We start from the raw sequence: 57,671 nt of genomic DNA, 5'->3' as shown, positions 1-57,671 counted from the left end.
AGCATAGAAGGAGGAGACTCTGGTACTGCGATTTGGACGGTTTCCAATACCAACAATTGCTTTGAAGAAGAGGTAAGTATCGGTTACGATTGCCCAGATCCAACTTGTCCAACAGTTGAAGCACCTATTGCGGTTTCGGACACAGAATTAAACGTTTGTGAAGGTGAAGTCAATGTTCAAGTTTTTGAAGCGCAAGTACCTAATGGAAGCATTGTGAATTGGTACAATGTAGCAGTTGGAGGTACACCGATTTTGGAAAACTCACCTATTTTTACTGCAATGGAAGAAGGCACTTATTATGCGGGTGCTATGACTTTGCCAGACAGTTGTAAAAGTGCCAGTCGATTAGCTTTTACGCTTAGTATGAATCCATTAGACGATGCCAGTTTCAGTTATCCGAGTGTGAGTTATTGCTTAAACGAGGTAAATCCTCTACCCACTGTCGCTACTCCAAACGGTACTTTTAGCTCTTCAGGTAGTTTTCCTATCAATCCAGTAACAGGCGAAATTAATTTGATAGATTTGAGTATTGGCGAAGAATATACCATTGAATATCAAACGAATGGAAATTGTCCAAACACTTCAACATTTACCATCAACATCATTGAAGATAACCTTGAGGTAGATGCAGGTTCACCCATCAGCATTTGCCGAAACGACCTCATTTCTCTCAACGGAGTCACCTTATCAGGTTCACCCAATTCGTTTGAATGGTCAACAAATATTGACGGGAATTTCAACAATCCACTGGATTTGCTTGCTTCTTTTTCTCCAACAGATAATAGCAATAATTTCTATCTATTTCTAACGGCGACAAATAGTTGTGGTGCTGTTTATACGGATTCGGTAGAGGTGCTGATTACCGAATTAGGTGAATTGAACTTTGAAGGGGCGACCAGCTTAAACTTGGGTGAAACGACTCAGTTGGAGGTTACGGGTGGCAATGATTCTTTTGTTTGGTCGGCACATCCTGATTTAAGTTGTACCGATTGCGCCAATCCTATTTTCACTGCAAATACGGCTGGAACGAATACACTTGTTGTTGAAAGTGAGGAAGATTGTATTCTTCCTTTGACCATCAACGTCACCGTCAATGCGCCCGAACCAACTAATTCATTGCTGATTTTCCCCAATGCTTTTTCTCCAAATGGAGATGGGGTGAACGATGAATTTAGGGCAGTGAGCAATACCCGATTGGAAAGTTTTTCACTCCTGATTTACAACCGTTGGGGTGAGCAGGTTTTTCAAAGTTCAGACATCAACAATGCTTGGGATGGTAGCTACAAAAATAAAGTGGGTGAAATTGGTGTATATGCGTATGTGCTTCAATACCAGTTTGAAGGAGGTAAGCCTCAATTGAAACGAGGGAATGTGACTCTGATTTGGTAAAAGAAAGTATTGGAGTGTTAGCGGCTTGTAAAATAGATAATCAAAAAAACAAAGGAATAATCACACTTACAATAATGGTAATGGAAAAAAATAGAGATGAGTGTAGGCCAACGCCTTTTGCCCAAACGTTCTTCCACGGTACAAAGGCTGACCTAAAGATTGGTGACTCAATTGAAATTGGTCTTAACTCAAACTTTGGACAAAATAATAAGGCAAAATATATATATTTAACAGCCACACTGGATACCGCTATTTGGGGTGCTGAACTTGCTTTGGGCGAAGGACATGAAAGAATTTATTTGGTAGAGCCAACAGGTTTAATTGAGAATGACCCTAATTTAACGGACAAAAAATTTCCTGGTAACCCAACAATGTCTTACCGCTCAAAACATCCATTTAAGATTGTTGGGGAGATTACCATTTGGCAAGGACACTCATCAGAACAAGTGAAAGCAATGAAGGACGGATTGGCAAAACTTAAAGAACAAGGCATTGAGGCAATAGAGGATTGATTATCACTAAACTAAAATTAAAATTAACTGCACACACACCATACATCATGATTTACTTGAAGGTCAAGAGATACGAGACTTGCAGTTAGGTTTTTTATAAGTTAAGAAATTTATACAGGCAGATATTTTTATAGGCATAAGTCAAATACAGGCTATGAATGAGATTTAATTTTTAGCGAAAAATCGCCATAAAAAGCATAAAATCTCAAGACATCAATCTAAAAGCCAATCCCTTATCCTTTTTCAATTGCCGAATCAGTGCATCCAAGTTCACAAATTTCTGTTCAGCACGGATTCGATGTTGAAAATCCAGCACAATCATTTCACCATAAATGTCTTCATTGAAGTCAAAGATATTGACTTCAATCGTTTTGGAATCACCTGCAACCGTAGGGCGCAAACCAATGTTTAACATTCCTTTGTGCCACGTATCTCGAACCTTTACCTTTACTGCATACACGCCATTTTCGGGAATCAGTTTGTACTCGCTATCGACAGAAAGGTTGGCAGTTGGAAACCCGATTTTTCGCCCCAACTGATTGCCTTTTACCACGATACCTTCTAGTAAATAGGGATGCCCTAAAAGATAGACCGCCGTTTCGACATCGCCTTTTTCCAGTGCATCTCTGATTTTGGTAGAGCTGACCGAATTGTCCTCGACCAACTGCTTCGATATTTCTTCTACTTCAAAATGAAGCACCTCGCCCATTTGCCGCAAAAGTTGAAGGTCTCCTGCTCGGTTTTTGCCGAATCGGTGGTTGTAGCCAATGACAATCTTTTTGGGCTGAAAATTTTTGACCAAAAAATCTTCAATGTATTCCTGTGGACTTTGCTGCGAGAAATTGCGGGTAAAAGGCACGACTACCACATTGTCGACCTCATAATTTGCCAACAAATCACACTTTTCTTCTAAAGTAGAAAGCAGCTCTACTTTCTTGTCGTTCACAATCATTCGAGGATGTGGATGAAAGGTAACCAAAATACTTTCACCTCCAATATCTTTAGCTAAATCATTGATTCGCTTCAAAATAGATTGATGTCCAATGTGAACGCCATCGTATGTGCCAATGGTGATAACGGCATTTTTGAAGGTCGGTAAATTGTTTAAATTTCGAAAAACACGCATAGAGGAATGAAAATTAGAATAGCCTGCTCCGAGAACTCGGAGAAAATCAAAGGTAATGTGAAAATTTGGAATTGTGGAATGGTTTGATGGTTGAATGGTTCAACACCCCAACACACTTTCACCCATTGTTCAACAAAACAAGCCCATTTTCTGCAATGGCTACAATCCCTGCATTGGTGTGAAACAACTGTGTATCATCCGCTAAGATAGGGCAATCCAATTCCTGCAAAACCGCAAAATCTTGGGTTCGGCGAATCAACATTTTGTCGTCCGATGCTTCAAAAATCAAACCATGCCCTGCCTGCAAAACTTTGTAGGCGACGGTTTTGGGTTGGAGTAAAAACTGATTGCTCAATTGACATTGAAGGTTTTGGATGCTGAAATATTGGTGCTGCAAAGTTGTTTCTTTTTTTCCTGCAATTTGCTGCTGACACGTCATTATTCCATGATTTCCAAATATTTGCACTGATTTAATAGGTGCATCCAACAAGACAGTTGAGAGGTTTTTGCCAGAATGGTAAAAAGTGTAGGTTTTGCCGCCAACCAACTGCCACAAAGCTTGATGGTGTGTGTGCATACTTTGCCCAAAAACAGGCGTTTGTTCGACTCGAATAAAAGATTGATTGACTTCATCCAAATACACCGTTTTGAGGTAATCATCTTCCACAATTGCTAATAAATCATGGAATTGTACCCATCGGCTTTTAGGCGAAAAAGTCAGATTTTGAAGCAAACGAAACTGCTTTTGTTGGGTTTCTAAAACCAATAACTGGTGCTGCTTTTTAGCCAATATTTGTTGATTGCCAACAAATATTTCTTCAAAATCGCTGCTGTCAAATCGGTGCTGCAAAGAAGCATATCCCTGACTGCTGACTTCAAAAATGAGGTATTGTTGGTTGGTTTTCAACAACAAGCGATTTTGTAGGGCTACTACTTCAATGATGCTTTCACTTTGCTCCAATTGGTAAAAAGCGTTGACCTTTAAGCTGCCTTTTTTGACAATGATGGGTTTCAATGTGGGCGATTGTTGCTGAACCGTTGGAGTGGTTTTCGACAATTGCAGGGGGGCACGGTGTCCGTTCATAAAAATGGCTTCAAATTGTTGTTGTAAAATCGGATTTGTAATCGGACGGTAACATTTCGGCGTTTTTAGTTGTAGGTCGCTTGCAAAAACGGGAATTTGGCGTATCATGCGCTCTGCCAGATTTTTGTAGGTTTGGTGAATGCCTTTGAAGGGGTGTATGTAGGCCAAAAGTTGAAAGACGATTACCGCAAAAGCAAAATAATCACTGTCTTGTGATATCCTACCTTGGTAATAATGGTCTCGTATTTCATCGTACAAAATGCCTGAATGTGGTTGAGTTGGGGTTTGGTAGGCATCGGTATCAATGAATTTCACGACTCCCTTGTCGTTCACCAAAATATTCAAACCACTCAAATCTCCAATCACTATTTTGTGTGTATGTGCCTGTGTCATTGCCGTTTGTATCTGCATGGATATTGTCCATTTTTCGGTTTCACCTATTTGTTTCCTTTGGCAAAAGGGCGCACTGAAAAGAGAGGCTAAGGGGAAAAAATCTTTGCCGAGGTAATCCATCGTAAAGCCGATTGTTTGTGTTTTTGAAGCATTGTAAATCAACTGCAAGGGTTTTACAAAATATCGGCTGTCCAATACCTGCAATTCTTGTATTTGCTGCAAAGTAATGGTAGTATTGGGGTTGTGGTAAACCTTGGCTACTTGGTTTTGTAGTTCGGGAATGAGCAAAATGCGCCCTTCTCCACCTCGATGGATTTCGTTTTGGTCGGTGAGGGTGATTTGGGTGTTGTTTTGGGTTATTGCTTTCATTGTTTTTGATTTTTTGTGCTTCATATATACCTCACTATCGCCAAATCATCCATATTGACCAATTGGTATTGTGTGCGTAAAATATTGCATTTGCGGTTGAGCATCGTTGGGTGTTGGGCAAATCGGGTGTCAATAAGCAGGAAGTTGTTTATCCAATTATCTTCCTTTTTTGCAGTAGGTTGGGGGCTTGCAAAGCTCAAAATTCCATCCGTTGCAATCGCCAATTCTTGTGGATTTTCTACTTCAAAGCTGTTCTTCGTCAGGTAGTTTTGAAGGGTTTGTTTGTCGTCTTGTAGGTGGTAAGCGGGGTAATCAGGCGTGTTGTTTTGGTCAACGATGTGGATGTTTCCGTTTATTGCAATCACTCCATCTCCTAACACACTTATCCATGCTTGATTTTTGTTACAAACCATTAGCAAAAGTGTTGATAAGAGTTCATTGGTGTCTAATTGCAGTTGTTCTTGGGTTTGCTTCAACTGGGTGATAAATTGAAGAAATAGCGTTATTCCCAAAGTTTTGGCATTGCAGTTTTTTGTGGTAAACTCCTCTTTTGCAGCTACTTTTCGCATGAGTTTGCAGGTAAGCGTTGAAGCAAAATGTGAGTCTTTTCCACCAGAACAACCATCTGCTACAACTGCAATTTGCCACTCTTGACCTATTGAAGTTTGCAGCAGAAAGTCTTCACAAAAATGTTTGTGTTGGTGTCCTCTTTGAAGGGTTGTGTAGATTTGCATTGGTTTCTTTTTAAAATACAATATTCTGTCCACTTGAAGCACTCGAAATGGATTGGCTGATGAAACCTATCATTTTTTTGATTTCTGCGCCCGATGTTCCCACTTTTGCCAAGTGTTGCAGTCCCATTTCTTGTTGGGCTTTTCCGAAGCTCGACGAATGACCGACTCCAAACAAAATGGTGGTGAAGGAAAATACATTCTGCTCGTTTGCCAAAATCTTGTTGAGTTCGGTTTTGACTCTACTCGCTTGATTTTGAGAACTGTTGTCTTCTCCGTCGGTAATGACAAAGAGCAGTGTTTTGGTCGTTACGCCTGATGCTTCGAGGTTGCTGCGGTAGTCGACTGCTTGCTTCAATCCCTGCAAAGTGGCATCGTATAAGGCCGTTCCTCCTCCGCAAGGTTTGAACTGTATATTGGGTACTTGCAGAATGGGCTGAAAACCTGTTCTGACCATGACTTTTTCGTTGAATTCGATGACGGACACGAGCAAATGATCGGCTACATGGGATTGCTGCATGGATGCCACAAAATCATTGAAGGCGTGGTTGAGGTCTTTGACGTAGGTGTGTATGGACGGTGAAACATCGACTACAAAGACGGCATTGATGGTTTCATCGGTTTGGATGTCATCGGGATTGAAGTTGTTGAAACTGAGATTGAAATCTATATCTTGAAAGTTTTGCATGATTTTATTTTATTTTGATGTGTTGATGTGTTGATGTGTTGGTGTGTTGGTGTGTTGGTGTTTTGGTGTTTTGAGACTAATGGTTTCTGGTTTTTGTAGTTGAACTCTCAATATCTACTAAAATCCAATCACCAATGACTAACCTCAATCAAGCACTATATCTGTTGTTTTTGCAAACTGAATACCTTGTTTTTTGGCTTCTTGGTAAATGGGGTCGCCGAGGTGTCCTAAGCCTTGAACGTCAGACATTACATCCTCCAAGACTACTATTTTACTCGCCAAATTAGGGGCGTATTTCATGGCTTGTTTGAGGCTTGTAGCTACACAATGTGACTTGGCTTCACCTACTAAATAAACGGTTTGGAACTGTTCCAAAGTTCGGATAAGTGTTTGGTTGAGTTGGGTTTCGGGGCGATCGGCTACGGGAACTTGTGCCATAAAAATTCCGAAGTGTTCGGTCAATGGATAAGTTCCTTTGGTGACGGCTTGGTACCATTTGCCTGAGCGTGTCCATGTGACCAAAGCTTGCATCAATTCGTCATGAAGTGCTGCTCCTTTTGAGCCAATCAAGCAGTGTTCGGGCCATATAAAGTGCGGAAATTCCCCTTGGGCCTCCAAATCTGCCACATATTTGATGGCCATTTGAGGTGAAAAACGGGGTGTCCATTTGCCTTCGTTGATTTCATTGAGGGTGATTTGGGTGAAGGGGGCAGGGAATTTGCCGTTTTTGTCCATCCAAAAGGAAGGATGTGAGATGTCATTGACGGGATGTGAGTCTAAGGTGACGCAAATATGGTCTATGAATTGTTGGTTTTTCTCGATGAATTTGCGGAGACGAATCATGTCTTGGTCTGCATTATTGACGTACAATGCGCCATTGGGGTGACAAAAATCATATTGAGAATCAATAATTAATAAAGCATTTTTATTTTTCATTTTGATATTGTTTTGAAAAATTAGGTAATGTTGTTGTAAATATCTTATTGTAATAATTACACTATCCTTAACGTGAGTTATACACAAATAGTTCGTGTAAAATTGACACTTTTAATATTTTTTTATTTATGAGTTATTTTACTTTGTTTTTTAGGGAGTTGATTCAAAAAAAGATTTTGTAAATAATACTTTGCCTACTTCGTATTTTGATTCCTTCAATCAAGTGGGGAAATTTTTGAATTTTCTGTTTAGTTGTACCTATCAAGGCGAGATTTTTTTTATTGAAGTCTATGTAGGCTTGCTCAAAAGGCATAAATAAAACATAACCAATTAATTACAGAAAAAAACTCTTTAAATCTTTACTAAATTCGAATCTGCCTGTTAAAATTAGCAACAAGCTTATGACAAAATCAGTATAATATAAATGTAAAAATTACCCATTCAAACCTTCAAGCCTATTGAATTATGTTCGAAATTTATGGTAAAAAAGATACGACTACTGGTCATCCCATACCTACCGCTTACAATGAATTTAGTACCTATCTTCTACCTATTTCTGATGCAATGATCATCATGAATAGCCAGTATGAAATAACTTTTACCAATAACTACGCTCAACAAATATTTGGCTATCAGCCGAATGATCTAATTGATAAAAACATCAAACGATTAATTTTTAAAGAACACTTACAGTTATTTGTCGAAAAATTAGCTACTTGTTTTAGTGGATTGGTTCCCGAATGTGAGCTCGAAATTCTTTGCCAGAGGAGTGATGGGTCGGTTTTTCCTGCCTTGATTACTGTAAAACCTTTGAACAGTGGCACAACGAGTTCGGTGGTGATTGTGTTTTCGGATGCTGATTACCATAAACTTGAAGAAGAGAGATTGTTGCTCCAGCAGTTTTCGGTAGAATATGCGAAGGAGTCTGTATTTTGGCTCGATAAAAAAGGTAATATATTGTATGCCAATGAAAAAGCTTGTCAATCTACAGGTTACAGTACCTTAGAGTTGTATTTAACGAATGCTTCTTCACTTGCTCCTTCCATGCAAATTAGAGACTGGGTACAACTTTGGAAAGAGATCAAACAAAATGGTACCAATATTTTTGAACTACACATAAAAAACAAAAATAACAAAACAATTCCTTTTGAGGTGGCTGCTAACTATACTGCCTTAGAAGGCAAAGAATATATCTGTTTGTTTGCACACAATATTAGTGCTCGCAAACTAAAAGAAAAACAAATTGAAGAGTATGCCCGTGCTTTGGAGCGTCGTAACAGGGAATTAGAAGAATTTAACTACCTTACTTCGCACTACCTAAAAGAACCTCTTCGCCGTATTGGGGGTTTTATTCAACTTCTGGATAGGCGGTATCGCAATAAGCTGGACAATGATGCTTGTGAATTTATTGATTATGTGGTAGATGGAGTGAACAGAATGGATGAATTATTGCAGGATTTGTCTTCTTATTCCAGTTTGAGTCTTCGCCACCAACCATTTACAGTCACTTCTTTGGAGCGAATTTTTGATGCCAGCGTTCAAGAATTAAGTAACCAAATAAGAAAGAGTGAAACCGTTATTACTCACCGAACGCTTCCTGATGTGATGGGAGATACTTATGAATTGACGCATTTGTTCACCAATTTGATTCGGAATGCCATTCAATATTGTGGCGATAACAGCCCAAATATTCATATTGGAGTAGAAAAAGGCGAAAAGTTTTGGACGATTTCGGTGAAGGATCAGGGTATTGGGATTGAACCTGATTATAGAGAAAAAGTATTTCGAATCTTCAATCAACTTGAGCCTCCGAAAAATGTGAAGAGTGGAACGGGGGTTGGTCTGTCGATTTGCCGCAGAATTGTGGAGAAGCACAACGGACATATTTGGCTTGCCTCAGATGATAGCGAAGGATTGACAGTTTATTTTACCTTGCCCATTCTTTGATTGCAGATTTTATTGATTTTAGACTTTGGATGAAAGACATAAGATAAAAAGTTTTAAATCATTGACAGCAACGGGATTAAGTAAAATTGCATTGAAAATGCAATTTACTCATAAACAAACATTTACTTCTTTTGTCCAAAGTCCAAATTGATTAGGCAGATTTCGTTGATGGTACAACTGAACAATGACACAATTGAATGTAGGTTTTGCAGATAAGAAATAGGTATTTTTGAGTTTGAATTTGTTTTTCTAATTTGAACTTTAAAAAATGACTCCTATAGACGAAGGTTATATCAAGTATCAGATTCATTGGCAGCCTACTGCTACACCTGCTTCTTTCTGCAATGAAGTCGCTGTGCTCAATTATTGGAGAACAGAAATGTATCTTCGAAATTGGATAGGTTATGATTCCAAATTGAAGGTAGGATTTGGAAATATCAGTATGCGTACTCCTTCCAAATCAGGCAGGTTTCTAATCAGTGGCACACAAACAGGTCATCTTTCCGAACTGACACTTCAAAATTATGCTTTGGTGAAAGATTACAACATTGCAGCCAATGAACTCTGGTGCGAAGGTTCAACCAAGGCTTCTTCCGAATCGCTTACCCATGCTGCAATTTATGAATTGAACGATGATTATCAATCTGTCATCCATATTCACTGCAAAGAAATGTGGCTTCAACTCCTTCACAAAGTGCCAACAATATCCGCAAATATTCCTTATGGTACTCCCGAAATGGCTTTTGAAATCCAGCGGCTACATCTTGAAACGGATTTGGCTCAAACAAAAATCGTGGCAATGGCAGGACATGAAAACGGTTTGATTGCTTTTGGAAAAGACTTGAAGCAAGCGGCGAATGTTTTTTACTGCAATGCCACAATACTTACCCCTTGACCGCCATATTGTGGTTCTTCGTCTCGCACTTCTAATACCTGCTTGTAAGTCTTCAACATTCGTCTAATTGCCTTTCTGAGAATCCCATCACCAATGCCATGAATGATTTTGAGTTCATCGACACTGTACACAAGGGCTTGGTCAATAAGACTTTCTACAACACTCAAAGCTTCCTCTCGCCTCATTCCTCGCACATCAATGTTCGTATCAAATTCACTTTTGGCTTGTGGCGAACTGTAATAAGAAACAGCTTTCTTTTCCTCTTTGGTTTCTACAGGTTCAACTACAATGAGTTGTTTGCGTTTGACATGGGTTTTTAGTAGGTCAAACTGCACAATTGCCGCATTTTTTCGTAGTTCAGTTACTTCCCCAATCTCTTTTCCATCTCTCAATCGCACATACGAACCCACTACAATTGGTTTGTCCGTATCTCGGTAATAGAGTTTGTCTTTGAGAATCTCGACGTGTTTGTTTAGTTTTTCTTTGTCTTTTTCAATATCCTGTTTGATCTTGCTAATCAGTTGTTTGTCTTCTTTATTTTCATTCCACGTTTTCACCTTGTTCTCAAAACGGCGGTTGGCTTCCTGCAAAAAGGTCAATGCCTTTTCTTTTGTTTCCAGAATAATCTCCTTCTTTTGTTTCTCTAAACCTTCCTTCAATTTGGCATAATCCGCCAAAATGATGTCCATTTGAGCATTTTTTGCAGCCAAAGCCCTTTCCTTTTCCACAATCTCTTGTTTCTCTTTTCTCATTCTCGATAGCAATTCGTCAAACTCTTTGTATTCCGCATCGACCCTCCGTTTGGCTTCTTCGATAATATCTTTTTTCAAGCCGCTTTTTTGGGCCAACTCAAATGCAAAAGAACTCCCTGGCTTGCCCATTTCCAATTTGTAAAGAGGAGAGAGGGTGCGGTAGTCAAAGGCCATTGCGCCATTCACTATCCCATCCGTATCTGTGGCAAATACCTTCAAATTGGAATAATGGGTGGTAATAATTCCGTAACAAAACTTTTTGTTCAGTCGCTCCAAAATCGTTTCTGCAATCGCTCCTCCCAAAGCAGGATCTGTTCCCGAGCCAAATTCGTCAATCAACAACAGGGTTTTTGCATCGGCATGATCTACAAAAAAACGCATATTTCTGAGGCGGGAACTGTAGGTACTTAGGTCGTTTTCGATGGATTGTTCATCGCCAATGTCCACAAAAATATTGCGGAAAATGGTCATCACCGAATGGTCATTGGTTGGCACCAACATTCCCGCTTGGAGCATTAATTGAAGTAAACCAACGGTTTTGAGCATCACCGACTTACCTCCTGCATTAGGACCACTGACTACCAAGATTCGATTTGCCAATGAGAGTTCAAAATTCAATGGAACTGTTTCTTTTTTGGCCACTTTGTTTTTGAGGTACAGTAGCGGGTGGCGGGCATTGTAAATTTCAATGGTTTTGGTATTGGAAATTTGGGGTTGATGGGCGTTCATGTCCCATGCCAATTGCCCCTTTGCCCTAATGAAGTCTAAGACTCCGAGCAGTTTTTGGTGGTGTTCGAGGTCTTCAGTGTGGGTACGGATAAATTCGGTCAGTTCTTGAAGGATACGGTAAATTTCTCGTTTTTCGGCTTGTTGTAGCTCTACAATTGCATTACTGATTTGAAGTGTAGTATCGGGTTCGATGTAACTAATGCTTCCCGTGCTGGATTCATCGTGAACAATACCTCTAAATTTACGTTTGTGTTCTGCTTTGACAGCCAATACCCTGCGTCCATTTCTTACACTCTCAATTGTGTCAGCCAGCCAATTATTCTTTTTGTATTCGTTGATGACCGCATTGAATTTTTTCTGCAAATCGCTATATTGTGAATCAATGGCTCGTCGAATGTTGAGTAATTCTTTGGACGCATCGGTGCGAATTTTGCCATTTTCATCAATGATGTTTTTGATTTGATGCAGTAGGTCTTTCTGAAAATTGAGATCTTGCAGAATAGCCATCAAAGAGGGGTAACGCTCTCGTTTTTCGTCACCTTCTCTGCCAAAATAGAGTGATATTTCAAACACGGTTTGCAGCACTTTGAAGATGCGAAACAGTTGTTCTTCATTCAATACAGAGTTGTTGATCCTCAATAGGTCTATTTCCTTTTTGAGGTCGAGGTAGTTGTGTGAGGGAAAAGGTTTTTCCTCTACCATCAAGAGTTGTTTGAAATCCGAGACCTGAGCAAGTAAACGTTCGATTCTCTCGGCATCGTTTTGTATGCGAATTTTCTGTACCAACTGTTTGCCGAGTGGACTGTAACATTTTTCGGTCAGCAATTCTAATACTTTGTCAAACTCTAATTTGGTATATAATTCTCTGGGATATAATCGTGTGGGGGTGCTACGTCTTCTGTTTTCCTGCGACATCTGTTCGGTTTGTGTTTATCTACTGCAAAAGTACCTAAGAATGAATGAAAATTGAAATGAAAGTGAAAATCAAAACATCCTTGTTGATTATTGGCGAAAATGGAAACAAAAGGAATGGTGGGATAGTTCCAAATAATTCAGATTAAAATTCGGCTCCAATCCGTTCTATGCGTTGGATCAATCCAATTCCTTCTTTTCTTTCGACCAAAGCAAAATACTGAAATGCAGTAACGATTAGATTGGTGGCGAAAATGAAGAAGTAAAAGGCAAAAAAAATGGTTTGCATGACAATGGCATAAATGTAAATACCTGAATCAAAGAGGGAAATAAACTGAATGGAAAAAGCAAGGAAAAAACCTGGTAGGCTGATAAGTGAAAAGGAGATGAAAGAAGTAACCATATAAATCGAAAATGTCTGCCACCAATATTCTCGAATCAGATACAAACTGCGGTAGAATCCTCCTATGAACCCACGTCTTTCCACCAAACGAACCATGAAAATGAAAGATAAACTTACACTCATATAAATCAAACTGCAAAAAGCAATTCCTCCCATCAAAAAATGAATTGTTCCGAGCAGGATAGAGCAAAAATACAAGACTATCATGATCACTACCAACATGATGGTTGTAACAGCATACAACCATATATCGTGAAAAACCTTTCTATAAACAGCCCTTACAGTGATTTTGCTGGCATCAGGATATCGAATATAGAGCAAAATATAGGAATACACCACTCCAAAAAAGACCATTACCGAAAGTCCAAATAGAACCAGATATACGAAAATCAAAAAAACAAAATTGGCAGTTCTATCTATACTTTGTAGCAACAAATTATTGGATAAATTACTTGGGAAAATGGCAACAGTAAGTAGTACATTGATTGCCAAAGCAATCAACATAAAAGGCAGAGCAATGAGCATGACCGATTTGAACAAACCTGTAAAGTTTTTTCGCACAAAAACAGCCGAAATGCTGATGACTTCTGTGAAGGTGCGGGCTTTGCGAAACTCTATTTTAGCGTTCATTCGTATTTAACCGTCTTCGTATGCCATAAGTTCTATCATTGACAGGAATTTCGTATTGCGTAGTAGCTTCATGAGGTTTTATCTTCATTTTGCCATTGGTCATGTACTGTTTTTCGAGCGGGCGATAGCGTTCGAGGTCGGAAATGATGCTATCATTTGCCTCTGAGTTTTCAAAAAGATGGTAGGTTTTCCAATAATCTTCATCATAAGTGCGGTAGCGGGGTTGGTAAAAAATGCTTTTACTTTCCATTGCCTCGCTCTCCAAAATCGGCTTAAAGTTATCTGTTTGAATATTATTTACCAACAACTCGGAGTAAAAAAGCAAGTCATAATCCTCTTTTTTTGATTTGTAGGTAACATCGTGGCTCGCATTGATATAACTCAAATACAATTTCCCTTTGTGGTCTTTGTAGGTCATCACTGTTCTGGATTTTTGAGGTAAACCATTCATCTGTTTGCCTCTCAGCCTATTGTGTGCATTGATTTCGGCACGCAAAATGGCGAAATCACGGGTACGCACATAAAAACGTCCATCGTAACTTCCTTTCCGTTTGCTATACATCTCATAACTAATGCAATATACAAAGTCATTGCCATAGTAACTGATACTATCCATTGTCAGCGATTCCAGTTCATATTTTGCACGGTTGATGTATTTTTTCCAATAAGCTACGTTTCGCATCACATTGCCACGCAGTGCATAGTGTAAATCAATATACAACACATAATCTCCCTGATTGTAAATATCACTTACCCTCAACTGATTGATTTTGATGGTTTCTCGTTCTTTGATGTCTTGAAAATTGTAGTTTTCGGCATCGTAAATGCTTACTTCTGATTCTGCAAAAGCAGCATAATGTCCGTTTTCTTTGAAGTATTCTCTATAAAAACCATCCAAAAGATAGGGTTTGTTCACATAATTGATAGAAATGCGCCGAATAGCAAGCTCCATGATTTGTTCGGCAGATAATTCTTGTGGGCGTACAGTGACAGAGCTAAGTAGATATGCTTTGGGACGCATATAAATAATGTGTTCTTTTGGTCGTCTGATGCTCGAAAGGGCAATACTGTATGACGCATGACCAATACAAGAAACTACCAATGAATCTCCAATCGAATACCGTTTATTCAAATGTAATTCGTAAGATCCTTGATTATTAGAGACTGTGCCAATAGCTGTTCCTTTGATTCCTATATTTGCAAAAGGAATCGGCTCGGAAGTTTTGGTATTTAATACCAATCCTGTAATGACCAATTCTTCTTGGGCATAAACAGAAGCGGCCATGAAAAAGAAGAAAAGAAAAAAGAAGATGTATCTCACTGGGTAAAGTTTTAACCTTTTTTAGAGGCAACAATTATACCAATTTTGATGAAAAGTAAACGATAAATAGAGAAATATAAATATTCAAGCCATTTTTCATCAATATGTTATATTTGACAAGGCTTACCAGTTCTCTACTTCAATAGCTGAAAAACCATAGACACTTTGCAGCAAGCTTTTCACCTGCTCTAAATCTGAAACATAAGCCGCCTGTTCACCACTTCCTGCAATGGCATAATTAGGCGCATCGCCTATTGAAGTCAAAATTGTTTGCAGGGTTTCACTTGTCAAAGGCGGATCCCCCGAAGTATTGCGATACCACAACATCTGAGCAAATCCAAGCATTGCAGACCATTCTCTACTCAAGGCTATAATATTTTGATTTGCAGTACCCAATTTATCCATTTCCTGCAAAGTCACATTCACATAATGCACCAAATTGGCAGCAACCAATTGCTCCAAAACTGATTCTAAACTATCGGCTGCTACTTCAAATGTCAAATCTGATTCAACCTTGTTTTTGTTGGTAATCGCCGTTCTGCCCTCCAGCAACAGGGAAAAAATTTGTGCAGTAAAATTCCTGTCTGGCACACTCAAATCTCGCTCAGCAGCCATTTTTGAAAAAGCAAAAGAATACTCCGAAGTCCAATCCAAAAAACCATCTACATTCCCTTCTTCATCCGCAATTTCTTTACCATCAAAACTACTACTTGCCAATTCTGCATCACTGCAAAGCGAATAATTGCGAGCTGCTCCAAAATACCCCATCACCAAATCCCATGCATGTTCTCTGGCAGTATAGTTGGTGTTGCCAACCAATTCACTGCTGCTTGAATTGATTGAAGCGGCTATCTGTTTTACAGCATTGTTGTATAACACTGATCCCAATAGCGTTTTGTTCAGCAATTCCTTCAAGTCCAAGCCATCCTTTTGTGTAAAAACCGCATTTGTGCCAAGTTTGGACAAATCTTGCGAATTAACTGCAATGGTATTCAGCCAATTCACTACCGAATCCGCCGCTCCAAAATCGTTGTTGATGTTGTCTGCCAAGTTTGTACTAGTAGAAATTTCTACAAAGGTATTTTGGAGAGGTAAAAAGCCATTGATAGGAGTCAAAATCGAATTTTGCAGTCCCTTTGTATTGTAATAATCTAGCAATTCATTTACTTCAATGCTTACTGCCTCCGAATTACCCAGTCCTTCAATAATGATATCCAAATCGTTGATTAACAAATGCCTGATGCTGGCCACTTCATAAAAAACAGTGTTGCCTATTCCACCTTCAAATATGACTCCTTCGCTACTTCCTCGCTCAAATTCATATATCATAGGAATCGCAAGACTATAAAGGCAAGAGCCATCATCTTGGTCGGCAGCAGGGTCGTAATTGAGTGCAGTGACATTGGTGCAGCCGTCCTCCTTGACACATGAGTTGAAAAAAAATACCATCAAAATGCCAAACAGTAGAAGCGGTAATAAACTCGAAAATCGATATCTAATCATATGATGAAAAATAAACAAATTTTTATTCAAAGATAAAACAAATTGATATTTTGAAAACGAATTGAATGTGAGAATCAATTTATTGTTTTACTTTTGGTTTTCATTTTAACGAATTCTCAATGCCCTTAATCATCTATAAATCATCGGCAGGTTCAGGTAAAACCTATACCCTTGTTAAAGAATATGTCAGTTTGCTGATTCGTCGCCCCTACGAATTTAGAAATATTTTGGCGATTACCTTCACCAACAAAGCTACCGATGAAATGAAGGGGCGCATCATTCAAGCTCTTTCTTTATTAGCAGACGAAAAATTTGAGGGATTGGCAAAACAATTGGCCAAAGAAAATCCAAAAATCAACCCTTCCGACATTCCTAAAAATGCTCAAATTGCCCTCCAAAACATCCTTCATAGCTATTCCGAATTCAATGTCAGTACGATAGATAGTTTTTTCCAAAGGGTTTTGCGGGTTTTTGCAAAAGAACTGAAACTACCGCTTCGGTATGAAGTCGAAATGGATAGGACTTTTGTATTGGATCAAATCACGGCACACCTCATGCTTGATATTGGTGAAATTGACGGTCTGACCAATTGGCTCGAAGATTTTGCTTTTTCCCAAATTGAAGAAGACAAAGGCTGGAACATTGAGCGAAATATTCGAGAATTGGGAAATGAGATTTTTAAAGAGGAGGTTTGGGAGTTGTTGATGATAGAAGACTTGAAGAATGATAATGAAGAGAATATACAGAATGAAAACGCCAATAAAAATGTAAAAAACTCTAAAAATATTCGAGAGTTGCGCTATAAAAGGTTGAAGAAAATCATCAATCAACTTTGGGAAATCAAAAGGGGTTTTGAGCAAAAATTGCAGGATTGGGGTAAGGAAGCTATGGATATTATTGAAGGATATGGTCTAAAAATGAATGATTTCAAAGCAGGAACTGCCAATTTCTTTGAGAATATCCAAAAAGGAGAGTACAAAAGGGGGGCAACTATAGAAAAGATCTATCAAGGAAATACAGATTTGTGGTCTAACAAAACGGCTGCAAAAAAAGCCATTATTGACCAAGCGGTGAATAGCAGTTTACAGGATATTTTGGTGGAAGCCATTGATTACCATGACAAAAACTTGACGATGTACAATTCGGCAAGTGAGGTATTGAAGAATATTTACGTTTATGGTATTTTGAACGATCTCAAAGATAAACTTAGAGACTATCGGACGGACAACAATATGATGTTGATTTCGGATACCAACAATTTGTTGAATGCTGCTATTTCGGATGATGATACGCCTTTTGTGTTTGAAAAAGCGGGTGTGGTTTTCAAGCATATTTTGATTGATGAATTTCAAGATACCTCTGACTATCAGTGGGCAAATATCAAGCCTTTGGTCATCAACTCACTTTCTGATGGCAATTTTTCGTTGGCAGTCGGTGATATCAAACAGAGTATCTACCGTTGGCGAGGCGGCAATATGAAACTTTTAATGTCGGGTATCAAAGAAGCCTTGGGGGCATTTATTGAAGATAATTCTATTCAGAATCTGTCACATAATTGGCGCAGTCACAAGCATGTAGTAGCGTTTAACAATGCTTTTTTTGCAGCAGCCGTTGAAGTGTTTACCGCTACGATGAGTATTCCCGAAGCACGTCAACTATCTGAAGCTTATGCCACCGTCAAACAGGACATTCAGCACGAAGAAGGAGGTTTGGTCAAAGTAGAATTTTTGCCTTCTGATGGTTGGAAAGAGGAGGCGAATGAGCGCATGTTGGACACCATTGCAGAACTGCAAGAGGAAGGTAAACCATTGAAGAACATTGCTATTTTGGTGCGAACCAACTTGGAGGGCAGCGATATTGCAGAAGTATTAGCGGCGGCAAATATCAAGGTGATTTCTTCGGAGTCTTTGTTGTTGAAAAATTCACCTAAAGTGATGTTGCTAATCAGCATTTTGCGCTATTTGAGCGACCACAGAAACGTGATTGCCAAAACCGAAATTTTGGTGCATTGGTTACAAGTGAAGGGAAAAGCCCACGAAATTGACCACAGTATTTATACAGACCATCAAATCAAAGCTTCGGAAGATGACAAAGAGAAGGAGATGGAAAGTCTTTTTCGGCAATTGCTGCCTCCTCGTTTCCACAAAGATATTGCAGATTTGGTGAAAAAACCGCTGTATGAACTCATCGAGTTACTCATTGAAGTTTTGCACCTCAACGACAAAGCAGATGCCTATATCCAACGTTTTCAGGACTTGGTGTTGGAACACAACAGTACCAAAAGTGCGGATGTGAATCATTTTTTGAATTGGTGGAACGACCATGAGGATAGTGATAAGACTTCGATTATTGTACCGAAAGGCGAGGATGCAATCACCATTATCACCATTCACAAGGCCAAAGGTTTGGAGTTTCCGATTGTGTTGATGCCTTATTGTGATTGGTCTTTGACACCCAAAATGAATTCCATTATCTGGACAGCAAGCGACCAAGCACCTTTTGACGAAATGGGTCCTTTGCCTTTGAAATTCAGCAACAAATTGCAGGATTCTTACTTCAAAGAAGACTATGAAAAAGAGTTGTTACTTACCTACATTGACAACCTCAATGTGCTGTATGTGGCGTTTACCCGACCCGTCGAACGGTTGTATATTTTCACCAAAGAGGTAAAAAGAGGTGGAAGTTTGAGTAGCGTGTATCAATTGTTGTCCATGACTCTGCAAAGTGAAGGTTTTGAATACAATGACCATTTTGACGGTGCTACCAATTCCTTTCTTTTTCCAGATTCTCTCGAAGAAAGTACCGTAGAGATGGATGAAAAGAAAGAAGAAACCAATCAGGTGGATATTTTGACGACTTATCTCTGCAATGATTACCAAGACAAAATCACTATTCGCTCAGATTCTGACCGTTTTTTCTTGCTATTTGACAACGAAAAATCAGATGCCATCAAAATGGGTCAGAAAATCCATAGTGTTTTGGAGAAAATGGTCTTTGCCAATGATTTGGAGAAAGTGATGCGTCAACTGCAAATTCAAGGGATTTTGCAGGCCAACGACTTGTCAACGATTCGAGAACGCATCGGAATGGCTTTTCAAAATAGAAAAGTACAAAGTTGGTTTTCAAACGAATGGGAGGTTTTGGCAGAGCGTCGTTTGCTCCGAAACCGTCAAATTTACATTCCTGACCGTGTGTTGGCGAAAGGCAATGAGGTAATCGTGATTGACTACAAAACGGGACAGATGGAAGCCAAACACAAAAAACAGGTGAACCGCTATGCTCAGATTTTGCAGGGTATGGGTTATCACGTTGTGGAGAAATACTTGTTGTATGTGGGCGATAAAATGGAGATTGTGGTAGTGAATTAAAAGATAGGTTTTTGGCTTATTTTTAGTAATTTTGTGTATTCATCAATCAAAAAAATCTACTATCATGGATAAAAAAGCAAGACAACAAAAATGGTTTGTGTTGAGTGCTTTCGTACTTTTGGCAGCTTTGAGCCGCCTACTTCCTCACCCTCCTAATTTTACCCCTATTGGGAGCATGGCACTTTTTGGAGCAGCCTATTTTTCTCGCAAATATCTGGCTTTTTTAGTGCCTATTTTGGCATTTTGGGTAAGTGATTTGGTGCTGAATAATGTGGTCTATGCCGAATATTTTGAATCTTTTTCGTGGTTTAGTACAGATTTGATGTGGAGTTGTGTGGCAATGGCTTTGATTGTTGTACTTGGTAGATTTTTTCTGAAAAAAGTATCTATAACCACGGTTTTGGGCAGTAGTTTGGTGGCTTCAATAGTATTTTTTGTGTTTTCCAATTTTGGTGTATGGGCTAGTGGCGCAATGTATTCAATGGATTTGGGTGGCTTGATGGCGGCTTTTGCGGCTGGTATTCCTTTCTTTGGCAATACCGTTGTGGGTAATTTGTTTTACTCCGCTGTCTTGTTCGGTGGTTTTGAAGCTTTGAAGTATCAATTACCTTATTTGCAGAAACAAGTTAGTTGATGTGAATATTATTGGATTAGAAGACACGAAAAAAGCGAATGATAGCAAATCATTCGCTTTTTTGTCTTTGATGCCAACGAAAAATTAGTATATATACCTGATAAAATAATGATTTTTAGAATCTCAGCACTGAACAAGATAACAAAAAATTTGTATTTTTACGTAATACTTTATACTATTAGACTTTGGACAAAAGAATCCCATTCAACCTTCGGTTGAGCTAAAAACATAATAATATTTTCTTATATTATCACTTGATTTGTTCAATATTTTGCTTGTAATTTTGTTCATTTTTGAGTTTTTTCTTTGGTTTCTGCTTCGGTTTCTGCTTTAAGACGGTTATTTCTTACGCCCCTTTCCATTTTAGACTCTTGAGGTTTGAAGGGTCGAATATCAAAAGTAGAAAAAAGTCTTTTTGCTCCTTTTCGGGTCATTGCAACTGACTTTCTCTGTTTGTTCTGTTGAGGCTCTTTTTACTTCAGGCAGATATTCTTCCCATGGATTGACACAAACTTCGGTTTCTGTGGATGCAAAGTACAAAAGCCAATAAGTCAGCTGTACTGTCCATAACCAAGCATCCAAAGCCTCTACATTAGATGTTTGGTATTTGTCGGCTAAGAATTGCTGTTTACTGAAACGATTATGAACCTCAATATCATAGCGATGTTTGTAGTCCGTTTGAATTTCGAGTGTGGTGTGCGTTCTGCGATTTTTGCCCCATACACCCACAAACATATCTCGCTTGAATAAACAAGCTCCCGTTTCTTTGTCTATGAATCGAATACACGCCAAATCAAATGGCTTATCCTCCATTTTATAGCTATTTTTACCACGCAAAAGCACATCATTCCAACGATAAATTTGAACGAGGATTTTGCGTCCTTTTGCTAAAGTGGTTTCATATTCTACTTCATCATCAGTAGCTAAATCAAAAATGGGGCGTTGGGCTTTACTAAAATATTGCTTGGTTTTGCGATGCTTAAATTTACGCACACGCTCGGTTTGTAAATAATAAGGCTCATCTTCATAAGTTTTCTTGCGTCCGCCCTTTTTTTGTTCACCACAGTAAGGTTTATACACTTTCATTCCATAGCGCACTCTACTGATTAAAAGCAGATTATCGAACTTCTCAATCAATGGACTAATAAATTCTGGACCGTATAACTCGAATCAGAAGTGTTCGTAACTTTTGTACTTTCGGCAAAAGGTAGATTCTCATCTTCTAAGACATTACACAGTTGCTGAACGACAACACTTATTTTATCGGATTGTAAATCTACTCGTAGATTATCCAAAGGAACGCTCCAAGCAGCAGGATGTTTTTCATCATAAAGATGTAGATTAAGACATGAAATATAATATCCAATGTCATAGGTTTATTACCATAAATGCGTACATTTGGGATATTGACAAATCCTCGTTCTGCCAATGTCCGTGATTCGGGTTTGCGTATTGTTGTAAAATCAGTAGAGAGTTTGTACTCCGATTGATAGGGCATTTTTTTGAAAAATAATTGCCGCAAATCTGATTTTAACGCTAACTTGTCTGCACCGTTAAGTTCTTCGCCAAAATCTTTCATTACTTTTCCAAGTATCGAGTAATGATATTGAAAAAATGGACTCAAACTTAGGGATGTGGGATTAGGGGCATTTACTTCACTGCCCAATGCCATAAGTACATTCACTAAAGCCTTGGCGTGCTTTATGTCTGAATTTAAAATATCATGGCAAAACTCTTTTGTAATAGCTATGTTTTTCACATAATATACTATAGCAATAGTTTTGCCTATTTTTTTTCAAACAATTTCCGTCCAAAGTCTAATTATACTAACACTATTGATCTTCTTAATAGAACAAAAACAAACAATTAAAAATGCTAAATCTTTCTGTAATCTTAGACGACAGTGCAAGAAGGTATGCCAATAAGGAGGCGATTATTTTTGGCGATACCCGTCTTACTTTTGGACAGCTCAATGTAGCGGCTAATCAAGTAGCCAATGGGTTGAAAAACATTGGTATAGAACGTGGTGATAAAGTGGCTTTGAGTTGTTTAAATTTACCGTATTTTCCGATGGTTTATTTTGGCATTCTCAAAACTGGTGCAACGGTTGTGCCTTTGAGTGTGTTATTGAAGCGAGATGAGGTGGCCTATCATTTGCAGGATTCTGATGCCAAGGCCTATTTTTGTTTTGAAGGAAATGCTGCTTTACCGATGGGAACAGAAGGTTTTGCAGGTTTCGAAGAAGTGGCAACTTGCCAACATTTTTTTACCATTACTGCCAACCCTGCCGCTGCTTCGCCTTTTGAAGCAACGAAAACTTTGGGACAGGTGATGTATGGTCAATCGACTACTTTTGAAACCGCAGCAACTTCGGCAGAAGATACGGCGGTAATTATCTATACTTCTGGAACGACTGGACGACCCAAAGGCGCAGAATTGACGCACTCCAATGTGGTGCTGAATACCAATTTGTGCCGCTTACTTTTTGAATACAAACCCGATGATGTGACGATTACCGTTTTGCCGATGTTCCATGTTTTTGGGCAAGTGTGTGTGATGAATGCGAGCCTTTTGCAGGGGATTACCAATGTTTTGTTGGCGAGGTTTGATGCAGGAGATGTGTTGCGAATCATGCAAAAAGAAAATGTTTCGGTGTTTGCAGGTGTACCAACGATGTATTGGGCATTGTTAAATTATGAGGATACGGAGGGTGAAATTGATATGAAGCGACTCAAAGAACGTTTGCGTTTGTGTGCTTCTGGAGGTGCGTCCTTACCAGTGCAGGTGTTGCGGGATTTTGAAGCGAAATTCGAAGTGCCTATTTATGAAGGTTTTGGGATGTCGGAAGGTTCACCAGTTGTTACCTTCAATCAGCCTGGGATGGTGCGTAAACCTGGTTCGATTGGTACGCCTGTTTGGGGTGTAGAGGTGATTATTGCGGACGAAAATGACCAACCTTTGCCTGTGGGCGAACGTGGACAGATTTTGTATCGTGGACACAATGTCATGAAAGGATATTACAAAAAGCCTGAAGCGAATGCTGAAACGTTGAAAGGAGGTTGGCTACATTCGGGTGATGTGGGCGTGATGGATGAAGATGGCTATTTCTACATCGTGGATCGAACCAAAGATATGATTATTCGAGGAGGTTTGAATGTATATCCTCGTGAGGTAGAGGAAGTGATTATCAAACACGAAGCGGTTTCGTTGGTAGCGGTGATTGGTGTACCACACGATAAATATGGCGAGGAAATCAAGGCTTGTGTGGTCTTGAATGAAGGTGCTTCGGTGACGGCTGAGGAACTACAAGAGTTTGCTAAAGCAAATATTGCAGCGTATAAATATCCTCGAATAGTGGAATTTTTGGACACTTTGCCGATGAGTGCAACAGGTAAGATTTTGAAGCGAGAATTGCGAAAATAGTTGGGCTACACGATGTTGTTTTTCAGTGCTTTGATTACTGCCTCGGACTTGGAGTTTACCTGCAATTTTTTGTAGATGTTTTTGATGTGGTATCTTACCGTATCTTGACTCACAGAAAGGATGTCCGCAATCATTTTATAACTTTTGCCTTTGCAGAGTTGGTCGAGTACTTCCTGTTCTCGGGTTGTAAGGTTGTGTGAAGGATTGCGGAAAGCATTGAATGACCCAACAACCATGCGGGCGACATTTGAACTCATAGGCGCACCTCCATTTTGTACCTCTTTGATGGCTTCTAACAAGCGGCTTGGAGGAGTGTTTTTAGTCAGATAGCCACAAGCTCCTGCCTGCAAGGATTGAAAAACTGAATCATCGTCTGAGCGAACGGTTAGCATAATGATGTCAATATCAGGTGCTTTTTCTTTGATGGCTTTTACACATTCTATGCCCGACATTCCTGGCAATACAATGTCCATCAATACAACATTTGGTTTTCGTTCGATGATAGCAGGTAGTGCGGATTCTGCATCGGGATAGGCTCCCAAACACAAGAAATCTTTGGTTGCGTCAATGATGAGCCGCAATCCTTGGCGGATGTCTCGGTTGTCTTCTACAAGGGCTACTGTTATAGGCTGATGATACATAGGGAATAGATGAAAATTGAGAGTAAAAATAGGTTTCTAAAGATACAAAAAATAACCTTGTGAAATGTAAAAACCCTTGCTTCAATGAATGTGAAACAAGGGTTTTCTGCAAAAAATACATTATTTTTAATGTTTTTTAACTACTTAACTTACTGATTCTGGTTCTTTCTCCAAAATCACTTGTTTGAAGTACTCATAAGTTTTAGCAAAACCTTCTTTTCTTCCCACCTTAGGTTCCCAATTGAGAATTGCCTTGGCTTTGGTAATGTCTGGTTTACGTTGCTGCGGATCGTCTTTTGGCAAGGGTGTATAAATTACCTTGCTGTCTGTGTTGGTCAAAGAAATGACTTCCTCGGCCGATTCTTTGATGGTGATTTCTTCGGGATTACCGATATTAACAGGCAGGTGATAATCACTCAACAACAAACGATAAATGCCATCTACCAAATCGCTTACATAGCAGAAAGAGCGTGTTTGAGAACCATCTCCATACACGGTGATGTCTTTGCCTGTGATGGCTTGGTAGAAGAAATTAGGCAATGCCCTTCCGTCGTGCAGCCTCATGCGAGGGCCATAGGTATTGAAGATGCGTACAATGCGGGTTTCGACACCGTGAAAAGTGTGGTATGCCATGGTCATTGCTTCCAAAAAACGTTTGGCTTCGTCGTAAACACCTCTTGGCCCAATCGGATTCACATTTCCCCAATATTCTTCAACTTGAGGATGTACTTCTGGGTCGCCATAAACTTCCGACGTTGAAGCTACCAATATTCTTGCCTTTTTATCCTTCGCTAATCCCAACAAATTGTGTGTACCCAATGAACCCACTTTCATGGTTTGGATAGGCATTTTGAGGTAGTCGACGGGGCTTGCAGGAGAAGCAAAGTGCATGATATAGTCCAATTTGCCCGAAATATGAACAAACTTGGTGATATCATGGTGGTGAAAATGGAACTGCTTCAATGGAAATAAATGCTTGATATTATCAAGATTACCCGTCAAAAGGTTGTCCATTCCAATGACTTCATATCCTTCTGCAATGAATTTATCGCACAGATGAGAGCCTAAAAAACCTGCTGCTCCTGTAATTAATACTCGTTTTTGCATTTCGTTTTTTTTGATGATTTAATAATTTTTAATGCTCTCAACTATTTACTAGGTGCTTGCGAACCTAAAGTTGCACCATTCGCTTCAACCAATTCTCGGCCTATGCTGCAATAAAAATAGCCATTTTGATCCATAACTTCCAGACCATATAAGTTTCTTCCATCAAAAACGACTTTATCTTTTAGAGTGCTGTTCATCTTATTGAAGTCAGGCGTTCTGAAAACCTGCCATTCGGTACAGATGATTAAGGCATCTGCATTTTTAAGAGCTGCATATTGCTCATCCGCAAATTGAACACTATTTGTGTCAATTGCAGGATTTGAATCAACGTATTTTGCCACATTTTCCATTGCTTCAGGGTCAAAAGCAGTTACCGTTGCGCCAGCATTTGTCAAGGCTTCAATCATGTAGAGTGCGGGGGCTTCTCTGATATCATCTGTATCTGGTTTGAAGGCCAATCCCCACATGGCAAAATGTTTGCCTTTCAAATTATTGGAAAAATAATTCTTGATTTTGGGCATCAGACTCAATTTTTGGTCGTCATTAACTGCCAAAACCGAATTGAGAATTCTAAAATCATAGTCGTTTTGATCGGCAGTACGGGCTAGCGCAGATACATCTTTAGGGAAACAACTACCCCCAAAACCAATGCCTGGAAACAAAAATCGCTTTCCAATTCGGTTGTCACTACCCATACCGATACGCACCATATCCACATTTGCGCCCACTTTTTCGCATAAGTTGGCAATTTCATTCATAAAAGTGATGCGAGTAGCCAAATAGGAATTTGCAGCATATTTGGTCATTTCGGCTGAAGCTTCATCCATAAAATAGATGGGATTGCCTTGTCTTACAAAAGGTTCGTACAATGCTTGCATCAATTTTTGAGCACGTGGTGAGCTAGTACCTATGACCACACGATCAGGACGCATAAAATCATCAATTGCCTTACCTTCTCTCAAAAACTCAGGATTGGACACAACATCAAATTCCACCTTAGCATTCGCTTCAATCGCCTTGCGAACCCTTTCTGCAGTCCCAACAGGAACAGTGCTTTTATCAACGATTACCTTATAGTCGGTAATAATGTGACCCAAATCTTCTGCAACACCTAAAATATAGGATAAATCAGCAGAACCATCCTCACCAGGAGGGGTTGGCAACGCTAAAAATATGATCTGAGCAGATTGGATGGCTTCTTCTAAATTGGTCGTAAAATGCAAGCGTCCTTGTTTTACATTACGCTCGAAAATAGGCTCTAATCCAGGCTCATAAATGGTCACTTTACCAGATTGAAGTTTTTTTACTTTGGCTTGGTCTATATCTACACAGGTAACATGGTTGCCCGTTTCTGCAAAGCAAGTACCACTTACTAAACCGACATATCCTGTGCCTACAACTGCAATATTCATTGTTTATTTGTTTGGTATTTAAAAAAAGATAGTTATAAACATATTGTGTGCCAAAATTCGATAAATGAAACGAATGGCACTAAATTTAGACTAAACATTGTAGAAAAGTCTCGCTTATGTAGCTCAGTTGTTCTTCATCCAATTCAGTATGCATAGGTAGCGAAATGACCTGTTGGCAAAGTCGTTCAGTAATCGGTAAATCTCCCACTTTGTAACCATATTGTTGATAGGCTTTTTGAAGGTGAAGTGGAATCGGGTAGTAGATCATCGAAGGAATTCCTCGTTCCTGTAGTGAATCTCTAAGTTTATCTCTATCGCCATCAATGATTAATGTGTATTGATGGAAAACATGAGAAGAATTTGTGGCACGATAAGGTGTTTGTATGCGTGAGTGATTTTTAAAAGCTTGGTCATAAAAATGTGCTGCCTCTTGGCGGGCTGCAATGTAAGAATCCAACTTCTTCAATTTTGCCCGCAAAACAACTGCCTGAAAACTATCCAATCGAGAATTCACCCCAATTTCGTCAGAAGCATATTTTTCACGTTGTCCATGATTGGCTACTACGTGGATTTTTTCGCCCAGCACAGGATTATTGCTAAAAACTGCTCCTGCATCTCCATAAGCTCCTAAGTTCTTTGAAGGATAAAAAGACGTACAGCCAATATGACCCATCGCACCCGTTTTGCGAACTTGTCCATTGCTGAATGTATAATCAGCACCAATTGCCTGTGCATTGTCTTCTACCACTGCTAAATTATAGCGTTTTGCAATCGCCATGATTGGTTCCATATCTGCACTCTGACCGTAGAGGTGAACAGGAATGATACACTTGGTTTTTGGAGTAATAGCCGCTTCAATTTTATTCACATCTATGTTAAAAGTGCGGGCATCAATTTCTACAAAAACAGGTTTCAGCCCCAAAACAGCAATTACCTCAGCCGTTGCCACAAAAGTGAAGGCCGTTGTAATTACTTCGTCACCTGGATTCAAATCCAATGCCATCAGCGCAATTTGGAGTGCATCCGTTCCGTTGCCACAAGCAGTCAGATGACTCAGCCCCAGATAATCTGCCAACTCACTGCTAAATGCCTTTACCGCAGGGCCATTGATGAACCAGCAACTTTGGAAAACTTCCTCAAAACCTGCTTGCACTTCTTCTTTGATGTCTAAGTATTGACCATAGAGATCAACCATATTTATTTTTTGGGTATCAACCATTTGCTATCTATTGATTTAATAATTATTGAGTTTTGGTACAAAAAACACTGCAAAGATAACCAATATTTTGACGGTTAAGCATTTTGTTTATGAACAAATCGAAACGAAATGTCTCCTAAAATCATTTTTTGAAGCACTTCAATGATAAATCTGTATTTTGGCAAATCAAAATGTACTATCAAACCAATCTATTCGGTTTTTCGTAATTTTAACTTCTGATATAGAATGTGATGGATTGGAAATTTGAAACCATGTTTAAATAAATTAATGTATATATGTGTTTTGTAGTCAGCAAAAAGAATAAGAACGTAAAAGGAACGATACAACTCGATGGCTCTAAGAGTATTAGTAATCGAATTTTGATAATCAGGGCTTTGTGTGGCGAAAACTTTGAGGTAGAAAACCTATCTAGCTCTGATGATACCGAAGCAATGATAAAGGCATTGGTGCAGGCTCAAGGATCTTCTGCAATTATTGATGTTGGAGCTGCTGGCACAACCATGCGATTCCTTACAGCTTATTTGTCTAACAAATTAGGAGAGTGGGTATTGACAGGTTCTGACCGTATGAAACAACGACCAATTGGAGTTTTGGTCAATGCCTTACGCACTTTGGGAGCAGACATTGAGTACATGGAAACGGAAGGTTATCCGCCATTGAAGGTGAAAGGGAAAAAAATGGAAGGAGGAACGGTAGAAATACAAGCGGGAGTCAGTAGTCAATATTTGTCTGCTTTGTTGATGATTGCGCCAGTACTTCAAAGAGGATTGAGGCTGCAATTGATTGGAGATTTGGTATCAAAGCCCTATTTGATGATGACACTCAATATAATGAATTACTTTGAAATAAAAAGTGAATGGATGGATGAGCAAACTATTTTTGTCGGTTCACAAACCTATCAAGCCAAGCCTTTTTATGTAGAATCTGATTGGAGCGCAGCATCATATCATTATGCTTTGGCGGCTTTTGGGGAAGAAGTGGACTTGTCTTTGACGGGTTTGTTGAAGGACAGTTTGCAGGGAGATAGTGTTTTGCCTGAAATCATGCAAACCTTTGGAGTCCAAACAGTTTATGGGGATAAGGTAGTACATTTATCCAAAAATGGAACGGCTGCAAAAACCTTTGCTTACAATTTTGTGGAATGTCCAGACATTGCCCAAACACTGGCGGTCGTTTGTGCAGGATTGAAGGTGGAAGGAGATTTTAATGGTTTGGTGACTTTGAGTATCAAAGAAACAGATAGAACCGCAGCCTTACAGGAAGAATTGGCAAAATTTGGCGTTTCTTTCAAAGAAAAAGGGGAAGATTTGTGGTGTATTTCCTTTCCAAATAACCTTGCAAATAATACATCAAGTGTGGAGGATTTAATTGAAGTGAAAACCTATCACGATCATAGAATGGCTATGGCTTTTGCTCCTTTGGCAATGGTAAGACCAGCTTTTGCAGTAGAAAATCCAATGGTGGTCACTAAATCTTACCCTACTTTTTGGGAGGATTTGAGGGAATTAGGTTTTCTTTTTTGATAATTTATTTGCTATTCAGCTAAATATTTGCTAATATGCGACATAATGTTCTACCAATATTTAATTTTTTTAGGAAGAATTAGTATGTTTGGGCGTTAGAATACCAATTTACAAAGACAAAAAATAGGTGAGATATTTAGTAATTAATAGATTAAATGCAATTTACTGATAGGTTTTAATGTTGCCTTTTCTGTTAAATGGCTATATCTCTCTTATTCGATCATGATAACCCGATTTAAGAAAGTAAACCAAAATAAAAACTGTGAGAACGAAAGTATTCGTAAGTTATAGAAAAGAAGACGAGAAGTATTTCAGAAAAATTAGAAAATGGGCAATTAACCAAGATTTCGGTGAATTCGATATTTTCATGACTTCTTCTTTCGATAAAGGGATGCGTACCCGTACTGGGAAGCTTATTAAAGGGCGGTTGGAACAAAAAATCCATGAAGCTAAGTTCATAGTTGTCATTGTAGGTGATGAGAATGAATCACACCCTTGGAGGAAAATGGACGAAATGGCAGTCCAGAAAAACAAAAAACGATTCTATATGAGAATCCCTTACACTAGTGATGGCCTCCCCCCAGAATTTGAAGAATTTCAACAGTTGGCATACAACCCTAATGCAATTGAAAAATTGATGCGTGATTGGGTTACATTGTACGGAGAAGATGAACCCATTATACCTTATGTGCCCAAATACAAGCCACGTCACAGCCGTTCTGATAGCAATGGTGGCGGCTACCGTCCTCGAAATGACAACTACCGATCTCGAAATGATGGCTATACTCCTCGCTATAATCGTGACAATAGAGATAATAGCGACAATCGTAATCGTGACTACAATAGTGATCGAAATAGGAGCTATGACAAACCTTACGACAACAATAGAGGATATGACCGAGATCGACCATCTTACAACAGACCTTACAACAATGATAGGAGTTATAACAATAGAGACCAAGATCGTCCGTCTGACAGACCTTATGAAAAGAAAAAATATTATAAACGAAGTGATCGAAATAGCTCTTCAGACAAGCCTCAAGACAATACATATAGAGATACCGAAAACAACAATTCGGATGATTAATAGTAACCAATAAACGTTGAAGTTTGTTATATTGAATAAATACAAAATTCAAGCTCTTATATCAAGACGCTTGAATTTTGTATTTTATATACCTACCTACCGTCAACTTCTCTTTCATAAGGTAGTGCAGATTCGATAATATAAGCAGTTTTAGTGGAGGGTAAATGAGTTAAAATCCGAAATTTTGGACGCTTCAAAAAAAAGTGCCTGCTAATTGTTTAGTGAAATCGGCATATTCTCCTAATTTTGCACTCCATTTGATTAAAATAACTTCAAGCACTTTGCGTTTCTTACACAAATAAAGCAGTGAATTTTATGAATAATATTTTCTATATCCGTCAAATGTCATTTTTGGCGATGTTTATAATGTTAATAGGATTGGCTTATGCCTGCAATGATGGCAAAGCAAACTCCCAAAAGCAAGAAGTCAAATCTGCACCCACCACTGCATTTGAACCAGATTCGGATACCTTCAATGTATTGCTACTGCCTTTTCATCCCGACAAAGACTGCAAAGCAGCAAATACGGAAATGGAATCTCAGTTGATGGAATTCATTGAAACCTCACAATGGGCACAGGCCATGAAAGTGAATGTTCAAATGCTTGAAGGTCAGCCCTGTCCCTATCAACCTCAAATCGCTAAGAAACTGGGTAAAGAACAAAATGCAGATGTAGTCATCTGGGGTTTTTACAATGCCAAAAAGCAAAAACCTGAAATACTATATACTTGGATCAACGATGTTATTTCAGGACATACAGGTTTACCACAATTGGCCGACCTTCGCAATGGCTTTTATTTAAAAGACGATGTAGGGTATATCGGAAACTGGATGATAGGCGTAGCAGCTTGTAAAGCGAATAGATGGGCAGAAGCATTGTTGCATTTTCAACACATTTCTACCGATAAATGTGATGTAGCAGTTACTCCAATGATTGGACATTGCTTCTACGCACTGCAGAAAGAACCACAAGTAGATTCCATTATGCAAGTAGTCGTAGATTGTGTGCCAGAATATGTAGCATTGGCAATGAGAGGTTGGAGGTTTTATATCAGCAGAAAGTACCAAGAAGCATTGGACGATTATACGGCTGCTTTAAAAATCAATAATAGATACAAAGCCGCCTACGAACACAGAGGAAGTTTATTGTTTGAAAACAAAAAATTTAAGGAAGCGGCACAAGACTTCTCACAAGCCATCGCTTTGGGGTCGGACGAAGAAAGTGTATTTGCTACCCGTGGTATTGCCTACCACAATAGTGGGGATAGAGAACGAGCCATTGAAGACTATACCAGAGTTTTGGAATTAAACCCTAAAAATTCAAAGGCAAATTTTGACAGAGCCAATGCTCACTATACTTTAGGAGAATACGATAAAGCTATCATAGATTATACTGCTGGAATTAGCAAAGAGCCTACAACCAAAAGGGCATATCTCAATAGAGGAATCACCTACGTAGAAATAGACAACTACGAGGCTGCCATTGCAGACTTTACACACGTCTTAAAAGAAGAACCAGAAAATGTGACTGCTCTGACTTACCGTGGTGCAGCGTATAGTTTTCATGGGAAATTAGAAGATGCAGGACCTGATTTTGTGAAGGCATTGATATTAGATCCAACTAACAAAATGGCATTAAGCGGAAGAGAATATTTGGAGAAAGTAAAACAAATGAAAGATAATACCGAAGCAAAAGAAAAGTTGATTCGAGAGGCCAAAACAGAAACCATTATTGCACCTGAACCTACAAAAGATGGGTCTATTAAATTTGACCTAAGTAAGGAAGTACAAGGAGGAAGCAAATAGGAGTTATACGGAAAAATTAAATGAGAGCATACAATAAAATTATATGGGGTTTAATTCTTATATTTCTCTGCAATGGTGTTTTTGCACAGTTTGGAGACATCTATAATCCGAGGCGAAATAATAAAAAGCAGTACAACCGCTATGACATTGAGGAACTTTTGAAGTCAGCAGAAGACGGCGGGTTTGGAGATAAGGATACTACAGAGATGAAAAACAAACTCTTAACGACTCCCGAAGAACTCCGAAAACTGGGAGTAGAGGAGGATATGATTAAAGAGTTGATCAAACTGAATACACAAGGCGATAGCGTAAGTGTGGCCAAATATGAGGCAGAGAGGAAGTTGAAAGAAGAAGACTTGGGAGAAGCAGTCGATAGTTTTAGCTACGATGAAGTCATACAGTTGATTGAAATCAGAAAGCGGCAAATACTCGAAAAAGCCTTGAAACTCCCTGAACCAACTATTTATGGTCACGAATTTTTTCGCCGAACCGTATTAGCTCCATTTGGTGAACTGCGTGAAATGCGCCCTCCTCCCAACTATCAACTCGACAAAGGCGATGAAATAACTATCATCATGTGGGGTATGAAAGACTTCAATAAGGTCTATGTGATTGACGATTTGGGGGCAATAGAACCGAAATTGGTGGGGCGTATCAATTTGAAGGGTATTACTTATCAGAAAGCAGTAGAGATTATCAAAGACCGATTTGCTCAAACCTATGATTTTGATAGAGAAAAAATTGAAGTAGCTGTTTCTTATTCCAGAGTTATTTCCGTCAATTTTGTGGGCAATCTTTTCAATCCAGGAGCGTATCGATTTCCAGCCCAAACTTCTGCTATTGATGCTTTGGTGATGATAGATGGCCCCAATGCCATTGGATCGATGCGAGAAATTTACATCGAGCGTAATGGGCAGCGCATCCAATCGCTTGATGTTTACAATTTTTTGAACAAACCAGATAGCCGTCAAAACTTTTTCTTGCAGGAAAACGACTATGTGATTGTCCCCTCATTGCGAAATCTGGTGAACATTTCGGGGAAGATTCGCAGACCGCACAACTACGAAATGAAAAAAGGAGAGGGGCTTCGAGATGCGATTGAATTTGCAGGAGGACTTGATGCAGGTGCTTTTACCAAAACCATCAGCATCAAACGTTACTACAAAAATCAAGAGATATTGTTGGATGTCAATTTGGATAGTTTGGTGGCTATCAACAAGGATATTCCTTTGGTGAACGGCGACAGTATTTTTGTCTATGGTATTCCCAAAGAACTGCGAAACTATGTAGAAGTAGTCGGTGCAGTGCGGGTTCCTGGACGCTACGAACTGCGAAAAAACGAAAGAATCAGCGATGTTTTGATGCGAGCCGAAGGAATACTGGACGATGCAGACAGGTCGAGAGCCTACGTCATGCGCTTGAAAAAAGACCTCACCAAACAAATCATACCCTTTGATGTAGAAGATGTTTTGCTAACCGAACAAGCGGCTGACAACATTCTACTGCAAAATTTGGATACCATACAGGTCATTTCCCGTCAAGATTTCCGACAAGACTTCAAAGTAACAGTTTTAGGAGCTGTCCGAAAAACAGGAGATTATTCGTATGCCGAAGGGCTGACTCTGAACGATATCCTTTACCTTTCGGGAGGATTGCGAAAAGAAGCTGCAAACGAACGCATTGAAGTGTCTCGATTGATTAGTTTTTCGGATGAAAATACTGGAAAAAAAGGTTCACAAAGAGTAGTGGTCAAACGCATAGATATTGGGGCTGATTTGACTTTCGATGAAACTGAAGATTTTGAATTGAAGCCCTATGACCAAGTTTTTGTGCGATTTCAGCCTGATTTTGAGCCACAAGCTACTGTCAAACTTTATGGCGAGGTGATGTACCCGGGAGAATATGCGCTTTTGAGCAAAGAAGAACGCATAGTCAATATAGTGGAACGGGCGGGCGGATTCACCAATTTTGCTTTTCAAGAAGGAGCACGAATGTATCGGGTATATGATAGTACAGGTGTAGTCTTATTGGATCTCGAAAAAGCATTTAAGAAACCGAACAAATCGCAGTTTAACTATATCTTGGCTGAAGGGGATTCCATTTTTATTCCCGAAACGAAAAACATTGTCACTATGATGGGGGCAGCAGGGTTTTCGGATGTCGATACCATTCCAAGATTAAGCGTACCTTATGACGGTCCGAAACGTGCAGACTATTACCTCCGAAGATATGGTGCTGGTTTTGGAAGGTATGCCAAAAAATCACGAACATTCGTCAGAGAACCCAATGGACAAACCAAAAAGACATTGAATTTGGGTTTGGTAAAACTGTATCCAAAGGTAGAAAATGGTGGCATTGTGTATGTGGATGTGACGGACAGAAAACGGCGTGAAAAAATTAGAGAAGAACGAAAAGAAGGACTTAGTTGGAACGAAGCCTTCGATAGTTTTGCTGCAAAACTAGCAACGGTCGCAACAGTATTGCTGCTGTTTTTGCAGGTTAAATAATTTAGGATAGTCAATATTTTTGGTTTTATAAAACTTCAACATATCAAAACTTTAACACCTCAACAGAATAAAACAATAAAAAATGAGCGAATCAGCCAATAGTCAAATCCGAACGATGATACTTATTCTCAAAGAATATTTTTGGGAATTGATTCGGAAGTGGTATTGGTTTGTGATAATAGGATTATTATTTGTCGGCGTATCGCTTTACAGAATTGGGCGACAGCCCATTACATATACTGGGCAGCTCAGTTTTATGACCAACAATGATTCAGGAGGAGGAGTAAGCAGACTGCTTCAATTTGCAGGGCAGTTTGGTTTGGGCAACAATCAACCTGTGGCATCTGAGCGATTGGTAGAATTATTGAAGTCAAAACGTATGATTTACAATGCGTTGATGAAAGAAGTTGAAATCGAAGGTACAAAGCAATTGCTCTTCAATCATTACATAGAGTTGTTTGAATTGAGAAAGGATTGGAAAGGCAAAGAAGGGTTAAACGATTTTAAATTTACGCCAAAACACATTGAAGACTTCACTTTTATAGAAAACTCGGTGGCCCAAAGTATTTATAATCAGATTATTTTTGGATACCTTAATGCTAATCCAGGGAAAAACGGCATAACCACGATTAGTTGTGAGGCTACCTCGGAAGCATTTTGTATAGAATTTTTGGTGGAGTTGATTGAGACCCTCAGTGATTATTATCAGAAGAAAGCAGTTGAACAACAACGCAATACCTACGAACTCATCAAAGGCACGGCAGACTCTATACAGACAGTCTTAAGAGGGGCAGAGTATTCTCTTACAAAATGGTATGAAGACAACCGTAAACCCTTGGCAGCGGGAACTTTATCAGCTGAAAAAGCAATGGAAAAAGAACGGTTGGAGCGCAAAGTTGAAATGTCCTATGAAGTTTTATTGACCGATTTAAAGAGCTTAGAAATTGCACGATTGGACCTTAACAGCAACAAACCTATGCTGCAAGTAGTGGACTATCCAACGTATCCGCTTCAAAAAAATCTGCCCAACAAGCTCATGAAATTAATCGTATCAGTTTTTTTGTCCATAATATTGACCAGCATTTTAATTATTGCTTACAAGATTGTTAAAGATGCTTTTGCAGAAGAAAAAAACAAGGTAAGTATTTGATAGTCAAAACAAAATATTTTGCTTACATCATATTGTTTTCCGACTTCTCCAGCCACTTGAATTTGTAAGATAGTGTTGTAGTCAGCCAGATTCCCACCGAAACACTGACAAAATAGCGCAGAAAATTTAGCATTTTGCTGACTTCTAAACTCGAACTTGCTGCTAAAAATTTTATCGCCTCTGCCATACCTCCAAAAATAAACAGAAACAATAAAGTTCCTCCTACAATGGATTGCCAATTGCCAGTATTAATTGGTAGGCTTTCCCTTGACAACCAATAAAATACCAAATTGAAGCCAAACATAAAAGCGGGAATAACTGCAGCTGATTGATGTAAAAATGGAATGAGTAGGAGCGGACTAAAAATGAATATTGCCATTTTGAAATCCATCACATAGGAATTTTTCTTCAAAAATGGCTGAAGTTTGGAAGGCTTCAATATCAGTTGGTAAAAAGCCCATAATATCGCTCCTCCCAATAGATAACCTCCAAGAACATCCGCTATAAAATGCACGCCCAAGTAAATTCTGGAAAAAGGAATCAAAAAGATTAGGGCAATGCTCAAATAAGTGATCCATTTTCTGCGAAACAAAATAGCCAATGCTCCCCAAACACTCACAGCTACGCTTGTATGTCCTGACGGAAATCCATACGAAAATTCTCCCAGGTTACGGTAATAAGAGATGACATCGAAAGGAGGCAATCCAAAGAAAGTGACTGCACCCCGTTTAAAAAAAGGAATGTCCCCATGCCCATGATTAACATAATCAAGTAGTTTCAAACTCGAATCAACGTGAAATGGGCGTGGTAATGCAAAATATTGTTTGAAGAAGAAAGTAAAAACGGCCGTCCACAAAAGTATCTGTATGAGTATGAAGCCTTTTTTGAAGTGAATACCAAAAATTAAAAATGCAATTAGTATCATAAGAAATTCTTGATATCCTAATGCTGTTACGAATTGCATAAAAAAATCAAGGTATTTATTGGAGAAGGATTGTATATAATGGTTAAAATCTGTTTGAAACATAAGCTTGTATGCAATTGTTAAGAAAGATGTGAATAGAAATGCTAATGTAGGAAAAGTTGAGATGTAAAATGAAATTTACAAAATTTTATTGTTTACATTAAACAATTTGAAGCAAAGAAGGTCAAAGGCTATGTGAAATTTTATTGTAAAGTTCATTTTTTAAAGTAGCTTCTAGAATAAAACTTTTTATAGTCTAACAATTATTAAGTAGATTTGCATTAAACATAAAAAACACAAAATTTTTTTTCTTATGAAGAATATTATTGTAATTCTCATCACTTTCATTGCAGTGTCATTCATCACTGTCAACACAATGGCCCAAGAACTCAAACTTTCGCCAAATGGTAAATTAGAAAAAATCTCAGGCCCAACAATGGATTTTGAGCAAGAAACACACGACTTTGGTGACCTTCCTGAAGGACCAAAAGGTATCTATGTTTTCAAATATACCAACAATGGTACGGAGCCTTTGATTATTACTAAAGCCAAAGGATCTTGCGGATGTACAGTTCCTAACCCAACGCCTGCACTAAATGTGCCTGTAATGCCTGGTCAGTCAGGTGAAATCACAGTGAACTACAACACCAAAAATAGAATTGGAACTTTTACCAAGTCTGTTACATTGGATACCAACATCAAAGATGAAGAAGGGAATCCAACACAGGTTCGTATCTACATCAAAGGTAAAGTTTTGAAAGCGGAAGAAGAAGAAACTATGCCAATGTCAGTTCCTTCAATTGTAGAAGAACAGAATTAATATAGGTCTTTACTGACTTGATAAATAAGAATATATCCGATAAGAATTTGTATAATTTTATAATTTAACAAATTTATAAGGATATGTATGCAGTATAAAAAAATAAAACTCCATAGTAATAAGTAAAACTTGCTATGGAGTTTTTGTAATTAGTAAACTCCTCTTTTTGAAGTGGAGAATAAAAAATAACCAACCACAAATAAAATAAATTAATCTCTTTATGCCAAATATTTCACACAAAGGGAAGTTGATACCTGCTTCACCTATTCGTAAATTGGTGCCTTTTGCAGACAAAGCAAAAAGCAGGGGCAAGCAAGTATATCATTTGAACATCGGACAACCCGATATTAAGACACCTCAAGTTATGTTAGAGGCTATTCGCAATTATTCGGATGAAGTCATTGCTTATACTCATTCAGAAGGGCCTTTATCTTATCGCCAAAAACTTGCTGCTTATTACGAAAGCGTAAACATTGAAGTAAGTCCTGCCGATATCATTGTTACTAATGGTGGATCAGAAGCCATTCTGTTTGGCATGTTGGCAACTTTAGATGCTGGTGATGAAGTCATTATTCCTGAACCTTGTTATGCGAATTATCACGGTTTTGCAGCAATGGGTGATATTGTGGTCAAACCTATTACCTCTTTCATTGAAGATAGTTTTGCATTGCCACCTATTGAAGCATTTAGAGATGCGATTACTCCTAAAACCAGAGCTATCTTGATCTGCAATCCGAGTAATCCAACAGGCTATTTGTACTCCAAAGAAGAATTGGAAACATTGCGAGACATTGTGGTTGAATATGATTTGTTTTTATTTGTAGATGAGGTGTATAGAGAGTTTGTTTATGATGGAGAAGCGCATCATTCGATTCTCAATGTAGAAGGATTGGATGAATATGCAGTTGTGATGGATTCTATCTCTAAGCGATACAGTGCTTGTGGTGCGAGATTGGGCTGTTTGGTATCTCGAAACAAAACCTTGATTCAGACTGTTTTAAAGTTTGCACAAGCACGCCTAAGTCCTCCTGTTTTGAGTATTGTGGCTGCCGAAGCTTGCCTGGAAGTGCCTAAAAGCTATATGAATGAGGTGATTGCAGAATACAAGGCTCGAAGGGATATGCTCATTGAAGGATTGAATCGAATCGAAGGAGTGATTTGTCCGAATCCGAAAGGGGCTTTTTATGCTTTTGCTCAATTACCTGTCGAAAATGCCGAAGATTTTTGTCAATGGATGTTGGAGGAGTTTGACCATGAGGGTAAAACAGTGATGATGGCTCCGGGTGCGGGTTTCTATGCCACACCTTCTGCTGGCGAAAACCAAGTACGCCTTGCCTATGTTTTGAACAAAGAAGATTTGGCAGGTGCTTTGGAGTGTTTAGAAGCGGGTTTGGCGGTTTATCCACACCGAACTGTTGAACAAGTCGCTACTGCTTAATGACTCACTCACATTCAATGCTTATTTTTTTAACTCAACACAAGTATTTCATTATGAGAAAGATAATTCCTATTTTGTTTTTAACCTTTTTTTCGTTGGCTGCAATGGCACAGGAAAATGCCGCAGAAGTAGTGAAGAAAGGGCCTGTTATGAAATTTGAACAAAAACACCATGATTTTGGTGCTATTTCATTGAAGGCAGGCAAAGTAACCCACGAATTCAAGTTTGTCAACAATGGTACAGAGCCATTGATTATCTCTGGTGCCAAAGGTTCTTGCGGCTGTACAGTTCCTAAAGTACCCAAACATCCCATTATGCCAGGCGAAGAAGAAACAGTGAAAGTGGTTTTCAATCCCAAAGGTAAAAGCGGAAAAATCAATAAAACCGTCACCATTACCCACAATAGCGGTACACCTGGCGAAAGTACTACTACCAAAATCAGCATTGGTGGAAGAATAGTTCAATAATTATAGTATAAGTTTATTTCAAAAATGATTTACCTCTACGAATACAGCAATCGAGTTTTTTGGGGAACGAACAATGAGGTAAATCATTTTTTGGATTTTTTGAATGATATTTGGCAAAAACGACACCATACGCCCTTTGCTTGGCAACAGTACTCCAGTAGCTCAAATAAAATAGAACCTTCCCTTGATAATAATCTATCTAATCAACAGTTTATAAGCATTGACCGCCAAAATTACCTGCAAGCCAAAAACTATGTAGGTATCGTCAAGTTTGCTTCAAAAACCATTCATCTACTACCCAAGATTTTTTTTGAAGAAGAAATCCAAGCAACGGAAGAAACCTTATCCTTTGTTCATCAACAACTCATGCGTTGGCTGACGTATAGTTCCAAAATCTATTTTCCACTTATTGAAGGTTATTATGAAAGCCATGCGAAAATCGACATTGCCGAAATTATTATTTTCACCTTCGCCCATTATACCCATCAATTGCTTCAACAACAGCAATTTACTACTTATGAAACAGTCAGCAAAAATACAACTTATGTAAAAGGGCGATTGAATACAGCGCAATATGTCACCAAACATCTATCATCGGGCAAATGGCAGGAAATACCTTGTAAATTTGATCAATATGGTTCAGACAATACCTTCAATCGAATCTTGAAACATGCCGTTCTTCAACTGCTCAACATTACCCAAAATGCCCAATCTCAGGACTTATTGCAGCAAATAGTCCAATCTCTCCCCAATGTATTGCTTCAAACATACCAAGCAGAAGACTGCGACAAAGTTCAGATACATTCACTTTTTGAAGAATGGCAATTGGTTTTGAATTACTGCCGTCTTTTTTTGGCAAGTTCTGCAAATTTCAGTAGTCATACATCCACCAAAGCTTTGGCGTTTTTGATACCTATGGAGCAATTGTTTGAGCAATTTGTCTATGGATTCCTTCAAAAACATTTTGCACGTTGGCAACCGACTTTTCAGGATAACAGCACCTTTCTTGCTTTAGATGAAAAACAAAACCCTATTTTTCAACTTCAATACGATATTACGCTTTCCATTGAAGGAGAACCTGTTATTATAGACTGCAAATACAAAGTAATTCATTTTGAAGGTGAAAAGGTGAAAGGCGTAGATGTAAAAGATTTGTATCAAATAGCCACTTATGCAGTACGTAGAGCCTGTCGACAAGTGTTTTTGGTTTATCCCAATATGCTTCAAGACTGCAATGAAAACCCCACAAAATCTTCAAAAAATGCTACCTACTTTGACATTGTAGAGTCGTTTTCGGGAGAAGTTATTCGGGTATGGGTGGTAAAAATACCCATGATTAGCCACAATAACAAAGAGAAATGGGAGAAGGAAATGATAGAGGTGTTTACACAATTATTTTTATGAATTTGTTTTGAAATATTGTTTATTGCTGATTTTCAGTTTTTTAAAGTATATAGATTTTTTTTGCTTCTTTAAATAAAATAATTTATTACAAATTGTTTTTTATTCTCCCTATTATATCCTACTTTTAAGCACATTAATCAACAATCGAACAGGACAATTATGGTTTTCAACTGGGAAGCAGCACCATTACTACGCATTTTATTGCCATTAGTGATAGGCATTTTGCTCTTCATCAATTTCGAAGTTCCTACCCAATTTTTATCCATTACTTTATTGCTACCCATTGCTATTTGCTTCATGATTCTGTTTGTGTTACGCAGACAAAAATGGGCATATCGTTTTCGATGGATTTTCGGAACACTATTGGCATTAGCGTTGATAATGGTAGGTTTTGAACGTACCAAACAAACTACTGAAATACTACAAAAAGAACATTTTAGTCGTTTTTTGAGTGATTCCAGTTTAGTACTGATGCAGTTGGAAGCACCGCTCGAAGAAAAGGAAAAAACCTTCAAAGCAGAGGTGAAAATATTGCAAGTAGCCAATGGAAATCAAATAGATAAGGTAATTGGAAAAGCGTTGGTTTATTTTCAAAAGTCAGAGGATGTAAGTGAATTGAAGTATGGCGATGTGGTCTTAACGAGTAGTACTTTTCGTAAATTGGAAGGACCTAAAAACCCACATGGTTTTGATTATGCCGCCTACATGCAAAATTTTCAGGTCTATCACCAAAGCTATGTTACAACTGATAAATGGCAAAAAACGGATAAAAATTACGCCAATTCTTTCTATCAAAAAGTCTATCAGACAAGAGCCTATTTCTTGAAGATCATTGAAGAAAAAGTAGGTTCTCCTGCTGAAATTGGGGTTGCTTCTGCAATTTTGTTGGGCTACAAAGCCAATTTAGACGATCAAGTGCGAGATACCTATGCCAATACGGGGGCAATGCACATTTTAGCGGTTTCGGGATTGCACGTTGGTATTATTTTCATTCTCATCAACAACTTGTTGTTCTTTTTGGAGAAAATCCACAAGCGGGGTAAAATCCTGAAATTTTTCTTGGTGATTACCGTGATTTGGGGTTATGCCTTCATCACAGGCTTGCCGCCTTCTGTTTCGAGGGCTGCAACGATGTTCACCATCTTTGCAATTGGAGAACTCTGGAATCGAAAATCTTTCAGCTTCAATGCGCTGGCAGCATCCGCCCTTTTGCTATTGTGCTACAATCCGTATATGATCAAAATGGTTGGTTTTCAGCTGTCTTATGCCGCAGTTGCTGCAATAATGTGGCTACAAGGACCAATTTACCGCATTTTTCAGGTCAAAAACTACTTACTTGATTACATCTGGAAAATTTCGGCAGTTTCTATTGCCGCACAGTTGGGAACAGCACCTTTGAGCGTGTATTATTTCCACCAATTTCCAACCTATTTTTGGTTGTCCAATTTGGTAGTCATTCCTGCGGCGGGCATTATTTTGATGGTAGGAGTAGGGCTGTTGGTATTGAGCAGTATTCCGTATGTCGGCAGTTTTTTGGGCAATATTTTGGGAATTGTTTTGCAGGGCTTAATCAATGCGGTTTACAATGCCCTGCAAATCATACAATGGCTACCATTTTCGGTCATTGAAGGGTTGGTTGTCAGTGATTTGCAGTTTTGGCTGCTGTATGGAGGAATGATGGCATCGGTTTTGTTTTTCATTTTTCACCACCTCAAATACCTACAATGGACTTTAGTTGCCATGTTGTTGATGTCGGTTACTTTTGCCTGGCAACAATTTCAATCTGTGAGACAAAAACAGATGGTTGTTTATCATCTTCCCAAACAAAGTGCCGTAGAGTTCATTGTAGGTGATGAATCTTATATAATTGGTAATGAAAGCCTTTTGCAGGAAAAAGACAATGAAACCTTTCAGTACAACATTGCTCCGCATCAATTAATGTCCAGCATTGCAGCCCTTCAAATAGTGCCATTTCCAGCTTTTCATAATGAAGCATCTACTCCCAACTGTCTTTTTTTTGACCCTCCTTTTATCCAATTTTGCAATAAAAAAATCTTGTTGCTCAACGATTCTACTTCAATTCCAGCAGATTTAGAGAAAAAAATGAAAGTAGATTACCTCATTCTCTCCAACAATCCTCGTATCAGCCTCCAAAAAGCACTGGATTGGTTGGATTTTCAACAAGTTATATTTGATGCTTCTAATAACTATAAACAGGTCAGTCGCTGGAAAAGTGAATGTGAACTACATGGATTGAAGTGCCACAATGTGTATGAACAAGGAGCCTTTGTGGTAGATTTTTAACGTTCTTTAGAAGGTACTTTTGCAGATTGGTAGGAGGCAGATAGAAAAATATCCGTAACTTTGTACTTCAAAACCATTCGCCTTCAAATAATAAGAACAACATGTCAAAAACAGATTTATTTCAGCGAGTAGAAGATTCTTTGAATTCCATTCGCCCTCATTTAGAAGCAGATGGTGGAAATGTAGAAGTAGTAGGGATTACCGAAGACCATACGGTACAGATTCGATGGCTTGGCAATTGCGAGGGGTGTCGTATGAGTTTTATGACCATGAAAGCAGGTGTTGAGCAAGCGATTCGGACGGCTGTGCCTATTATCAAAGAAGTCGTGGCAGTAAATTGAAGTGACAACAGATACAATATTTTACCAACAATGAAACAAATAAAATTCCATCACTTATTTTTGTTATGCCTTTTTGGTCTGATGGCTTGCACCAATAATCCACAAAACCAAACCAATGTTTCTTCAAAAAGTACCGATCTGATTCCTTCAATTGAAGTCAAAAAAGTTGTTCCTGCCTTTCAACACCTTTTGGACAGTGCAGACATACAAGGTGTTCTATTGATTTACGATATTGCAGCTAAAACCTACTATTCCAATGACTTCAATCGTTGTGAAAAAGGTTGCCTCCCCGCTTCTACCTTCAAAATTCCGAATTCCATTATCGCTCTTGAAACAGGTGTAGTCGAAAGTGACAGTACCCTCTTCAAGTGGGATGGTGAGAAAAGATTGTTCAAGGTTTGGGAACAAGATTTGATTTTTAGAGATGCTTTCCATGTTTCTTGTGTCCCTTGTTACCAAGAAATCGCTCGAAAAATTGGTGTAGAAAGGATGAATGAATACCTCCAAAAATTAGGCTACGCCAATGGAAACATGCAGGTAGATTCCGCCAATATTGACCTCTTTTGGCTTGAAGGCAACTCCAAAATCGCCCCATTTGAACAAATAAACTTTCTCTCCCAATTTTACAACCTCCAATTGCCCATCAAAGAAAGAACATCCTCTATCATGAAACGCCTAATGGTTATTGAAGAAAATGAAGATTACAAACTCAGTGGCAAAACGGGTTGGGTGATGAATGACAACACAAATGATATCGGTTGGTTTGTAGGGTATTTGGAAGCAAAAGGAAAGGTATATTTCTTTGCGACCAATGTTACACCGAATGAAACGTTTGATATGCAGTTGTTTCCTAAGATTCGACGAGAGCTCACTATGAAGGCGTTTGAGGCTTTGGGCTTGATTGCTGCAAAATAAGCGTTAGATAAGGTTCGATTTTTCATATAGTAAAAGTTGAATCTACAAGAACAGCCAAAGAACCAAATTGTCCTTATCTTTGTCATTAGAGAATGCCATCCTCTAATCTTATTTAAAAAATTAGTTAAAAACATGAGTGTGCAAACAGAAAGAATCAAATGTTTGATATTAGGTACAGGCCCTGCGGGTTATACGGCTGCAATTTATGCGGCAAGAGCAGATTTGAAGCCCGTTATTTACACGGGACCGCTTCAAGGTGGGCAGTTGATGGAAACAACTGACGTAGAAAATTACCCTGGCTATCCCGATGGCATTGGAGGAATTCCGATGATGGAAGATTTTAGGAAGCAAGCCGAAAGAATGGGAACAGAAATTCGCTTTGGTTTGGCCACTTCGGTTGATTTTAATGGAGAATTACACAAAGTAATCATTGACGGTGAAAAGGAAATATTAGCAGATACAGTGATTGTTGCGACAGGTGCTTCTGCCAAATGGTTGGGCCTGCCTTCTGAAGAAAGATTGAGAATGAATGGTGGTGGTGTCTCGGCTTGTGCAGTGTGTGATGGTGCATTTTACCGTGGCTTAGACGTTGCAGTAGTTGGCGCAGGTGATACGGCAGCAGAAGAAGCTTTGTACCTTGCCAATCTTTGCCCCAAAGTGCATTTGTTGGTGCGCCGTGACGAAATGCGGGCTTCCAAGGTAATGCAAAAAAGGGTGATGACCAACAAAAACATCATCATTCATTGGCATACGGAAACCAAAGAAGTGCTTGGTGAAGAAGAAGTTACGGGTGTTAGAGTAGTTCAAAATCAAACAGGAGCGGAATCGGTTATTCCTGTTCAAGGTTTTTTTGTAGCGATTGGTCACAAACCCAATACCGACTTTTTGAAAGGTTGGCTGGATATGGACGAATTGGGCTATTTGGTCACCAAACCTGATAGCACCAAAACCAATGTTAAAGGCGTTTTTGCTTGTGGCGATGCCCAAGACAATATTTACCGACAAGCGGTGACAGCAGCTGGAACAGGCTGTATGGCTGCATTGGATGCAGAGCGTTATTTATCTGCAAAGGAATTTGCGGAATCAGAAACGGCTGAGGAAATTGTTGAAGCATAGGGAAATTTAAAGTGCAGATTCAATTGTTATTGATTTTGATTGTCAGGCCTTTACATGAATTATGTAAAGGCTTTTTGTTTGTAAAAACATCACTTATTTATGGTTATTTTCAATTATTTAATTGGTGAAATTAGGGTGAAATATAACTAATTTGAAACATATTTCTTTAGACTTTAACTTAAAGCCTTTTTGTACAAAAAAAATATTTCAGTACATTATTAAGTAATTTCATCAAATGCTGTTATATTTGCTTAAAATATAGATTTAACAAACAACTATCTAAAATACTATTGAATTCCAAAGAAAAAATACGAAAGAAACTGCAAATTATTCTGGAAGAAGACCCTGATAATGTTGATAGAATTATTCAACTATCTAGTCAATTAGCTTCCCTTGATAAGAATAATGTTCGTTTTTCAGTCGATGCTGGAGTTATTGATCGTTTAGGTAGAGAATTAGTTGCAAGGCAAGAAACCGCAGTTTCAGAATTAGTTAAAAATTCCTATGATGCTGATGCAATATTAGTTAAACTAACTTTTTACAATTCGGATACTATAGGAGGGCGGTTAAAGATTGATGATGATGGACTAGGAATGACAAGAGACCAGTTGGCAAATGGTTTTATGAGAATATCTTCTACTGATAAGATTCACAATCCAACTTCAGAAAGGTATAAAAGGCAACGAGCGGGGCAAAAAGGAATTGGTCGATTTGCGGTTCAAAGGTTAGGAGAAAAACTTACTATTATTACACAAACCTTAAATGGTGACAAAGCGCTCAAGCTTTCTATTAATTGGGATGATTATAAAGGGGATATCAATTTAAACTCAATATCTAATTCTTTAGAAGAAGTTAATAAGCAAAGAGAAGAAGGAACAACATTAATTATTGATGGATTACGGGATAGATGGTCTAAGGCTGCAATTCGTAGAATATACAGATATGTTTCAGACATACTTCAACCTTTTCCACTTTTTAAAGGTAAAAAATCGAAGCCAAATAGTAAAATAGTTTCTATTTTAGAAGAGCCAGGTTTTAACGTAAAGTTCTTTAAAACAGAAACAGGCAAAAAAATTGAAACTATTGCCGATAATCAATCAATGATTTATGATTATGCGTTAGCAACTATTAGTGGATATATAGATGATAAAGGACTTGGTATCTATTCTATTGAAAGCAAAAAACTAGAAATTGATGAAATTGGGGAAATTGGTAACGACCCTGATGATAATCAGATTCCTTTTAATGAATTGAATAATATTCAATTTATTGCATATTATTTTGTGTATAATTCTGGATACATTCCTAAAATGCAGGAGGGTAGTATAAAAAAATTAGCTCATACTAAAGGAGGTATTAGATTGTATAGAAACGGGTTTAGAGTTTTACCTTATGCAGAACCAGGAAATGATTGGTTAAAATTAGATGAATCTGTAAAAAGAAGGTCAATCCTTCCTGTTCATGGGAATCAGAACTTTTTCGGTTTTGTTGACATTTCTGATGATAGTAATATATTTAATGAAACATCTAGCAGAGAAGGGTTAGTTAATAATGAGTCATTAATTCAACTTCAAAACTTTATTTATAGAACTTTAATAACTGGCATTATTAAGGTTGCTCAAGTCCGAAAAGTAAAATTAACTACTAATCAAAAGAAAAATGATAAAAATGAGTGGGATTATGAAAGTATCGAAGTAAGAATTAAAAATATAGCTTTTACCTTAGATAAGTTAGATGAAGAATTAGAGAAAGAAGAAGGCAGTATTCAAGCTAAAAAGAAAAGAAAGAAGAAAATTAAAGAAATTAAAAAGAAAGTAGATGAATTACAGGAGATTCAGAAATCAGAGCAAGAGAAGTACATAAAAGAAAAGTCAATGCTTAGGGTTCTAAGTAGTGTTGGATTATCAATAGCTCAATTTATACATGAGATAAAATATTATATGAAGAATATCAGTCATGATATAAAATTTCTAATTCAACATCTGAAAGACAATAAGATACTTCTCGACAGAGCATTAATTATAGAAAAAAACTTTGCTTCCTTTCATATATATACATCCTATTTTGATACGGTAGTTTCTCAAAACGTAGTTAGAGATTTGATTCCCATAGAAATACGAAATGTAGTTAGACCCTTTGTTAACTCTATTAAAAATGATGCGGAGAAAGCAGGTATTCAAATAAAAGACCCTGTATTTAACGGCTACCTGCTTTATTTAAAACCTATGCATCCTTCTGAATGGTCGTCTATTTTATTCAATTTTTATACAAACTCTAAAAAAGCCATTAAAAGGACAAATAGGCAAGGGGAAATATTAATTGAGTGTGGAATAGAAGAAGATAAAATTTATTTAGAATTTTCTGATAATGGAGATGGTATTCCGAAAGATATTGAGGATAAAATATTTGATGAATTTTTCACCACTACATCTGCTAAAGATTTCGATATTTCATTAGATTTCACTGAAATTGCAGGAACAGGCTTAGGATTAAAAATTGTAAAAGATATAATCTCTAGTTATAGAGGCAGTATAAAAGTTGTTTCTCCAAAAGAAAATTACTATACATGTATTAGAGTGGAAATTAACAAAGCAACTAATAAAGAATTACAAAAATATGGCTTATAAGGTATTGTATGTAGAAGATTTAGAACCTGATACTATTATTAGTGAATTAAAAGCACAAGGGATAGAAACTATTCATAATGACCCAAAAACTCTTGAAAAAATTCTATATAGCATCAATAGTGATATAAGTGCATTAATCTTAGATTTTAGATTAACTAGTAAAGAGGCTAAGTTCGATGCACCTACTATTGCTCAAACACTTAGAACAAAAAACTCTCATACTTATAGAAATATACCCATTATCTTATTATCAAGTGAAGATAATATTACAGGGTATTATGAAGATTATTCTAGTCAGGATTTATTCGATTTTTCTGTTACTAAAGAAGCATTTAGAGCCAATCCTGGTAAATACTCAAACAGAATAAAAAGCTTTATTGAAGCATATAAAATAGTTCAAGAATCAAACTTTGACTATAGTAAAATATTAGGTTTAACTGTTGAAGAGTATGAAAAAATAGATTATAGAATATGCTCATTTTTAAATCATTCAAATATAAAAAACCACACATACGCTGTAGCATTATTTATTAATCAAAATATTATTCAACCGACAGGACTTTTAATAAATGAAAATATATTGTCTGCACGTTTAGGAGTCTGCAAAAACTCTCCTGATTGGAGTAATCTAATAAACAAATTAGAATCAGCTTCTTATTCAGGTATTCTTAAAGACGTATTTCCTAGATGGTGGATGACTAAGATTGAAAATTGGTGGGGAAGCATTAATTCCACTCCTACATCTATAAGGAGATTAAATGCTATACAAAGAATAGAAATTATAAAACAGAATACAGAGCTCTGTAATTTAACCCCTCTTGAACCTACTCCACATTCTAAAAGTAAAAAGTTTTGGACAGTGTGTATAGATACTAATAAAGCTATCGACCCAATAGATGGATTGGAATTATATAGAAGAGAATTATTTCCTTGGCAGGATAAGGAATATATCTCTATCAACGCAGGTTTGGAAGCCACTAAATCATTGCCTTTTGTAAAGCCAGCAGGTAAGAATAGATTAAAATTAATAGGAGAACAAATTAATCAAAATGGATAAATACTCAATTACTATAATCTCACAAGATTTGTCAATATTAGTTAAATTAATCGAGAAATACGATATTCCAGGTGACTACAAAGCTTTAATAAATTTAGAAGCGACTATCGACTTTATTAATGATAATAAAATAGAAGTTGAAAACATTGAATTTTTTATAGAAAAAAAAATATCTGGTACTAACCCATGTACTATTGAAAATATTGCTGTTTTCTTTCAAAATATATGTAAATTTACTCCTGAAAACCTTACTCATAATAAAGATGTCATTACTGAATATTCATTTCAGATAGATATAGATGGGTATGATGAGGAGGCAAATGAATATAAAAGTTGTTGGCATTTAGATAAAAATATTCCTTCTACTCCTCCCAAATTTACACATCCATATTATCATTTTCAATTTGGTGGGAATACACTTGAAACGTGTAATGCGGGAGAACTGATTATTTTAGGCTCTCCAAGATTACCTCACCCGCCAATGGATTTATTTCTTGGATTTCATTTTATCATAAATAATTTTTTTAGCTCAAAAGATTATACTTTTGTCAACGAATTATTAAATGACGATGAGTATCAATCAATAATTAAAAGGGCACAGGAAAGAATGTGGACTCCATATTTTAATGCGTTTGGTAGTACTGGTAATTTGGATTATACATTGAATAATATATTCCCTTTGTATATAGAGTAAAAATTAATGACGAGCAAAATTTATAGCTTTTTGAGGAAGTATTCTACAGAACCTACCAAAATAAATAGGTTAATAGTTTCAACTTTTCTATCATTGAACAACTTAAATGTTGCTAATAACTTACTTCTAAAATCCTTGACTATAAATAAAGAAAGCCAAGAAGAGTATGCTTATTTCCTAAATTTTCAAGCACTATTCCAGGAATATGACATATTATTTACCTTCGAAAGATTAATTGAAATTTTTGAATTTGTCATATCTCCATCAGATAAAATAGTTAACGGAGCAGTTTATACCCCTCCATACATTCGTGAATTTATAGTTAAATCCTGTTATAATAAGTTAGATATCAAGTCTAAAATCAGTGATATTTCATGTGGTTGTGGTGGTTTTTTGTTTGATTTTGCAAAAAAACTAAAAACAAAATATGGAAAAACTTTTTATGAAATTTTTAAAGAAAATATTTACGGTGTTGACATCACAAATTATAGCATAATAAGGACCAAAATACTATTATCTATTTTAGCACTTAGCAAAGGAGAAGATATTCCATCCTTTAAATTTAATCTATTTGTAAAAAATTCATTAGAATTTAATTGGTTTGAAGAAGTTGAAGATATAAGAAATAATAATGGATTTGATATTATTGTTGGAAATCCACCCTATGTAGGAGCAAATCATATTGATGAAATTTCGAAAAAATTATTGAAAAGTTGGTCTGTAGCATCAATAGGTAAAGCAGATTTGTACATACCTTTTTTTCAGATAGGGCTAAAATGGTTAAAACCAAAGGGATTTTTAGGATATATTACAGTAAATAATTTTTACAGAAGTTTAAATGGACGTAAATTAAGGTGTTATCTAAATGGGCAAGATATTACCCTAATTGATTTTGGAGCAGAACAAGTTTTTAAAGGTAAAAATACATATACTTGTATTTGTCTGATTAATAAGCGAAAAGGGAATATGAAGTATTCTAAATGCCCTAGCTCTTCTATTCATTTATTACAAGAAACTGACTTTATTAATATTAATTATGAATCACTTGATAATGAAGAAGGATGGTTATTAGATAATTATAGCGTGAAGTCTAACATGTCCAAAATAGAAAATATTGGAGAAAAATTAGGTGATAAATATGCTATTAGAAATGGATTAGCAACGCTTAGAAATGAGATTTATATATTTAAACCAATTAAGGAGATACCAAGATTTTTCTTTTTAACACGAAATGGAAAATCATATAAAATAGAAAAAAGCATTTGCAGAAATGTGATAAAACCTAATGTATTAAAAAAAGAAAATGAAATAGAAATACTAAAAGAAAAAATCATTTTCCCTTATAAGGAAATATCAGAAGCTGATATATTTGGTAATAAAACAAAAAAAAATATAGTAATTACAGAGAGTGAATTTACAAAAAAATATCCTCATGCATATAATTACTTAACAGAACATAAAAATGAATTATCAAAAAGAGATAAAGGCAAGAAAAAGTATGAAAATTGGTTTGCTTTTGGCCGTACTCAAGCTTTAAATATACAGGGGCAAAAGCTTTTCCTACCATACATGTCTAATAGACCTTATTTTGTTTATTCTAGTGAAGAAAACTTACTTTTTTATAATGGGTATGCAATTATTTCTGATAATGAAAAAGATTTGCTGTTCATAAAAAAGATTCTATTATCTAATGTGTTTTGGTATTATGTTAAACATAAAAGCAAGCCATATACAGGAGGGTATTTCTCCTTAGCTAAAAATTATATTAAGAATTTTGGCATTCCTGATTTTACTACACAGGAAAGAACCCAATTTATGAGGTTGAAGAAAGAAAGTTCTATCAATAATTTTTTAATGAAAAAATACAAAATAATTATTTAATGATTTTATACTTTGTTTGAGTCTTCATCCGATGAATTTGATTTTCATTATCTACTTCTGCACCTCCAAAAACCCCTTTTGCACCACATCTTTCCCCACAATCGTCAATACATAAAAGTACGTACCATCAGGCACTGATTCGCCAGCACCTTCATAGCGACCATCCCAAAAATTGTTTGGGCCATAATTTTCAGCACGAAAAACTTCATCCCCCCAACGGTTGAAAACCACCAATTCGTTTTGGTCATTGCCATCGCAGTCCAGTCCAGCTATTGCAAACCGTTCATTCTTACCATCTCCATTAGGAGTCATTGCCGCATACACCTTTATTTCGCAGACCACCACCACATCTCTCTGCTTCACTTCGATTGTCACCGTAGCTGTCACACACAAATCGTCCGCATTGCAGACCTCATAGGTAAAACTTTCGATTCCCAGAAATCCTGCATTGGGTGTGTAGGTAATCGTACCATTTGTATTGATAACTGCATTTCCATTGATAGGTAGATTCACAATTCTACTCAAAAACAAACCATCTCCCGTATCGTTGGATAAAACGGACACTACAACAGATTCACCTTCAAAAGTTTCCGAATTGTCGTTTGCAGCTGTTGGAGGAATCAAAGCTTTTGTTACTTCAATCACAACAATAGCCTTATCTAAACCTCTTTCTGGATAAAAAATCGAATATTCAAATGTATCCCTTCCAATGAAATTGACATTTGGGAAATAGGTGACAACATAGGTAGTTTGATTCAAAATCAATGCCCCATTGGATACCCCATCTACAATAGATACGTCTAATGCATCCACATTCGGAAAAGCATCATTGCCTAAGATTGAAATATCTAGAGATGGAGGAGGAGAGGTTTGCACCACACTTGCAAAATCGTTGATGGCTTCCAAAAGATTTTCAACTTCAATGCTCACTGTAGCCTGTTCGCAACCAACAATTGGAAGACAAATTTCATACACAAAACTTTCGTTTCCTACAAAATTAGTATTGGGTGTATAGGTAAACGTTTTGTTGGCATTTACTACTACGCTGCCATTTGAAGGTGGTGAAACAATGTTGATGGTCAAATTATTTATGTTCGTAAAAACATCATTTTGAATGAAATTGGCAGTCAATTGATTGTTGTCTTCCACATTGAAGCTGTCATTGTTGGCAGACAAAACATCCGTTACCACATAGTTAATAGTTACAGTCGTACATGCTCCCAAAATATCACAAATTTGAAGCACCACATTGTCCGAACCTACAAAATTTCCTGTGGGCGAATAAATGACACAATTGCCTGAAATGCTTGCTGTACCATTGTTTGCTCCTCCAATAACGTTAATGGTTGTGACATCTCCTTCTGGTTCTGTAATCGTCAGGCAAGTCGTTGCAGTCGCTCCCTGCGCCACTTCCACATTGGTCTGTTCGGGTACTACATTTGGAGCTGTATTGATTTGAAACTGAATCACAATGGGAGTACAAAGTTGTGGATTTTGGTCGTCGCATACATTTACTGTCACGCTGACTGTTCCACTTCCAACATTGGGTGCAAAAAATGTAACACAGTTGTCATTGACATTCACTGCCCCCAAATTTGGGTTAATAGCAGCCAATTGATAGGTCAAATCGTCGCCATTCACATCTGTTGCTTCAATACAAACCTCCGATGTTTCACTCAAATTCAACCTAATAGGCGCAATGGGTGTTACATTGGGCGCAATATTTCCAGCAGGTACCACGATATAAGTCACTGTAATCGTGGTGCAATTGTTGTTTTCATCACAGACTTCGGCGGAAAAGTCAATCTCTCCAAAAAAACCAGGCGGAGAGGTATATTCAAAACAATTTTTATCTAATACATTAGGGGAATCTAATATTCCTACAAAAGCAATCGAATAATCATCACCATTTAGTTCTTCAATATCCAAACAGACGATTGTGGAAGTCATAGAAAAAATAGTGACCGTTGTGTCACTTACCACAGGGGGTAAATCTTGGCTCGGCGAAACCGAAATCACACCCCATGCCGTTACACAATTTCCTTTGGGGTCGCAAAACTGTACCTGCAAACTGTCCACACCAAAAAAGTTTGGATTCGATACATAAATCACACAAGTATCGCTGACGATCAAGGCATCACCGTTTAGTGGGGTGGTGATGATAGTTGCCTCTAATTCATCGTTTTCGGGATCATCAGGGTCAAAACAAAATGTAACCGCCGAATTGCTAATCGTTGAAGCTGTCACATCGTCGACCGTTGGCGGCAAATTGATTGGCTCTAATACATTGATGGTGAGCGTAATATTGGTACAATTGTTCAAAACATCACACACTGCAATGTCGATATTTTCAACATAGGCAAACTCAGATGTCGGTGTATAGAACAGGCAGCTATCGTTTTGAATTTCGATATTTCCATTTATGGGTGCACTCAATAGACTCAAATCAAAAGATTCTCCATTGGGTTCTTCAATGTTCAAACAAACACTTATCGGTGCATCATAATTCGTCGTTACGGTGGTATCTGCAACAATTGGAGGGTCGAATGGAGCTGGAACGGTGATCGTTACAACTGCTGTATCACAGGCATTGCAGGCATCACACGCTACAAAAACCATTGTATCTTGACCATAAAAATTATCATTTGGGGTATAAAATGCACAGTTCAAAGTTGCAGCCTCTAAAGTGCCATTTGCAGGTGATTCTAAGACAGTGATGGTTATGGGGTCGTTGTCAGCGTCTTGCACTTCAATGCAGATAATATCCTGTGTTTCATAAGGAATGATCATATTTAAGTCAACCGCAACGGGTGCACTATTGGGGGTAACATTCAATCGTACCGTCAAATTTGCACAATCATTGAAAGGATATAATTGGTCACAAACCGTCACTACAATATTTTCTGTACCCGAAAACCCTACATTGGATACATAATTCAGCACAAAACCATCAAGTGTTACCGTACCATTTGTAGGTGGTGTGCTGATAGAAATGGTCAACGAATCTTCTGCTCCATCGGCATCTGTGGGTTGCGGCAATTGCACCTTATACAATCCTTCACTGCAAGTATTTCGCTGAATAAAATCAACAGGCCATTTGGGGGCATTATCGCAGTGAATAAGTATTGCAGTTGTGGTATCACATTGCAGACTATTTTCGGTACATACTTGAATTTCAATGGTATCAGTACGAGCTACTGCAAAAGCAGATTCGTAAGTAAAACAATTTCCATCCAACTGTACTATATTACTGCTTAGTTGTGTCAAAACATTGAAATTGAGTGCTTCACAACCATCATAGTCCAAATCCAGACAAATCTGCACAGGCGTTAGTGGTTGAGCGCATACAATCCTTGCATCGGGACTCAAAATGGTTGGCTGAGCTTCGTCTTTGACTGTAATTGTCACATCTTCAATGGATTCACATTGAGTAGAGGCATTGAAGATTCGGACGGTGTAAGTTGTAGTTTCATCAGGAAAAGCAGTTGGGGTAGCAATCGTAGAATCCGACAAAGTTTCGGTAGGGAACCACTCAAAAATATTTCCTCCAAAAGCATTGATTTGGATCGAATCCCCCCGACAAATTGTTTCGTCATCACTAACTCCGCTGGGGCCTCTTTCGTTCACAAAAACAGTGATTTCATCATTTGTTGTACACTGCCCTGTTTGATTAATGTAGGTTGCAATGACTACGTAAGTTGTTGTTATCGATGGAGAAGCGATTGGATTACGGATTGTATTATTGTTTAGTCCTTCTAATGGTAGCCATTGGTAGGCAACTGCACCCGTTGATACATTCAATTGTACCGAACCACCTTCGCAAATAGATACATCTGGACCAGCATTGGGTACTTGGTTCACATCTACTTCAATAGATACATTGCCTTCACAGCCGTTTTTGTCTGTAAAAAACAGGGTGTAAATGAGGTCAAAAGGTGTGGAAATAATGGTATTACGGGTAGAATCGGAGGATAAATTGAGTGAAGGTTCCCAACGGTATGCAACGGCATCAAAAGGTGCTCCCAATGTTCCCAAAATGATGTCATTGACGAAAAAGTCATCTCCTTCACAAATCACAATGTTGGTCGTATCTTGGATGTATGTTTTCCCTGCTGCTACGATAAGGCTCTCCGTACTACTACAACTTGTTTGAGAATTACTGACTGTCACCGACAGGTTAAGCGTTGTATTGGGGCTATATACATAAGGGTCAGCAATCGTAGCATCCGAAACCGCTTCGGCTGGTTCCCATGCAAATACATCACCTCCCGAAGCACTAACCCGCATCGAATCACCTGCACAAATAAACAAACTGTCCACATCTATTGTGGCAATGGGCAGTGGATTTACCTTCAATTTCACCGAATCCGTGATGCTGCAACTCGTCGCAGTATCTGTAATGTTCACATAAAAAGTAGTGGTCGTATCGGTCAAAGTAATCGGATTGGGTGTATTGGAATTGACCAACAATCCAGAAGGCGACCATTGAATCACATAATCTCCCGCTGCTGACAATTCCACCAACAGTTGTGTGTTTCCTCCCTTACAAATATTCGGATTTACGCTAATCGTATCAATTTGGGGCAAAGGTTTTACAACAACATTCACAGAGTCTGTCACTCTGCAATTACCATTTTGACCTACAAAAATATAAGTAGAATTGCTCGAAGGGCTAACGGTTAGTTCATCACCTGCTGCAATCACATTCAGCGGCTTGTTGGCATTGACCCAATACATTTCGCAAGTATTGCTGCTTCCAGTCAGAGTAACGGTTTCACCCTTGCAGATTTCCATATCTTCTACTGTACTGATTTCCATCGGTACTACCGACACATCATCAATGTAGTAGTAGGCAAAACCCGTTGGATTGAAGTCCCCGATAGATTGAACTTCTTGGGTATTCAACACATTTTTGAAGTTGCCAATCGTCAAAAAGCGGTAATTTTGATCTACCGTAAACGTTCCCGATATCTCTACCCAATTGAGCGTATCTGCAATGATGCGGTCTATTCTATTGACCACTTGTGGCGTGACGTTCACCAAATTAGTTCCAGTTGGATTGACCACTGTAAAATAGAAACCTAAGGAACTGATGGCGAAATCACTCGTATCTGCCAAACTCACAAACATACTCACACAATAAGTCGAGCCAATTTCTAAATTACTGCCCAACTGGTTCGTAATGAATTGTTGCTCAGAAGGGGTTATACTATACGCCTTGATACCAGCATACGAAATATCGGTGCGGGGTTCTTGTGTACCAAATCTATTTTCAGGAACGCCCACTATATTATCGGGATTGCAGTCGTCAAACAAACTCGCTCTGTCTTCTAATTCTGGACTGATCCAAAAAGCTGCACGGTCTATTTGGCCTGTAAAATCGGGACAAATCCCTTCTTCAAAACTGGAATTGGATACAAAATTGTTTTCGGCATTGCAGGGATCA

41 protein-coding genes (2 of these 41 only partly in view) are annotated in these 57,671 nt (G+C 38.0%); 24 read left to right on the top strand and 17 right to left on the bottom strand.

The features are described from left to right. Both R3E32_06885 and arr read left to right on the top strand, forming a co-directional pair. Positions 1-1,389, top strand: partial view of a gliding motility-associated C-terminal domain-containing protein gene (locus tag R3E32_06885; protein ID MEZ4884451.1) — the end only. Its footprint begins 4,527 nt before the window's first position; the window shows 1,389 of its 5,916 coding nt (coding positions 4,528-5,916); its start codon lies off the left edge, out of view; it ends in the stop codon at positions 1,387-1,389. Between the two features lie 74 nt (positions 1,390-1,463). Beyond that, a complete protein-coding gene (gene arr, locus R3E32_06880) occupies positions 1,464-1,901 on the top strand; it encodes an NAD(+)--rifampin ADP-ribosyltransferase (GenBank protein ID MEZ4884450.1) in 438 nt (145 codons plus the stop codon). A gap of 205 nt (positions 1,902-2,106) precedes the next feature. On the opposite strand, the gene R3E32_06875 is transcribed toward arr, so the two are convergent. From R3E32_06875 to R3E32_06855, 5 genes are all read right to left on the bottom strand, one after another. Continuing rightward, positions 2,107-3,027, bottom strand: a complete 921-nt coding sequence (locus R3E32_06875; protein ID MEZ4884449.1) for a bifunctional riboflavin kinase/FAD synthetase — start codon at positions 3,025-3,027, stop codon at positions 2,107-2,109. A gap of 118 nt (positions 3,028-3,145) precedes the next feature. Continuing rightward, positions 3,146-4,873: a hypothetical protein gene (locus R3E32_06870; protein ID MEZ4884448.1), complete on the bottom strand. Its 1,728-nt coding sequence runs from the start codon at positions 4,871-4,873 to the stop codon at positions 3,146-3,148. Between the two features lie 20 nt (positions 4,874-4,893). Beyond that, a complete protein-coding gene (locus R3E32_06865) occupies positions 4,894-5,607 on the bottom strand; it encodes a protein phosphatase 2C domain-containing protein (GenBank protein MEZ4884447.1) in 714 nt (237 codons plus the stop codon). Positions 5,608-5,617: 10 nt separating this feature from the next. Next, positions 5,618-6,292 carry a vWA domain-containing protein gene (locus R3E32_06860; protein MEZ4884446.1) on the bottom strand — a complete coding sequence of 225 codons (675 nt, stop codon included), beginning with the start codon at positions 6,290-6,292 and terminating at the stop codon, positions 5,618-5,620. A 144-nt stretch (positions 6,293-6,436) separates the two neighbouring features. After that, on the bottom strand, positions 6,437-7,228 hold the full coding sequence (locus R3E32_06855; protein MEZ4884445.1) for a hypothetical protein: 792 nt from the start codon (positions 7,226-7,228) through the stop codon (positions 6,437-6,439). Between the two features lie 465 nt (positions 7,229-7,693). Between R3E32_06855 and R3E32_06850 the strand changes: the two genes are divergently transcribed. Then, positions 7,694-9,175 carry a PAS domain S-box protein gene (locus R3E32_06850; GenBank protein ID MEZ4884444.1) on the top strand — a complete coding sequence of 494 codons (1,482 nt, stop codon included), beginning with the start codon at positions 7,694-7,696 and terminating at the stop codon, positions 9,173-9,175. Between the two features lie 268 nt (positions 9,176-9,443). Beyond that, positions 9,444-10,070 (top strand): class II aldolase/adducin family protein, encoded by a 627-nt coding sequence (locus R3E32_06845; GenBank protein MEZ4884443.1) that lies wholly within the window; start codon positions 9,444-9,446, stop codon positions 10,068-10,070. Here the strand turns inward: R3E32_06845 and R3E32_06840 are convergent. The 4 genes from R3E32_06840 to R3E32_06825 all read right to left on the bottom strand — a co-directional run bounded on the left by R3E32_06840 (position 10,040) and on the right by R3E32_06825 (position 16,320). Further along, positions 10,040-12,466: an endonuclease MutS2 gene (locus R3E32_06840; protein ID MEZ4884442.1), complete on the bottom strand. Its 2,427-nt coding sequence runs from the start codon at positions 12,464-12,466 to the stop codon at positions 10,040-10,042. The genes R3E32_06845 and R3E32_06840 overlap by 31 nt on opposite strands. A gap of 142 nt (positions 12,467-12,608) precedes the next feature. Continuing rightward, positions 12,609-13,496, bottom strand: a complete 888-nt coding sequence (locus R3E32_06835; protein MEZ4884441.1) for a hypothetical protein — start codon at positions 13,494-13,496, stop codon at positions 12,609-12,611. Beyond that, complete coding sequence (locus tag R3E32_06830; protein ID MEZ4884440.1) at positions 13,486-14,817, bottom strand: carboxypeptidase-like regulatory domain-containing protein; 1,332 nt, start codon at positions 14,815-14,817, stop codon at positions 13,486-13,488. Before R3E32_06830 ends, R3E32_06835 begins: the two co-directional genes overlap by 11 nt. Positions 14,818-14,940: 123 nt before the next feature. Then, positions 14,941-16,320 carry a DUF4856 domain-containing protein gene (locus tag R3E32_06825; protein MEZ4884439.1) on the bottom strand — a complete coding sequence of 460 codons (1,380 nt, stop codon included), beginning with the start codon at positions 16,318-16,320 and terminating at the stop codon, positions 14,941-14,943. 119 nt (positions 16,321-16,439) lie between these two features. Between R3E32_06825 and R3E32_06820 the strand changes: the two genes are divergently transcribed. After that, entirely contained in the window at positions 16,440-19,688 is a 3,249-nt protein-coding gene (locus R3E32_06820; protein MEZ4884438.1) for a UvrD-helicase domain-containing protein, read from the top strand. A 64-nt stretch (positions 19,689-19,752) separates the two neighbouring features. Next, positions 19,753-20,322: a DUF6580 family putative transport protein gene (locus tag R3E32_06815; protein MEZ4884437.1), complete on the top strand. Its 570-nt coding sequence runs from the start codon at positions 19,753-19,755 to the stop codon at positions 20,320-20,322. A gap of 393 nt (positions 20,323-20,715) precedes the next feature. On the opposite strand, the gene R3E32_06810 is transcribed toward R3E32_06815, so the two are convergent. Together R3E32_06810 and R3E32_06805 are read right to left on the bottom strand one after the other, a co-directional pair. Next, the gene (locus R3E32_06810; GenBank protein MEZ4884436.1) at positions 20,716-21,408 is read right to left on the bottom strand and encodes a hypothetical protein; all 693 of its coding nucleotides are present in this window, start codon (positions 21,406-21,408) and stop codon (positions 20,716-20,718) included. 190 nt (positions 21,409-21,598) lie between these two features. After that, on the bottom strand, positions 21,599-22,006 hold the full coding sequence (locus tag R3E32_06805; GenBank protein MEZ4884435.1) for a hypothetical protein: 408 nt from the start codon (positions 22,004-22,006) through the stop codon (positions 21,599-21,601). A 188-nt stretch (positions 22,007-22,194) separates the two neighbouring features. Between R3E32_06805 and R3E32_06800 the strand changes: the two genes are divergently transcribed. Then, a complete protein-coding gene (locus R3E32_06800; GenBank protein ID MEZ4884434.1) occupies positions 22,195-23,745 on the top strand; it encodes a long-chain fatty acid--CoA ligase in 1,551 nt (516 codons plus the stop codon). Positions 23,746-23,750: 5 nt separating this feature from the next. On the opposite strand, the gene R3E32_06795 is transcribed toward R3E32_06800, so the two are convergent. From R3E32_06795 to R3E32_06780, 4 genes are all read right to left on the bottom strand, one after another. Continuing rightward, on the bottom strand, positions 23,751-24,386 hold the full coding sequence (locus R3E32_06795) for a response regulator transcription factor (protein ID MEZ4884433.1): 636 nt from the start codon (positions 24,384-24,386) through the stop codon (positions 23,751-23,753). Between the two features lie 144 nt (positions 24,387-24,530). Further along, positions 24,531-25,493 (bottom strand): UDP-glucuronic acid decarboxylase family protein, encoded by a 963-nt coding sequence (locus R3E32_06790; protein ID MEZ4884432.1) that lies wholly within the window; start codon positions 25,491-25,493, stop codon positions 24,531-24,533. A 41-nt stretch (positions 25,494-25,534) separates the two neighbouring features. Continuing rightward, entirely contained in the window at positions 25,535-26,905 is a 1,371-nt protein-coding gene (locus R3E32_06785) for a UDP-glucose/GDP-mannose dehydrogenase family protein (protein ID MEZ4884431.1), read from the bottom strand. 85 nt (positions 26,906-26,990) lie between these two features. Further along, entirely contained in the window at positions 26,991-28,100 is a 1,110-nt protein-coding gene (locus R3E32_06780) for a DegT/DnrJ/EryC1/StrS family aminotransferase (protein ID MEZ4884430.1), read from the bottom strand. Between the two features lie 299 nt (positions 28,101-28,399). On the opposite strand from R3E32_06780, the gene aroA reads away from it, so the two are divergent. From aroA to R3E32_06755, 5 genes are all read left to right on the top strand, one after another. Further along, positions 28,400-29,647: a 3-phosphoshikimate 1-carboxyvinyltransferase gene (aroA, locus tag R3E32_06775; protein MEZ4884429.1), complete on the top strand. Its 1,248-nt coding sequence runs from the start codon at positions 28,400-28,402 to the stop codon at positions 29,645-29,647. Positions 29,648-29,909: 262 nt separating this feature from the next. Next, positions 29,910-30,734: a TIR domain-containing protein gene (locus R3E32_06770; GenBank protein MEZ4884428.1), complete on the top strand. Its 825-nt coding sequence runs from the start codon at positions 29,910-29,912 to the stop codon at positions 30,732-30,734. A gap of 315 nt (positions 30,735-31,049) precedes the next feature. Continuing rightward, positions 31,050-32,540, top strand: coding sequence for a tetratricopeptide repeat protein (locus R3E32_06765; protein ID MEZ4884427.1), 1,491 nt, complete (start codon positions 31,050-31,052; stop codon positions 32,538-32,540). 20 nt (positions 32,541-32,560) lie between these two features. Next, positions 32,561-35,047 (top strand): SLBB domain-containing protein, encoded by a 2,487-nt coding sequence (locus R3E32_06760; protein ID MEZ4884426.1) that lies wholly within the window; start codon positions 32,561-32,563, stop codon positions 35,045-35,047. A gap of 82 nt (positions 35,048-35,129) precedes the next feature. Beyond that, positions 35,130-36,197, top strand: a complete 1,068-nt coding sequence (locus R3E32_06755; protein ID MEZ4884425.1) for a hypothetical protein — start codon at positions 35,130-35,132, stop codon at positions 36,195-36,197. Positions 36,198-36,219: 22 nt separating this feature from the next. On the opposite strand, the gene R3E32_06750 is transcribed toward R3E32_06755, so the two are convergent. Then, positions 36,220-37,161, bottom strand: coding sequence for a phosphatase PAP2 family protein (locus R3E32_06750; protein ID MEZ4884424.1), 942 nt, complete (start codon positions 37,159-37,161; stop codon positions 36,220-36,222). 313 nt (positions 37,162-37,474) lie between these two features. Between R3E32_06750 and R3E32_06745 the strand changes: the two genes are divergently transcribed. The 12 genes from R3E32_06745 (at position 37,475) to R3E32_06690 (ending at position 52,225) form a co-directional block, all read left to right on the top strand. After that, positions 37,475-37,981: a DUF1573 domain-containing protein gene (locus R3E32_06745; protein ID MEZ4884423.1), complete on the top strand. Its 507-nt coding sequence runs from the start codon at positions 37,475-37,477 to the stop codon at positions 37,979-37,981. Between the two features lie 220 nt (positions 37,982-38,201). After that, entirely contained in the window at positions 38,202-39,419 is a 1,218-nt protein-coding gene (locus tag R3E32_06740) for a pyridoxal phosphate-dependent aminotransferase (protein ID MEZ4884422.1), read from the top strand. Between the two features lie 53 nt (positions 39,420-39,472). Further along, positions 39,473-39,886, top strand: a complete 414-nt coding sequence (locus R3E32_06735; GenBank protein ID MEZ4884421.1) for a DUF1573 domain-containing protein — start codon at positions 39,473-39,475, stop codon at positions 39,884-39,886. 24 nt (positions 39,887-39,910) lie between these two features. Beyond that, on the top strand, positions 39,911-41,290 hold the full coding sequence (locus R3E32_06730; protein ID MEZ4884420.1) for a hypothetical protein: 1,380 nt from the start codon (positions 39,911-39,913) through the stop codon (positions 41,288-41,290). Positions 41,291-41,449: 159 nt separating this feature from the next. Next, entirely contained in the window at positions 41,450-43,594 is a 2,145-nt protein-coding gene (locus tag R3E32_06725) for a ComEC/Rec2 family competence protein (protein ID MEZ4884419.1), read from the top strand. Positions 43,595-43,695: 101 nt separating this feature from the next. Next, positions 43,696-43,935 (top strand): NifU family protein, encoded by a 240-nt coding sequence (locus tag R3E32_06720; GenBank protein MEZ4884418.1) that lies wholly within the window; start codon positions 43,696-43,698, stop codon positions 43,933-43,935. 30 nt (positions 43,936-43,965) lie between these two features. Then, positions 43,966-44,850: a class D beta-lactamase gene (gene blaOXA / locus R3E32_06715; GenBank protein ID MEZ4884417.1), complete on the top strand. Its 885-nt coding sequence runs from the start codon at positions 43,966-43,968 to the stop codon at positions 44,848-44,850. A 132-nt stretch (positions 44,851-44,982) separates the two neighbouring features. Further along, positions 44,983-45,966: a thioredoxin-disulfide reductase gene (gene trxB / locus R3E32_06710; protein MEZ4884416.1), complete on the top strand. Its 984-nt coding sequence runs from the start codon at positions 44,983-44,985 to the stop codon at positions 45,964-45,966. A gap of 290 nt (positions 45,967-46,256) precedes the next feature. After that, a complete protein-coding gene (locus tag R3E32_06705; GenBank protein MEZ4884415.1) occupies positions 46,257-48,593 on the top strand; it encodes an ATP-binding protein in 2,337 nt (778 codons plus the stop codon). Then, complete coding sequence (locus R3E32_06700) at positions 48,583-49,650, top strand: hypothetical protein (GenBank protein MEZ4884414.1); 1,068 nt, start codon at positions 48,583-48,585, stop codon at positions 49,648-49,650. Before R3E32_06705 ends, R3E32_06700 begins: the two co-directional genes overlap by 11 nt. Further along, the gene (locus tag R3E32_06695) at positions 49,643-50,344 is read left to right on the top strand and encodes a hypothetical protein (protein ID MEZ4884413.1); all 702 of its coding nucleotides are present in this window, start codon (positions 49,643-49,645) and stop codon (positions 50,342-50,344) included. Before R3E32_06700 ends, R3E32_06695 begins: the two co-directional genes overlap by 8 nt. Positions 50,345-50,437: 93 nt before the next feature. Next, positions 50,438-52,225 (top strand): N-6 DNA methylase, encoded by a 1,788-nt coding sequence (locus tag R3E32_06690; protein MEZ4884412.1) that lies wholly within the window; start codon positions 50,438-50,440, stop codon positions 52,223-52,225. Between the two features lie 51 nt (positions 52,226-52,276). Here R3E32_06690 and R3E32_06685 read toward each other — a convergent pair whose 3' ends face one another. Beyond that, positions 52,277-57,671 carry the 3' portion of an Ig-like domain-containing protein gene (locus R3E32_06685; GenBank protein ID MEZ4884411.1) on the bottom strand. The gene runs 2,372 nt beyond the window's last position, so 5,395 of the gene's 7,767 nt are visible here — the last part of the coding sequence; its start codon lies beyond the right edge, outside the window; the stop codon is at positions 52,277-52,279.

The sequence above is a fragment of the Chitinophagales bacterium genome, from assembly GCA_041392475.1.
In the GTDB taxonomy this organism is placed as follows: Bacteria; Bacteroidota; Bacteroidia; order Chitinophagales; family UBA2359; genus JAUHXA01.
Note: the sequence above shows the minus strand (reverse complement) of the source record. Positions and strands in the feature narration are given on the sequence as shown.

Excerpts from the sequence above, each read along its gene's own strand:
- R3E32_06860 (MEZ4884446.1), bottom strand. The coding sequence starts at position 6,292 with ATGCAAAACTTTCAAGATATAGATTTCAATCTCAGTTTCAACAACTTC.
- R3E32_06760 (MEZ4884426.1), top strand. The coding sequence starts at position 32,561 with ATGAGAGCATACAATAAAATTATATGGGGTTTAATTCTTATATTTCTC.
- R3E32_06695 (MEZ4884413.1), top strand. The coding sequence starts at position 49,643 with ATGGATAAATACTCAATTACTATAATCTCACAAGATTTGTCAATATTA.
- blaOXA (MEZ4884417.1), top strand. The coding sequence starts at position 43,966 with ATGAAACAAATAAAATTCCATCACTTATTTTTGTTATGCCTTTTTGGT.
- trxB (MEZ4884416.1), top strand. The coding sequence starts at position 44,983 with ATGAGTGTGCAAACAGAAAGAATCAAATGTTTGATATTAGGTACAGGC.
- R3E32_06795 (MEZ4884433.1), bottom strand. The coding sequence starts at position 24,386 with ATGTATCATCAGCCTATAACAGTAGCCCTTGTAGAAGACAACCGAGAC.
- R3E32_06840 (MEZ4884442.1), bottom strand. The coding sequence starts at position 12,466 with ATGTCGCAGGAAAACAGAAGACGTAGCACCCCCACACGATTATATCCC.
- R3E32_06855 (MEZ4884445.1), bottom strand. The coding sequence starts at position 7,228 with ATGAAAAATAAAAATGCTTTATTAATTATTGATTCTCAATATGATTTT.
- R3E32_06810 (MEZ4884436.1), bottom strand. The coding sequence starts at position 21,408 with ATGAAAGTGTATAAACCTTACTGTGGTGAACAAAAAAAGGGCGGACGC.
- arr (MEZ4884450.1), top strand. The coding sequence starts at position 1,464 with ATGGTAATGGAAAAAAATAGAGATGAGTGTAGGCCAACGCCTTTTGCC.
- R3E32_06790 (MEZ4884432.1), bottom strand. The coding sequence starts at position 25,493 with ATGCAAAAACGAGTATTAATTACAGGAGCAGCAGGTTTTTTAGGCTCT.
- R3E32_06740 (MEZ4884422.1), top strand. The coding sequence starts at position 38,202 with ATGCCAAATATTTCACACAAAGGGAAGTTGATACCTGCTTCACCTATT.
- R3E32_06785 (MEZ4884431.1), bottom strand. The coding sequence starts at position 26,905 with ATGAATATTGCAGTTGTAGGCACAGGATATGTCGGTTTAGTAAGTGGT.
- R3E32_06720 (MEZ4884418.1), top strand. The coding sequence starts at position 43,696 with ATGTCAAAAACAGATTTATTTCAGCGAGTAGAAGATTCTTTGAATTCC.
- R3E32_06800 (MEZ4884434.1), top strand. The coding sequence starts at position 22,195 with ATGCTAAATCTTTCTGTAATCTTAGACGACAGTGCAAGAAGGTATGCC.
- R3E32_06735 (MEZ4884421.1), top strand. The coding sequence starts at position 39,473 with ATGAGAAAGATAATTCCTATTTTGTTTTTAACCTTTTTTTCGTTGGCT.
- R3E32_06865 (MEZ4884447.1), bottom strand. The coding sequence starts at position 5,607 with ATGCAAATCTACACAACCCTTCAAAGAGGACACCAACACAAACATTTT.
- R3E32_06725 (MEZ4884419.1), top strand. The coding sequence starts at position 41,450 with ATGGTTTTCAACTGGGAAGCAGCACCATTACTACGCATTTTATTGCCA.
- R3E32_06845 (MEZ4884443.1), top strand. The coding sequence starts at position 9,444 with ATGACTCCTATAGACGAAGGTTATATCAAGTATCAGATTCATTGGCAG.
- R3E32_06750 (MEZ4884424.1), bottom strand. The coding sequence starts at position 37,161 with ATGCAATTCGTAACAGCATTAGGATATCAAGAATTTCTTATGATACTA.
- R3E32_06825 (MEZ4884439.1), bottom strand. The coding sequence starts at position 16,320 with ATGATTAGATATCGATTTTCGAGTTTATTACCGCTTCTACTGTTTGGC.
- R3E32_06730 (MEZ4884420.1), top strand. The coding sequence starts at position 39,911 with ATGATTTACCTCTACGAATACAGCAATCGAGTTTTTTGGGGAACGAAC.
- R3E32_06765 (MEZ4884427.1), top strand. The coding sequence starts at position 31,050 with ATGAATAATATTTTCTATATCCGTCAAATGTCATTTTTGGCGATGTTT.
- R3E32_06700 (MEZ4884414.1), top strand. The coding sequence starts at position 48,583 with ATGGCTTATAAGGTATTGTATGTAGAAGATTTAGAACCTGATACTATT.
- R3E32_06815 (MEZ4884437.1), top strand. The coding sequence starts at position 19,753 with ATGGATAAAAAAGCAAGACAACAAAAATGGTTTGTGTTGAGTGCTTTC.
- aroA (MEZ4884429.1), top strand. The coding sequence starts at position 28,400 with ATGTGTTTTGTAGTCAGCAAAAAGAATAAGAACGTAAAAGGAACGATA.
- R3E32_06755 (MEZ4884425.1), top strand. The coding sequence starts at position 35,130 with ATGAGCGAATCAGCCAATAGTCAAATCCGAACGATGATACTTATTCTC.
- R3E32_06780 (MEZ4884430.1), bottom strand. The coding sequence starts at position 28,100 with ATGGTTGATCTCTATGGTCAATACTTAGACATCAAAGAAGAAGTGCAA.
- R3E32_06875 (MEZ4884449.1), bottom strand. The coding sequence starts at position 3,027 with ATGCGTGTTTTTCGAAATTTAAACAATTTACCGACCTTCAAAAATGCC.
- R3E32_06835 (MEZ4884441.1), bottom strand. The coding sequence starts at position 13,496 with ATGAACGCTAAAATAGAGTTTCGCAAAGCCCGCACCTTCACAGAAGTC.
- R3E32_06870 (MEZ4884448.1), bottom strand. The coding sequence starts at position 4,873 with ATGAAAGCAATAACCCAAAACAACACCCAAATCACCCTCACCGACCAA.
- R3E32_06850 (MEZ4884444.1), top strand. The coding sequence starts at position 7,694 with ATGTTCGAAATTTATGGTAAAAAAGATACGACTACTGGTCATCCCATA.
- R3E32_06745 (MEZ4884423.1), top strand. The coding sequence starts at position 37,475 with ATGAAGAATATTATTGTAATTCTCATCACTTTCATTGCAGTGTCATTC.
- R3E32_06820 (MEZ4884438.1), top strand. The coding sequence starts at position 16,440 with ATGCCCTTAATCATCTATAAATCATCGGCAGGTTCAGGTAAAACCTAT.